Source organism: Aurantivibrio infirmus (assembly GCF_054767315.1).
The window spans coordinates 1-57,426 of record NZ_BAAFSK010000004.1 but is presented as its reverse complement, the minus strand read 5'-3'; the positions used below and the strand labels follow the sequence as shown (position 1 = coordinate 57,426).

At 44.3% G+C, this 57,426-nt stretch carries 56 protein-coding genes (1 of these 56 only partly in view); 31 read left to right on the top strand and 25 right to left on the bottom strand.

The genetic code is table 11. The features are described from left to right. The 4 genes in view from rsxC to metG are tightly spaced (at most 30 nt apart) and all read right to left on the bottom strand, a layout consistent with a single transcriptional unit that may run on beyond the window. Positions 1-1,493, bottom strand: partial view of an electron transport complex subunit RsxC gene (rsxC, locus tag ACYUCY_RS09725; protein ID WP_460226291.1) — the 5' portion only. 1,000 nt of this gene lie to the left of the window's left edge; the window shows 1,493 of its 2,493 coding nt (coding positions 1-1,493); it begins with the start codon at positions 1,491-1,493; its stop codon lies beyond the left edge, outside the window. Next, a complete protein-coding gene (gene rsxB, locus ACYUCY_RS09720; protein ID WP_460226290.1) occupies positions 1,490-2,176 on the bottom strand; it encodes an electron transport complex subunit RsxB in 687 nt (228 codons plus the stop codon). Before rsxB ends, rsxC begins: the two co-directional genes overlap by 4 nt. Positions 2,177-2,199: 23 nt before the next feature. After that, complete coding sequence (gene rsxA, locus ACYUCY_RS09715) at positions 2,200-2,775, bottom strand: electron transport complex subunit RsxA (protein ID WP_460226289.1); 576 nt, start codon at positions 2,773-2,775, stop codon at positions 2,200-2,202. A 30-nt stretch (positions 2,776-2,805) separates the two neighbouring features. Next, positions 2,806-4,845 (bottom strand): methionine--tRNA ligase, encoded by a 2,040-nt coding sequence (metG, locus tag ACYUCY_RS09710; protein ID WP_460226288.1) that lies wholly within the window; start codon positions 4,843-4,845, stop codon positions 2,806-2,808. A gap of 500 nt (positions 4,846-5,345) precedes the next feature. On the opposite strand from metG, the gene apbC reads away from it, so the two are divergent. From apbC to ACYUCY_RS09695, 3 genes are all read left to right on the top strand, one after another. Continuing rightward, positions 5,346-6,434 (top strand): iron-sulfur cluster carrier protein ApbC, encoded by a 1,089-nt coding sequence (gene apbC, locus ACYUCY_RS09705; RefSeq protein ID WP_460226287.1) that lies wholly within the window; start codon positions 5,346-5,348, stop codon positions 6,432-6,434. 156 nt (positions 6,435-6,590) lie between these two features. Further along, positions 6,591-7,160 carry a dCTP deaminase gene (gene dcd, locus ACYUCY_RS09700; protein WP_460226286.1) on the top strand — a complete coding sequence of 190 codons (570 nt, stop codon included), beginning with the start codon at positions 6,591-6,593 and terminating at the stop codon, positions 7,158-7,160. A 142-nt stretch (positions 7,161-7,302) separates the two neighbouring features. After that, positions 7,303-7,494, top strand: a complete 192-nt coding sequence (locus ACYUCY_RS09695) for a hypothetical protein (RefSeq protein WP_460226285.1) — start codon at positions 7,303-7,305, stop codon at positions 7,492-7,494. Between the two features lie 27 nt (positions 7,495-7,521). Here ACYUCY_RS09695 and ACYUCY_RS09690 read toward each other — a convergent pair whose 3' ends face one another. The 3 genes from ACYUCY_RS09690 to purM form a co-directional block, all read right to left on the bottom strand. Continuing rightward, entirely contained in the window at positions 7,522-8,247 is a 726-nt protein-coding gene (locus ACYUCY_RS09690) for a DUF3108 domain-containing protein (protein WP_460226284.1), read from the bottom strand. 90 nt (positions 8,248-8,337) lie between these two features. Then, positions 8,338-9,000 (bottom strand): phosphoribosylglycinamide formyltransferase, encoded by a 663-nt coding sequence (purN, locus tag ACYUCY_RS09685; protein WP_460226283.1) that lies wholly within the window; start codon positions 8,998-9,000, stop codon positions 8,338-8,340. 135 nt (positions 9,001-9,135) lie between these two features. Next, entirely contained in the window at positions 9,136-10,203 is a 1,068-nt protein-coding gene (purM, locus tag ACYUCY_RS09680) for a phosphoribosylformylglycinamidine cyclo-ligase (protein WP_460226282.1), read from the bottom strand. Between the two features lie 230 nt (positions 10,204-10,433). On the opposite strand from purM, the gene ACYUCY_RS09675 reads away from it, so the two are divergent. Continuing rightward, a complete protein-coding gene (locus ACYUCY_RS09675) occupies positions 10,434-11,558 on the top strand; it encodes a DUF2066 domain-containing protein (protein WP_460226281.1) in 1,125 nt (374 codons plus the stop codon). Positions 11,559-11,663: 105 nt separating this feature from the next. Next, a complete protein-coding gene (gene hda / locus ACYUCY_RS09670; RefSeq protein WP_460226280.1) occupies positions 11,664-12,386 on the top strand; it encodes a DnaA regulatory inactivator Hda in 723 nt (240 codons plus the stop codon). Between the two features lie 224 nt (positions 12,387-12,610). Here the strand turns inward: hda and sppA are convergent, their stop codons facing one another. The 4 genes from sppA to arsC form a co-directional block, all read right to left on the bottom strand. Further along, entirely contained in the window at positions 12,611-14,539 is a 1,929-nt protein-coding gene (sppA, locus tag ACYUCY_RS09665; RefSeq protein WP_460226279.1) for a signal peptide peptidase SppA, read from the bottom strand. A gap of 18 nt (positions 14,540-14,557) precedes the next feature. Further along, positions 14,558-15,028, bottom strand: coding sequence for a DUF2069 domain-containing protein (locus ACYUCY_RS09660; RefSeq protein WP_460226278.1), 471 nt, complete (start codon positions 15,026-15,028; stop codon positions 14,558-14,560). Between the two features lie 84 nt (positions 15,029-15,112). Beyond that, positions 15,113-15,709: an NAD(P)H:quinone oxidoreductase gene (wrbA, locus tag ACYUCY_RS09655; protein ID WP_460226277.1), complete on the bottom strand. Its 597-nt coding sequence runs from the start codon at positions 15,707-15,709 to the stop codon at positions 15,113-15,115. Then, positions 15,709-16,053: an arsenate reductase (glutaredoxin) gene (gene arsC, locus ACYUCY_RS09650; protein ID WP_460226276.1), complete on the bottom strand. Its 345-nt coding sequence runs from the start codon at positions 16,051-16,053 to the stop codon at positions 15,709-15,711. Before arsC ends, wrbA begins: the two co-directional genes overlap by 1 nt. A gap of 535 nt (positions 16,054-16,588) precedes the next feature. Here arsC and ACYUCY_RS09645 point away from each other — a divergent pair. Both ACYUCY_RS09645 and ACYUCY_RS09640 read left to right on the top strand, forming a co-directional pair. Continuing rightward, positions 16,589-16,954: a response regulator gene (locus ACYUCY_RS09645; protein ID WP_460226275.1), complete on the top strand. Its 366-nt coding sequence runs from the start codon at positions 16,589-16,591 to the stop codon at positions 16,952-16,954. After that, on the top strand, positions 16,954-17,562 hold the full coding sequence (locus ACYUCY_RS09640; RefSeq protein ID WP_460226274.1) for a hypothetical protein: 609 nt from the start codon (positions 16,954-16,956) through the stop codon (positions 17,560-17,562). The genes ACYUCY_RS09645 and ACYUCY_RS09640 overlap by 1 nt, the downstream gene beginning before the upstream one ends. A gap of 39 nt (positions 17,563-17,601) precedes the next feature. On the opposite strand, the gene ACYUCY_RS09635 is transcribed toward ACYUCY_RS09640, so the two are convergent. Beyond that, positions 17,602-18,057, bottom strand: a complete 456-nt coding sequence (locus tag ACYUCY_RS09635) for a tellurite resistance TerB family protein (protein WP_460226273.1) — start codon at positions 18,055-18,057, stop codon at positions 17,602-17,604. A gap of 274 nt (positions 18,058-18,331) precedes the next feature. On the opposite strand from ACYUCY_RS09635, the gene fabV reads away from it, so the two are divergent. The 7 genes from fabV (at position 18,332) to ACYUCY_RS09600 (ending at position 25,126) form a co-directional block, all read left to right on the top strand. Next, positions 18,332-19,516, top strand: a complete 1,185-nt coding sequence (fabV, locus tag ACYUCY_RS09630) for an enoyl-ACP reductase FabV (protein ID WP_460226272.1) — start codon at positions 18,332-18,334, stop codon at positions 19,514-19,516. Positions 19,517-19,521: 5 nt separating this feature from the next. After that, entirely contained in the window at positions 19,522-20,421 is a 900-nt protein-coding gene (locus ACYUCY_RS09625) for an MBL fold metallo-hydrolase (RefSeq protein WP_460226271.1), read from the top strand. A 104-nt stretch (positions 20,422-20,525) separates the two neighbouring features. Further along, positions 20,526-21,491 (top strand): LpxL/LpxP family Kdo(2)-lipid IV(A) lauroyl/palmitoleoyl acyltransferase, encoded by a 966-nt coding sequence (gene lpxL / locus ACYUCY_RS09620; protein WP_460226270.1) that lies wholly within the window; start codon positions 20,526-20,528, stop codon positions 21,489-21,491. Between the two features lie 179 nt (positions 21,492-21,670). Beyond that, entirely contained in the window at positions 21,671-22,576 is a 906-nt protein-coding gene (gene dapA / locus ACYUCY_RS09615) for a 4-hydroxy-tetrahydrodipicolinate synthase (protein ID WP_460226269.1), read from the top strand. A 55-nt stretch (positions 22,577-22,631) separates the two neighbouring features. Then, positions 22,632-23,768, top strand: a complete 1,137-nt coding sequence (gene bamC, locus ACYUCY_RS09610; protein ID WP_460226268.1) for an outer membrane protein assembly factor BamC — start codon at positions 22,632-22,634, stop codon at positions 23,766-23,768. Positions 23,769-23,930: 162 nt separating this feature from the next. After that, on the top strand, positions 23,931-24,653 hold the full coding sequence (gene purC, locus ACYUCY_RS09605) for a phosphoribosylaminoimidazolesuccinocarboxamide synthase (protein ID WP_460226267.1): 723 nt from the start codon (positions 23,931-23,933) through the stop codon (positions 24,651-24,653). A 209-nt stretch (positions 24,654-24,862) separates the two neighbouring features. Further along, positions 24,863-25,126, top strand: coding sequence for a PilZ domain-containing protein (locus ACYUCY_RS09600; protein ID WP_460226266.1), 264 nt, complete (start codon positions 24,863-24,865; stop codon positions 25,124-25,126). A gap of 139 nt (positions 25,127-25,265) precedes the next feature. Here the strand turns inward: ACYUCY_RS09600 and ACYUCY_RS09595 are convergent, their stop codons facing one another. Then, positions 25,266-25,646, bottom strand: coding sequence for a hypothetical protein (locus ACYUCY_RS09595; RefSeq protein WP_460226265.1), 381 nt, complete (start codon positions 25,644-25,646; stop codon positions 25,266-25,268). A gap of 407 nt (positions 25,647-26,053) precedes the next feature. Here ACYUCY_RS09595 and ACYUCY_RS09590 point away from each other — a divergent pair, with 407 nt between their 5' ends. Together ACYUCY_RS09590 and ACYUCY_RS09585 are read left to right on the top strand one after the other, a co-directional pair. After that, positions 26,054-26,701, top strand: a complete 648-nt coding sequence (locus tag ACYUCY_RS09590; RefSeq protein ID WP_460226264.1) for an OmpA family protein — start codon at positions 26,054-26,056, stop codon at positions 26,699-26,701. 294 nt (positions 26,702-26,995) lie between these two features. Further along, entirely contained in the window at positions 26,996-27,463 is a 468-nt protein-coding gene (locus tag ACYUCY_RS09585) for a hypothetical protein (RefSeq protein WP_460226263.1), read from the top strand. A gap of 104 nt (positions 27,464-27,567) precedes the next feature. Here ACYUCY_RS09585 and ACYUCY_RS09580 read toward each other — a convergent pair whose 3' ends face one another. Beyond that, positions 27,568-28,275, bottom strand: a complete 708-nt coding sequence (locus ACYUCY_RS09580; protein ID WP_460226262.1) for a TetR/AcrR family transcriptional regulator — start codon at positions 28,273-28,275, stop codon at positions 27,568-27,570. Positions 28,276-28,652: 377 nt separating this feature from the next. On the opposite strand from ACYUCY_RS09580, the gene ACYUCY_RS09575 reads away from it, so the two are divergent. Further along, positions 28,653-29,489 carry a class I SAM-dependent methyltransferase gene (locus ACYUCY_RS09575; RefSeq protein WP_460226261.1) on the top strand — a complete coding sequence of 279 codons (837 nt, stop codon included), beginning with the start codon at positions 28,653-28,655 and terminating at the stop codon, positions 29,487-29,489. 2 nt (positions 29,490-29,491) lie between these two features. Here ACYUCY_RS09575 and ACYUCY_RS09570 read toward each other — a convergent pair whose 3' ends face one another. Further along, entirely contained in the window at positions 29,492-29,761 is a 270-nt protein-coding gene (locus tag ACYUCY_RS09570; protein ID WP_460226260.1) for a hypothetical protein, read from the bottom strand. 328 nt (positions 29,762-30,089) lie between these two features. On the opposite strand from ACYUCY_RS09570, the gene ACYUCY_RS09565 reads away from it, so the two are divergent. Further along, positions 30,090-30,698, top strand: a complete 609-nt coding sequence (locus tag ACYUCY_RS09565) for a hemerythrin domain-containing protein (RefSeq protein WP_460226259.1) — start codon at positions 30,090-30,092, stop codon at positions 30,696-30,698. A 7-nt stretch (positions 30,699-30,705) separates the two neighbouring features. Here the strand turns inward: ACYUCY_RS09565 and moaE are convergent, their stop codons facing one another. The 3 genes from moaE to moaC are packed head-to-tail and all read right to left on the bottom strand — an operon-like array spanning position 30,706 to position 31,917. Continuing rightward, positions 30,706-31,155: a molybdopterin synthase catalytic subunit MoaE gene (moaE, locus tag ACYUCY_RS09560; RefSeq protein WP_460226258.1), complete on the bottom strand. Its 450-nt coding sequence runs from the start codon at positions 31,153-31,155 to the stop codon at positions 30,706-30,708. A gap of 2 nt (positions 31,156-31,157) precedes the next feature. Then, on the bottom strand, positions 31,158-31,412 hold the full coding sequence (gene moaD, locus ACYUCY_RS09555) for a molybdopterin converting factor subunit 1 (protein WP_460226257.1): 255 nt from the start codon (positions 31,410-31,412) through the stop codon (positions 31,158-31,160). A 28-nt stretch (positions 31,413-31,440) separates the two neighbouring features. Beyond that, complete coding sequence (gene moaC / locus ACYUCY_RS09550; protein WP_460226256.1) at positions 31,441-31,917, bottom strand: cyclic pyranopterin monophosphate synthase MoaC; 477 nt, start codon at positions 31,915-31,917, stop codon at positions 31,441-31,443. Between the two features lie 129 nt (positions 31,918-32,046). On the opposite strand from moaC, the gene ACYUCY_RS09545 reads away from it, so the two are divergent. Beyond that, the gene (locus tag ACYUCY_RS09545) at positions 32,047-32,631 is read left to right on the top strand and encodes a uracil-DNA glycosylase family protein (RefSeq protein ID WP_460226255.1); all 585 of its coding nucleotides are present in this window, start codon (positions 32,047-32,049) and stop codon (positions 32,629-32,631) included. Between the two features lie 45 nt (positions 32,632-32,676). Here ACYUCY_RS09545 and ACYUCY_RS09540 read toward each other — a convergent pair whose 3' ends face one another. The 3 genes from ACYUCY_RS09540 to ACYUCY_RS09530 are packed head-to-tail and all read right to left on the bottom strand — an operon-like array spanning position 32,677 to position 36,215. Further along, positions 32,677-33,810 (bottom strand): acyl-CoA dehydrogenase family protein, encoded by a 1,134-nt coding sequence (locus ACYUCY_RS09540; protein ID WP_460226254.1) that lies wholly within the window; start codon positions 33,808-33,810, stop codon positions 32,677-32,679. A gap of 30 nt (positions 33,811-33,840) precedes the next feature. Further along, positions 33,841-35,040 (bottom strand): acyl-CoA dehydrogenase family protein, encoded by a 1,200-nt coding sequence (locus ACYUCY_RS09535; RefSeq protein WP_460226253.1) that lies wholly within the window; start codon positions 35,038-35,040, stop codon positions 33,841-33,843. Positions 35,041-35,063: 23 nt separating this feature from the next. Continuing rightward, positions 35,064-36,215 (bottom strand): acyl-CoA dehydrogenase family protein, encoded by a 1,152-nt coding sequence (locus ACYUCY_RS09530; protein WP_460226252.1) that lies wholly within the window; start codon positions 36,213-36,215, stop codon positions 35,064-35,066. A 443-nt stretch (positions 36,216-36,658) separates the two neighbouring features. Between ACYUCY_RS09530 and ACYUCY_RS09525 the strand changes: the two genes are divergently transcribed. Then, on the top strand, positions 36,659-38,569 hold the full coding sequence (locus ACYUCY_RS09525; protein WP_460226251.1) for an acyl-CoA synthetase: 1,911 nt from the start codon (positions 36,659-36,661) through the stop codon (positions 38,567-38,569). A gap of 86 nt (positions 38,570-38,655) precedes the next feature. After that, on the top strand, positions 38,656-40,761 hold the full coding sequence (locus ACYUCY_RS09520) for a 3-hydroxyacyl-CoA dehydrogenase NAD-binding domain-containing protein (protein ID WP_460226250.1): 2,106 nt from the start codon (positions 38,656-38,658) through the stop codon (positions 40,759-40,761). A gap of 130 nt (positions 40,762-40,891) precedes the next feature. On the opposite strand, the gene ACYUCY_RS09515 is transcribed toward ACYUCY_RS09520, so the two are convergent. The 3 genes from ACYUCY_RS09515 to ACYUCY_RS09505 form a co-directional block, all read right to left on the bottom strand. Further along, a complete protein-coding gene (locus ACYUCY_RS09515) occupies positions 40,892-43,369 on the bottom strand; it encodes a 7TM diverse intracellular signaling domain-containing protein (protein WP_460226249.1) in 2,478 nt (825 codons plus the stop codon). A 235-nt stretch (positions 43,370-43,604) separates the two neighbouring features. After that, positions 43,605-44,654: an alcohol dehydrogenase gene (locus ACYUCY_RS09510; RefSeq protein WP_460226248.1), complete on the bottom strand. Its 1,050-nt coding sequence runs from the start codon at positions 44,652-44,654 to the stop codon at positions 43,605-43,607. 145 nt (positions 44,655-44,799) lie between these two features. Further along, positions 44,800-45,720: a LysR family transcriptional regulator gene (locus tag ACYUCY_RS09505; protein ID WP_460226247.1), complete on the bottom strand. Its 921-nt coding sequence runs from the start codon at positions 45,718-45,720 to the stop codon at positions 44,800-44,802. A gap of 271 nt (positions 45,721-45,991) precedes the next feature. Between ACYUCY_RS09505 and ACYUCY_RS09500 the strand changes: the two genes are divergently transcribed. The 9 genes from ACYUCY_RS09500 to ACYUCY_RS09460 all read left to right on the top strand — a co-directional run bounded on the left by ACYUCY_RS09500 (position 45,992) and on the right by ACYUCY_RS09460 (position 55,602). Next, positions 45,992-47,197 (top strand): acyl-CoA dehydrogenase family protein, encoded by a 1,206-nt coding sequence (locus tag ACYUCY_RS09500; RefSeq protein ID WP_460226246.1) that lies wholly within the window; start codon positions 45,992-45,994, stop codon positions 47,195-47,197. A gap of 131 nt (positions 47,198-47,328) precedes the next feature. Beyond that, the gene (locus ACYUCY_RS09495; protein WP_460226245.1) at positions 47,329-48,012 is read left to right on the top strand and encodes a histidine phosphatase family protein; all 684 of its coding nucleotides are present in this window, start codon (positions 47,329-47,331) and stop codon (positions 48,010-48,012) included. 186 nt (positions 48,013-48,198) lie between these two features. Further along, positions 48,199-49,275, top strand: coding sequence for a phosphotransferase family protein (locus tag ACYUCY_RS09490; protein WP_460226244.1), 1,077 nt, complete (start codon positions 48,199-48,201; stop codon positions 49,273-49,275). 43 nt (positions 49,276-49,318) lie between these two features. Further along, positions 49,319-50,089: an SDR family oxidoreductase gene (locus ACYUCY_RS09485; protein ID WP_460226243.1), complete on the top strand. Its 771-nt coding sequence runs from the start codon at positions 49,319-49,321 to the stop codon at positions 50,087-50,089. 72 nt (positions 50,090-50,161) lie between these two features. Continuing rightward, a complete protein-coding gene (locus ACYUCY_RS09480) occupies positions 50,162-51,955 on the top strand; it encodes an acyl-CoA dehydrogenase (protein WP_460226242.1) in 1,794 nt (597 codons plus the stop codon). Positions 51,956-52,002: 47 nt separating this feature from the next. Next, positions 52,003-52,980 (top strand): NADPH:quinone oxidoreductase family protein, encoded by a 978-nt coding sequence (locus tag ACYUCY_RS09475; protein WP_460226241.1) that lies wholly within the window; start codon positions 52,003-52,005, stop codon positions 52,978-52,980. A 22-nt stretch (positions 52,981-53,002) separates the two neighbouring features. Continuing rightward, positions 53,003-53,464 carry a MaoC family dehydratase gene (locus tag ACYUCY_RS09470; RefSeq protein WP_460226240.1) on the top strand — a complete coding sequence of 154 codons (462 nt, stop codon included), beginning with the start codon at positions 53,003-53,005 and terminating at the stop codon, positions 53,462-53,464. 75 nt (positions 53,465-53,539) lie between these two features. Beyond that, positions 53,540-54,721 carry an acetyl-CoA C-acyltransferase gene (locus ACYUCY_RS09465; RefSeq protein ID WP_460226239.1) on the top strand — a complete coding sequence of 394 codons (1,182 nt, stop codon included), beginning with the start codon at positions 53,540-53,542 and terminating at the stop codon, positions 54,719-54,721. 101 nt (positions 54,722-54,822) lie between these two features. After that, positions 54,823-55,602 (top strand): SDR family oxidoreductase, encoded by a 780-nt coding sequence (locus ACYUCY_RS09460; protein ID WP_460226238.1) that lies wholly within the window; start codon positions 54,823-54,825, stop codon positions 55,600-55,602. Positions 55,603-55,698: 96 nt separating this feature from the next. Here ACYUCY_RS09460 and ACYUCY_RS09455 read toward each other — a convergent pair whose 3' ends face one another. Beyond that, positions 55,699-56,187: an outer membrane beta-barrel protein gene (locus ACYUCY_RS09455; RefSeq protein ID WP_460226237.1), complete on the bottom strand. Its 489-nt coding sequence runs from the start codon at positions 56,185-56,187 to the stop codon at positions 55,699-55,701. Between the two features lie 213 nt (positions 56,188-56,400). Between ACYUCY_RS09455 and pssA the strand changes: the two genes are divergently transcribed. Continuing rightward, on the top strand, positions 56,401-57,276 hold the full coding sequence (gene pssA / locus ACYUCY_RS09450) for a CDP-diacylglycerol--serine O-phosphatidyltransferase (protein ID WP_460226236.1): 876 nt from the start codon (positions 56,401-56,403) through the stop codon (positions 57,274-57,276). The last annotated feature ends 150 nt before the right edge of the window (positions 57,277-57,426 follow it).

Genomic DNA, 57,426 nt, shown 5'->3' with positions numbered 1-57,426 from the left:
TGCTGCTCCTTAAGCAGTCTTTTTTCTTCATTACGTTTTTTGGCTTTTGCGGCGGCTTCTTCTCGCGCTTTTGCTCGTTCTGCTTTTTCTTGTTCAACGCGATTTTTGTGAAATTCAAAGCGTTCGCGGGCGCGGTCAGATAATTCTTTTTCTGCGGCATGTTGTCGTAAAGCACTTTTACTCGCGCGATAGTATTGCACCAGTGGTATTTGGCTCGGGCATACATAGGAGCAGGCTCCGCACTCAATGCAATCCATTAAGTTATGGGCAACTAATTTGTCGGGATCCTCTGCACGAGCGTACCAGTAAAGTTGTTGTGGTAATAAGCTCGCTGGGCAAGCTTCGGCACACATGCCGCAGCGTATACAGGCTTGAGCGGGGCCGGGATCGGGCGCTTCTTCTTTAGTTGGTGCTAATAAACAGTTTGTTGTTTTTACCACAGGTGCGGCGGTGTTCAACAAAGTAAACCCCATCATTGGTCCGCCCATGACTAAGCGGCTGGCTTGGTCTTCTTTGTAGCCTTGTTGCTCCAAAATAAAACTAATGGGGGTGCCTAATAATGCATGGACGTTTTGTTGTGTTGAAAAAGCGTTCCCAGTAACGGTGGTGACGCGAGAGATCAAAGGTTCACCTAAATATACTGCGCGATAGGCAGCTCGGACGGTAGCGACATTTTGGCAGGTAATGCCAATATCGGCGGGGAGTTTTCCGCTTGGGATTTCTGCACCCGTTAAGTTCTGAACAAGTTGTTTTTCTCCACCGCTGGGATATTTAGTCGGTAAGGGGACGACTTCAATGCATTTGTTTTCCAATTGCGAAAGTTTGCTGTTGGCAAGCGCAGTACGCATGGACTCGATCGCTTTTGGTTTGTTGTCTTCAATGGCGATCAAAATTTCTTTTGGGCTTTCTAATAAGAAATTCAGTAACTCGATGCCTCTGACAATTTCTTCTGCTTCGGTCTGCATAAGTAAATCGTCAGAGGTAATGTAAGGCTCGCACTCGGTGCCATTAATAATTAATGTCGAAATTTTTAATGGCGAATTGAGTTTTATTGCGCTAGGAAAGCCCGCTCCACCCATGCCGACGATGCCGGCATTGTGAATTTTCTCGATGATTTCTGGTTTAGAGTAGTTTTCATAATTATTGCAAGGTTGTAAATCAATCCACTCATCCTTGCCATCGCTTTCAATAACAATGCATAAACCCGATAAGCCTGAAGCATGAGGCAGTGGCCTTTCTTCTATAGCAGTAACCACCCCACTTGTAGAAGCATGAATTTTTGCGCTTAAAGATTTTTCAGAGCTCGCGACACACTGGCCTTTAAGAACGAGATCGCCAACGTTAACGATAGGCTCAGCCGGTGCACCAATGTGCTGTGAAACCGGTAAGACAATAAATGGAGGTAATGGTAAAGCCGCGATCGGCAATTGCGTCGATTGTTCTTTATGTTCTGGAGGATGAACACCGCCAGGAATGTCCCAGAGTTTTCTCACGCGGCAACTCCTTGCTGATCGTCTGGATCATCGGAAGAGTTTTTGTCGTCGTGATTATTATCTGCTTGCTGGTTTTTATCCGAGGCAATTATTGTTGCGAAACTTTTTCCCGGGTCTTTAGGTAATTCCCAATGCCAAGCGGCGATTCCCGTGCTAGATGGAATCATGTCAATACAATCAACCGGGCAAGGTTCAACGCATAAATCGCAACCGGTACATTCATTTGCAATAACAGTGTGCATAAGTTGCGCGGCACCTAGAATGGCATCTACCGGACAAGCTTGAATACATTTAGTGCAACCAATACATTCGTCTTCACGAATGTAAGCGACATTGGGTATTTCGCTTTCTTCGCCGTGTTCTTCATCCAATGAAAGTACTTCAACGCCTAACAGGTCCGCTAAGGTGTTTATTGTCGCTTGCCCGCCAGGGGGGCAGTGGTTTATTGCTTCACCATCAGCGATCGCTTGGGCGTAAGGGCGACAACCCGGATGTCCGCATTGTCCGCACTGGGTTTGCGGTAAAAGAGCATCGATTTGATCGACGATGGGATCTGCTTCGACTTTAAATTTCACTGCTGCGAAACCCAAAATTCCACCGAAAACCACACTCAGTCCCACCAGTGCAAGTACTGCGCGCGCAACTGAAGGTTGCATAACAAATTCTTGAAGTATTTCTATCATCAGCTTTACTAATTTTTAAAAATTTAAATGAGTCCGGCGAAGCCCATAAATGCCAAGGACATTAAACCTGCCGTGATCATCCCAATTGCTGCACCTTTAAACGGCACCGGTACATCGGCAAAGCTCAAGCGTTCCCGCATCGCGGAAAATAAAATCAGCACCAAAGAAAAACCAATGCCAGCACCAAAGCCATATAGAGATGACTCAATAAAGTTATGTGCTTTCGTCGTGTTCTGTAAGGCAACACCAAGTACAGCACAGTTGGTGGTGATCAATGGTAGAAAAACACCGAGTACGCGTGATAATAGTGGGCTGGACTTGTCGATGAACATTTTCGTAAATTGTACGACGACGGCAATCACTAAAATAAATGAAATGGTTTTTAAGTAAACAAGATTAAAGGGCACCAAAATAAAAGTGCTAACTAAGTAGCTGCACACTGAAGCAAGGGTTAATACAAACGTAGTTGCCGCCGCCATGCCAATTGCACTCTCCAATTTATTCGATACGCCCATGAAGGGGCATAAACCTAAAAATTGTACGAGGACAAAATTGTTAACCAGAATTGCACCAATTAAAATAATCGCAAAATCTGTCATAGGGTTTATTCTCTGATCAAGAGCTAAAAATCACATTACTCGCATGCCGGGCGCGGCGCCGGGGCCAGGTTCTAAGATATAAATTTCTTTTCCACCTGGGCCTGCTGCCAAGACCATTCCTTCGGACATGCCGAATTTCATTTTTCGTGGCTGGAGGTTGGCGACCATCACGGTTAATTTCCCTTCGAGGTCGGCCGGATCATAGGCGCTTTTAATCCCTGCAAAAACGTTGCGGGTCTCGCCACCCAAGTCTAGGGTTAGGCGCAATAATTTATCGGCACCTTCGACATGTTCAGCTTTGACGATTTTTGCAACGCGCAAATCAACTTTTGCAAAATCGTCAAACTTAATTTCCGCCGCGATAGGTTCGTCCGCCAATGAGCCACTCAGGTTTTTGTTGTCTGCACCATTCTCGCTCGCCGGACTTTCTAGCGTTTCTTTGCTGGCTTCAACCATTTTTTCGACCTTGTCTTTTTCTATTCTCGCCATTAAGGCTTTAAATTTACCAATTGAATGGTCGCCTAAGAATACAGGTGCTGCTGTCCATTCGAGTTTGCTATTGAGAAAGGCTTCGCTTTTGTCAGCCAAATTCGGCAGCACTGGCGCGAGATAAATTGCCAAAACACGAAAGCAGTTAATCGCGAAGGAACACACATCATTGACGGCTTGCGCATTGTTTGGATCTTTAAACATAGCCCAGGGTTCTTTGCGCGATACGTATTCATTGGCGAGGTCAGCCAGTTCCATGATTTCACGCATGGCTTTGCTGAAGTCCCGCGCATTGTAATGTGCTGCGATAGAGTCGCTGGCGTCGACAAAACGTTGCCACAATTCTGGATCGTCAATGTTTGATGATAGCTTGCCGCCAGTTTTTTCAATGAACTTGGCACTGCGACTAGCGATATTAATAAACTTATTCACCAAGTCAGAATTTACGCGCTGGGTGAAGTCGTCTAGGTTTAAATCTAAATCGTCAACTCCACTCGACAACTTTGCTGCGTAGTAATAACGCAAGTACTCGGGGTTTAAGTTTTCTAAATAAGTACGAGCGTCAATAAAGGTACCGCGCGATTTCGACATCTTGGCACCGTTCACGGTTAAGAAACCGTTCACCGCAATTTTTGTTGGCGTTCTAAAACCCGCTGAGGTGAGCATGCAGGGCCAAAATAACGCGTGGAAGTTGATAATGTCTTTGCCGATAAAATGATGAAGCTCTTTGTCAGAGTCCGGTGACCAGTAAGATTGCCAATCGAGATTGTTTTTTTCGCAGTAATTTTTAAAACTCGCGATATAGCCAATGGGAGCGTCTAGCCAGACATAAAAAAACTTGTTGGGTTGGTCGGGAATTTCGAATCCAAAGTAGGGAGCGTCGCGGCTGATATCCCATTCTTGTAAACCATCGTCTAACCACTCCGATAATTTGTTGGCAACTTCTGATTGTAAATGCCCTGCGCGTGTCCACTCTTTTAAGTAGTCAGTAAACTCGCCTAAAGTTAAAAAGAAGTGTTCGGAATCTTTTTGGATTGGTGTTGCGCCGGATAAAACTGATGTCGGCTTGATAAGTTCATCGGCGCGATAAGTCGCGCCACAGACTTCACAGTTATCACCATATTGATCGTCGGCTTTGCAGCGTGGGCAAGTACCGCGGATATAACGATCCGATAAAAATATTTCTTTTTCGGGATCGTAAGCTTGGGTAATTGTGCGGGCACTAATATGGCCATTCGCTAGCAGGCGCTTGTAAAAAGTTTCCGATAGTTCGCGATTCTCGTCTGAATGGGTGGTGTGAAAATTATCAAAGTCGACACGGAAATCACTAAAGTCTTGCTCGTGTTCTTGTTTGATTTTTGCGATTTGTTGTTCAGGCGTAATACCTAGCTGTTCGGCTTTAAGCATGATGGCGGTGCCGTGGGCATCGTCCGCGCAGACATAAATAACCTTGTGGCCACGCATACGCTGAAACCGCACCCAAATATCCGCTTGGATGTAACCGACAAGATGGCCTAAATGTATTGGGCCATTTGCATAGGGTAGGGCGTTGGTGACAAGAATGTCGCGTACTTCGGTCATTGCTTAATTAGTTTCCTAGCTTATAGGTTTATAAATTCTTCGATTATCGCTCGATGCTATTTACGGGCGTGAACAGTTTAGGGTCATGAACATTAGGGTATGAGAAAAATATGAAGGAGTGTTGAGGCTTAGCTAGATTGTTTGTCATCCATAACAAAGATCTGTAGAGATCAAGAACGGTGCACTGAATCAAATCTATGTAAGACCTATTGGGATCTTGTAATCCAAATAGGCATTCCCCCGACGTTTTCTTCTCAAGTTTTTCTACTTTTCTTCCCTAGCAGGGCCGCCTCAATCTTATGCTGCCACCCGGCATTATCATATCCCCTAAATTCAACCCCGCGAATTATTTAGTGACTCGCAAAAAAGGCCGGCAACTATAGCATTTTTTTGCATAGTAATCAGTTAGTCAGGGCCTATTTGCATTGCATGACCTAGTAAAATAGTCGGATAATACCGAACCCAAAAACCCCGCTAATTTGTTACTCAAAGGTTTATTTATGGCTATGCCGGTGCTGTCCACCATTGAACAATCCCTCGCTAAAATTAACGACCCCGTTTTACACCAAGATTTGATGTCTTTAGGGGCCATCGAAAATGTTGATATCCAAGGTGGCGATGTCTCAGTATCGGTGGTTTTGGGCTATCCGGTGGCTGGAATTCGTCAGGCGCTGGAGAAAGAAATTGAGCAGGCCTTGTCCGCTGTTCCGGGTGTTGAGAAAGTAGTTGCCAGGGTTCAAGCCATCATTCCAAGTTCTCCTGCGGCCAAAGGCGATGCTATATGTCGAGTGAAAAACATTATTGCCGTCGCCTCCGGCAAAGGTGGCGTCGGAAAGTCGACAACGGCGGTTAATCTCGCCTTAGCGTTAACGGCGGAGGGCGCGAGGGTAGGGATTCTCGACGCGGACATCTATGGCCCGAGCCAACCGCAAATGTTGGGAGTGGGTAAAAAAGAACCACAAATTATTAATAATCAGTTCATGGTGCCGATCGAGGCTCATGGCTTAAAGTCCAATTCGATGGGCTACTTGGTGACCGAGAAGACTCCTATGGTTTGGCGCGGGCCTATGGTCAGCAGCGCATTCCAGCAGCTTGTTAATCAAACTGATTGGGGAGATTTGGACTATTTAGTGATCGATATGCCACCAGGAACAGGGGATATTCAATTGACTCTTTCGCAAAGTGTTCCCGTTACCGGGGCGGTGATTGTCACCACCCCCCAAGACATAGCGCTTTTGGATGCAAAGAAAGGTATCGAGATGTTCCGCAAGGTGAATGTGCCGGTTTTGGGAATAGTAGAGAACATGGCAATACACACATGTAGCAATTGCGGACATGAGGAGCATATTTTTGGTGAGGGCGGTGGTGCCGCAATTGCCAAGCAGTATCAAACGTCCTTATTGGGAGCTTTGCCGCTGGACTTGAGTATTCGCGAAAATGCTGACGGCGGCAAACCTTCGGTGGTTGCTGACCCGGACTCCTCTATCAGCCAGACTTATCGCTCAATCGCTCGCGGGGTCGGGGCCTTGCTCTGGCACGTGAACCGAACGCAAGTGCCAGTACCCAGTTTTGAGGTAAGTGACGATTAGTTTTTGGGTCGTACTGGCTCAAGTGGTTACAGAGCATTAAAAACTCCGTATCATTCCGCGCTATCGATCAAATCAATCAATTGCACAATTCAATAGAAAATTTGCGAATTAAAATCCCCTCGCCGAGTTTTTACTCGGCGACTTTTTGGAGACGGTATGAGTATTAAGTCCGACAGCTGGCTGCGTCGTATGGCGCAAGAGAATGCCATGATAGAACCCTTTGAAGCAGGCCAAGTGCGCTATGGCGAAAATGAAGAGCGTTTAATTTCCTATGGTACTTCAAGCTATGGCTACGACGTACGTTGCGCCGACGAGTTTAAAATTTTCACCAACGTTCATTCGACCATTGTTGACCCCAAAAATTTTGATGAAAAAAGTTTTGTCGACGTTAAAAGTGACGTTTGTATTATTCCTCCCAACTCTTTTGCCTTAGCGCGCACGGTTGAATACTTTCGAATTCCACGCAACGTGTTAACGGTTTGTCTCGGTAAATCCACTTATGCTCGCTGCGGTATCATCGTCAACGTGACGCCATTAGAACCAGAGTGGGAAGGGCATGTAACTTTAGAATTTTCCAACACCACACCTTTGCCGGCAAAGATTTATGCCAACGAAGGTGTTGCGCAAATGTTATTTTTTGAATCTGATGAGGTGTGTGAAACGTCTTATAAAGATCGCGGTGGGAAGTATCAGGGGCAGAGAGGCGTGACTCTCCCTCAAACCTAGAGAAACAGTTTGGTTGACTCTGGTTTGCGCCATAGCGGCTCCGTGCCACCTTGCTACTACAGCGCAAATTCAAGCCAAACAAGGTGATTTCTTACTTTAAAGTTTTACGTCAATACTTAATTGAGAACATTGGATCGACGTTATGGGTGATGTCATTGAATTCAAAAAGCCCAATGAAAAACTATCTGAGAAATTTAAAGGCAAGAGTCTTTGTCGGGATGGTTTTCATAAGTGGGAGGTTGATAAGGCGAAGCAGTTTGATGTTAAGCAGGGCAAGTTGGTGACTGTGTATCGTTGTTCGCGTTGCGGAGAAAAGAAAACAAAACTGCAGTAATCTATTTTTTGGGCGTCCCTTAATTTTTTAATGCCCTTTAACTTTTTCACCATCTAATGTCGCTTCGCGCAAATCAATTTCGTAGCTTGCGCCGTCTTCTTCTTGTTGTTGTACTCGAATCACTAAGTAGTCCCAATCTTTCGCTAACCAAAAAATGGTTTGTCTATCTTCGCTTTCTTCGCGGATGCGTTTTACTCGAACAGCGGTAAATTTTCCTGCGCGGGTCTCCAACTCTTCTTCACCTAATACTTCAAAATCATATTGCTTAAGTCGACCGCCGTCGGCGATATTGTAAGTTGAGAGCGGAATTTTGTTGATTAAGTCTGAACGAATCTGCAATTGGTAGCTAACTTTGTCGAGTGCCAAGTCTGGGACATCCATTTTCCAGGGTTTGCGTTCAACATTGTTGATGACCTGGTTATTTTCCCAATTGAATTTAAGTATAGCTTCTCGGTTGCGCCCTAGACCGGTTCGGTTGTAGGTGTAAGTTTCGGGAATTACTCGAACATCTTGATTCCATTGAAATTCGCTGGTTTCAATGATGTCACCGATCCAGCTATCGGCAATAAAGGTGAGTTTTTGATTGCCGTTTTCTAGGGTTTCGAGTTTCCGCGTCGCAGTGATGGAAATACCATTTATTTTCGCTTTGTAAATCGCCTCGAAATTCTTTGGCTGGTCAGCCAATGCGGAAACACTTAGCGTCGAATAAATACAAAACAGAATGGCGCTAAAAAAGAAGTATTTTTTGCTCACGCGCTTTCCTTGTTTTGTGCTGTAAAAGCTCATAGTGAATACTTCCCTTATTTTTATCCCTAGTCGTTAAGCGGGTGTTACAACTATTATCTATTCTTGTGTCTGGTCGATTAGATAGCCGCATTCGGGCAAAAGTTCACCATCTAAGTGACAAGAATTATTAACCAGTTTTATCCGTTTTTCTGCAAACCACTGCACAGCAAGGGGATAGATCCGGTGTTCTTGCTGCTGTACACGTTTCGCTAAGGAATCTGCGTCATCATCTTTTAATACCGCTATTTTGGCTTGAATGATAGCGGGGCCGCCGTCGAGTTCTTCGGTAACGAAATGTACCGTGACTCCATGCTCACTATCGCCGGCATCAATTGCTCGCTGATGAGTATGTAAGCCAGGGTATTTGGGTAGCAATGAAGGATGAATATTTAGCATTTTGCCTAAGTAGTGCTGAACAAATTCCGGGGTGAGAATGCGCATAAAGCCTGCGAGCACGACGAGATCGGGTTGGTATTGGTCAATGGTTTTCATCATCGCGGTATCAAATTCGAGGCGTGATGAAAATTCTTTATGGTCGACAACTTGCGTCGCTATATGGGCTTTTTCTGCACGCTCAAGACCTTTGACGTCGGGGCGATTACTTATTACCGCGCAAATTTCTATGGGTAAATTGTCATTTAGCTGAGCGTCAATCAGTGCTTGTAAATTGGTTCCACTTCCGGAAATTAGCACCAGCACTTTGCTGCATTTTACAGACATAAACTCGATACCTAGACATGCATGTTAATTGATGCAATTAAATTTGCATCGAAGACTTCAGCTAGCTTTTTAGCTTACCTTCCCGAAACGGAGTGAAAAAGTTTTTGAAAAATTAAGCTTAAACAAGGTTAATTATTATTTGATAATTACCGGGTCGTCGCCGGGCGCAGACGCTGCGATTTCGCCAATAACAAAAGCCGTTTCGCCCGCTTGTTGTAAATGTTTTAACGCAATCTCTTGTTGGTCTGCCGGTATCACCAACACCATACCGATTCCGCAATTAAAGGTCCGGTACATTTCGGCTTCTTGAATATTGCCTTGCTCCTGCAGCCAGCTAAATACCGGTGGCAATGTCCAGGTGCTGGAATCAATCACCGCGCTGGTATTTTCAGGTAATACTCTGGGAATATTTTCTAGTAATCCACCGCCGGTTATATGAGAAAGCGCGTGTATCGGACACTGCTTCATTAGGCTAAGAATTGATTTGACGTAAATTTTGGTGGGGGCGAGTAGGTGATCGATTAACGGTTTACCGCCGAGCGATTCGTTAATGTCGACTTTGTTCTTTTCGATAACTTTTCGAATGAGTGAGTAGCCATTTGAATGTGGCCCGCTCGAAGCCAAGGCAATAAGTACATCGCCGGCACCTACTTTGGAGCCATCAATGATTTCGCTTTTCTCGACGATACCGACGGCGAAGCCACCGAGATCATAATCACCCGCTTGATACATGCCCGGCATTTCTGCAGTTTCGCCGCCGATTAAGGCGCAGGCAGATTGTTCGCAGCCGGTGCCTATGCCGGTGACGACATCGCTGGCGACATCGACATCTAATTTGCCGGTCGCATAGTAATCAAGGAAGTAAAGTGGCTCGGCCCCGGTGACGATAATGTCGTTAACGCACATCGCCACAAGATCGATGCCGATGGTGTCGTGTTTGCCTGATTCAATCGCGAGGCGCAACTTGGTGCCGACGCCATCGGTGCCCGATACTAAAACCGGTTCTTTATAGCCACTAGGGAGTTGGAATAAGCCACCAAAGCCACCGAGTCCGCCGAGTACGCCGGGTCGAGAGGTTCGTTTGGCGACGGATTTGATTCGATCAACTAAGGCGTTTCCCGCATCAATATCGACTCCCGCGTCTTTGTAGCTGAGCGATTCTCTGGTGTTTTGCTTGACTGGGGTCTCGGGGCCGTCGGCCATCTGCGTATTTCTCCACATCGTCTGGTTGGAAGGTGCTGGCTGTAAAAGCCGGGCATTTTACCAGCTTCTTTTGCCCTGTGTCGCACTCGCCATTATTTATTCTTGCGCTTGCTATTTAATTCCTGCGTTCTCGGTACCATCGTCACAATATTCATGATTTGGCCAGTCGCTTTGCGGGCAAAAAGTTTATACACTCTGGGGCCCGTTGTTAGACTCATTTTGAGGTTGTTTTGAGACGTTACTTTAAATTATTTTCTCCATCGCTTTGCTTCAAGCTGTTGCTAAGCGTATACGTCAGCGCACTTGCTGTAGGTGTGGTCCAAGCAGAGCCAGTTGCCAATCTGTATCAATCGCAAACTTTGGTGCAATCGCAAAGTGATCGGGAGCGAAATAACGCCACTATCGATGGGCTTGCCGAGGTGTTTGTGCGGGCCTCTGGGAAAAAACGCATTCTTGAAAACCCTGCGGTTATTCAAACCTTGACCTCCAGCGCCTCTCGCTATGTTGCAGGGTATCGCTACGACCCTACGGACGAAACTTTAATGGTTGACGATCGAGAAGTGCCCGCCCAGCGTCTCGTCTTAGATTTTGCTGGGGAGGCAATCCAGCGATTTCTGCGAAACAATCAGTTACCGCTTTGGCCCGCGAATCGTCCAACCAGCGTTTTGTGGATAGTCGTAGATAACGCTCAGGGTAGAACTTTGGTTGATGCCGGTAATTTTCCGGAAGCCATAGTGGCGGCTCGAGATTCAGCGCGGCGGCGCGGGCTGCCCAATTTAACCTTTCCTTTGTTAGATCTTGAAGATCGCGCGGCGTTGTCGACTTCTCAATTATGGCGTGGCGATGTTGATGCGATTAAAAAAGCCTCCGAGCGCTACCAATCGGATAGCATTGTGGTAGGGCGACTAAATCAAACATCACAAGAGCAATGGCGAGCAAGTTGGACTCTTTATTACGAAGGTCGAAGTTTTGTTTTTGACAGTATTGGCACAGAAATAAATGACGTTGTTGCGGAAGGCATGGATAACATCGCTGAGCAATTTGCACAGCGATACAGTGTTATTCTTGATGGTGGCGCAGGAAATTTAGTTGCAATACAGGTTGATGATGTGGGAGATTTTGCGGGTTACGCTACGATGATGAAATATTTGGAAAATTTAGCCGTTATTCGGCGTACGGACTTAGTGGGTGTTAGTGGCAATAGCGTGCGCATGAATTTGACAGTTGAGGGTGACGTATCTTCGCTAATAAATGCTTTAAATTTGGAGCAACACTTAACGCCGAGCGAATCTTTATCACAAAATGTATATCCTGCGGGAAGCCAAGAAAATCCATTGCGTTACGTTCTTCGTTAGCGGTTCTTCAAAAAAAACTTTGTCACAAAGCTTCAACGGCCGCAGGTATTCAAGCACTGCGGCCAATAACACTTACAATCAGTAGAAAATTCGAATCCACTATTTATGCCGACACATTATTCCTCCCCTAAACAACTTGTCTTGGGTATTTCGCTGCGCGATGAGGCGACCTACAGAAATTTTTATTGTCGAGAGGGAAGTAAAAATAGTGAAATAGTGAATATTCTGAAGGCGCAATTATCAGACTCTGGTGAGCAGATAATTTATTTGTGGGGAGCGGCGGGTTGCGGCCTGACTCATCTACTACAAGCGGCTTGTCATGATGCCCACGAGCGGGGTATATATGCGCAATATTTACCTTTAAAGGACCTTGCCGGCTACGCTCCCGATTCAATATTCGAAGGTTTGGAAGCGCAAGATTTAGTTTGCGTGGATAGTGTTGACGCAGTGGTTGGTCATTCCGCCTGGGAAAAAGCGCTGTTTGATTTTTTTAATCGTATGCGGGATGCGGGAAAACGAATTATTTTTTCTTCTGTTGCAAACCCAAATAAATTGCCAATGCGTTTGGAAGATTTGAAATCGCGCTTGGCTTGGTCAGTGATTTATCACCTTGAAGAGCTTGATGACGCAGATAAATCCGCTGCACTACAAATGCGCGCTAAATCTCGTGGTATGGATATGCAAGAAGAAGTTGCTCAATTTATTTTAAATCGAGCACCACGAGATACGAATGATTTGTTCTATATACTGGATAGCTTGGACGAGTTGTCGTTACGAGAACAGCGTAAATTGACAATCCCTTTTGTGAAAGAAGTGTTAGGCTATTGAGTTACAAAAATTGTTGGTAAGTAACTATATTTATACACATTTTCCCTGTTTTTCCACACTGCCCCTGCGACTCATCCCTTGTCGAGGCGACATTAAATCATTTTCTTAGGGGTGCGCAGGTTAAAGTTGTCACGAACTGTTGCTCCTCCTCGGTGTTTCGCCCTCATTTTTTCTAAAACCTTTTAAAAAATGTTTTTTTCTAAAGTTTTTAAAACACTCTTTTTTTACGGAGATATGCATTGCAGACAATGTGCGTACACGTCCAAACTATTCCGGCTGGCTTGAATTAAGCGTAAGAAATCTTCCGCCATTTGCCAGCGAGGATTGAGTGCAGAATTGGTATTGAGCGCAGAAAAATTATTTACGCTAAGCCAGTCGCTATCGATTCCACTATTCGCTGAGTCAAACGAATGAGAACCTAACATTCGCTCTACGATGCTAGCCACAATACTTGTTTTTACGTTAAAACTTAGTTGCTGAACGAACTGTTCGAAGGGGGATAGTGTTTGTTCAATGAGTTCGACACTATAGTCCTCAGAATTTATTTTGTTTGCCGCCGCCTCGATAGCGTCGTCTAGATAACCGAGCTTATCCACTAAACCAAATTCCTGCGCACTAATTCCACTCCATACGCGACCTTGCGCAATGTTATCGACAGCAGCTGGGTCCTTTCCTCTACCTTCGGCAACCAGACCAATAAATCGAGAATAAATAAAATCTGCGTTTTGCTGCAAGACTTGCGCAGTTGCATCAGATAAAGGCATGTCAATTCGCATTGCGTTTGATAATTCGGTGGTACCAATTCCATCAGTGCTCACACCTAATTTATCGAGGGAGTTTTCAAGCGTTGGGATCATAGAAAAAACCCCGATCGAACCAGTAAGCGTTGTTGGTGTTGCCCATATTTCATCTGCGTTTGCTGCGATCCAGTAACCGCCGGATGCGGCGACGCTTCCCATGGAAACGACGACGGGAATGTTAGCGTTTTGCATTGCAGTAATTTCATTGCGAATAATTTCAGATGCAAAAGCGCTACCACCGCCGCTATCGATTCGTAGAACTAGTGCATCGACATTTTTTTCGCGGGCTTGCCTAATTAACAGCGATAAGGTTTCACTGCCAATATTGCCCGGCTGTTGTTTGCCATCGTAAATCGTGCCGCGGGCAACGATTAAGCCGATCTTATTTTTTGCGAGAGAGGGTTTTAAATTTAGGTGGGCGATATAGTTTTTATAATCGATAGCCAAGTAACTACCTTTCTTGTCTTGGCCAAACTCCTCGATAAACTCTTTTCGTATGTCATCGCGGGTCGCTAATTTATCAACCAGTCGACTGCTTAGCGCGAGTTGGGCAGCGTCACCGTTAACGTTTGCCAAATGATTGCCGTAGTTGTTGATGTAATCGTTTATCGCGTCGGTAGGTAGCTGCCGCTGTGTTTCGACTCGGCTAGTGTAAATTCCCCATAATTGATTGATCCACTGGCTGTTGTGTTCCCGCGATTCGTCCGACATATCGTTTCGTGTATAAGGTTCGACGGCATCTTTAAATTCACCGACACGAAAAATATGCATGTTGACATCAAGCTTGTCGAGGGCTTCTTTGTAATAATTTCGATAGCTTCCATAACCCAATAAAAGTACCGAACCCATAGGGTTCAAATAGACTCGGTCTGCATAGCTGGCGAGGTAATACTGGTTTTGTAAATATAAATCACTAGTGGCAATAACTTCTTTACCGGTTGTTTTGAACTCAAGTAACGCTTCGCCAATTTCTTCAAGTTTACTAATGCCGCCGCCACCAAAAAACTGCAAATCGAGGATCAGAGCACTCACTCGGTCATCTTTTGCGCCAGCATCAATGGCTTGAATCACTTCTCGAACGACGGTTTCAGAAGTGCCGCCTTGTACGGATGAAAGCACTTCGCCGAGCGGATCAACGTAACCACGTTGATCAACAAGCATGCCGGATATTTGTAAACGCAATGGCGCTTTATCGGGAATGGGTTCTAAGCCTCCGCCAGTTAGCGCGCTAATAATCAAAATTAGGATCATTAAAAAAACTAGATTGATTACGACTATTCGAAACCAATTTATAGTGCCGCCGATAAATGAGAATATTTTTCTGATAGGCCCTGCTGAAGTTTGGCTGTTCATTCTATTTCCCAGAGTTTTTTAACTATTGGTGGTTTTTTCGAGTGAGGATTTGTTTGAGCGATGAAGAAAGTTTTCATGCTGCCAGTACTGTAACCAGCGGCTGGTGAATGCCGCGCCGATAAACAAAATACAGGATGAGGCAAGCAATACAATATCAGCCCAGGTTCCCGTCGGAGACATTGTGTTGGTGACACCAGGGATAAAATAAAAAACTGTTAGGAAGCAAACCCAGCTATGAGCTCGATGAGATTGCTTAATTAAACCCGGTAAAAAAATCAATAGTGGTAGACATTGAATCAACCAGCGGGCAATAGAGCCGTTATCTCTTGTTACATTTATTGAAGTAAATAAAGCCACCAGTGCTATATACGCCAGCCAAGTCAACGTTCGGCTATAGATTAATTTAGCCGGTTGGGGAAGGACGTTTGGCTGTACTTCGTGCGCGATTTCATTCTCGTTGACGTTTGTAGTGTTGATGATATTTTCCATACTGTTTTTTGATGTGAATCGATTGAATTAAAAGTTTGACGGTGCTCGTTACACTCCAACAAGCTATTTTTATCGGCTGCTGAGTTAGCGCATTAATTTGAGTGCAAGTTCTGCAACTCGTTTACCTAATGTTTGGCTAATCGTTTGTTCTTCGGCGCTTAAGTTTTTATTCGAATTGCCAGCCCAGTGAGATGCGCCGTAGGGGCTGCCACCACTCGTTGTTGTGTTTAATCCATTTTCGCTGTAAGGCACGCCAACGATGAGCATGCCTTGATGAATGAGCGGAAGCATCATGGATAGCAGTGTCGATTCTTGTCCGCCATGCAAACTAGAGGTGGAAGTAAAAACCGCGCCGGGCTTATTTATTAGGTTCCCGCTTAACCAAATACTACTCGTGGAATCGATAAAATACTTCATCGGCGCCGCCATATTGCCAAAGCGCGTTGGACTGCCAAGAACTAATCCAGCGCAATTTTTTAATTCTTCCTCGGTGCAATAAATTGCTCCGTCTTCGGGGATCGACGCTTCGCTCGCTTCGGTCACGGTCGAAACCGCGGGTACGGTACGAACTTTTGCTTCGATACCATCAATTTGTTCGACGCCACGAGCAATCTGCATCGCTAGCTCTTTGGTTGCACCATGTCTGCTGTAATAGAGAACAAGAACATAAGGTTGATTCATTAAATAATATCCAAAACATTTTCAGGTGGGCGGCCAAGAATAGCTTTGGCACCCTTAACGACAATCGGTCTTTCAATCAATTTTGGTTCATCGAGCATATGGCTAATTATTTTGCTGTCTGAAATTTTTGGGTCGTCAAGGCCCATGGACTTATAGGCCTCTTCACCCTTCCTTAAAAGTTGGCGGGGAGTGATACCCAATTTTTGAATTATCTCGCTTAGTTCTTTTTTTGTTGGAGGGGCCTTTAAGTATTCAACTACTTTCACGTCGAGTCCCTTGTCCTCGATTATTTGGAGCGTTTGCCGCGATTTAGAGCATCGCGGATTGTGGTAAATGGTGAGCATCTTGAGTCCTTGTTGAATCTATCTGGCGATTTTCAGCTATCAATACACGCGCTAGTTTAATCGCCTGATTTTGGCTTTTGCCATGAATATTTGTAGGGCGTTAGTGTACCGGAAAAATATAAATATCAAACTGAATCATCGCCGGTGTAGAGATGGATTGCTGATAAATATCGTTAAGATCGGTTTTTTAAGGCTGTGGGAGGAAAACCTGAATGATGATATAGATAACCGATATCTGGAATGCAGGCCAGGTAGTTATTGATCGTCAAAAAATTAACGATTTTTAGTATTTTGGGACCGAGAATATTCTTGCTTGGGCTCTTTCCCTCAGACCTTGGCTAGAGCTTTGTAATCAGCTCAGAGGAGCAGGTAGCCTGAAACCCCATCTATATATGGGCCTATAGCAAGGTTCTGAGTCGCGTTAAATTGTTCGTTTTTGAGCCTTATGCAAATTTTCGAGGATTTTGTGGAAATTCCTGCGAAGCTGAAATCGCTGTCTATACTGAAATAAATCCCTAAGGAAATTCGGAAGTTCATGTCTATACCTTTACTTATTTGTGATGACTCCAGTATGGCTCGCAAGCAGGTTGCACGTTCTTTACCTGAGGACTGGGACGTGGTGATTGAGTTCGCGACTAATGGTAAAGAGGGAATAGAAGCCATTCGCCAAGGTAAGGGTGAGATGGTATTTCTCGACCTTACCATGCCAGAGATGGACGGTTATGACGTACTGAAAGCGATTAAAGAAGAGCAGCTAAAAAGTGTCGTCATCGTTATATCTGGCGATATTCAGCCGGAGGCGCGAGAGCGGGTGATGAAATTCGGTGCTTTGGAGTTTATTAAGAAGCCGATAAGTAAAGAAAAATTAGAAAAAGTTTTGCAACAATATGGATTAATCTAATGAGTTCGCCACTACCTTTTAGCGAAGAACATCGGGACTGTCTGCAAGAAGTGTGTAACATTGCCATGGGTGCGGCAGGCGAATCTTTGGCGGATTTTGCCAAAGTTTTTGTCAATTTGTCGATCCCTAAAATTCGTTACATCCAACCCAAGGAAATTGCCGAAGCCCTAACAAGTTTAGAGGGAGAGCCGAGCGTATCTAGTGCGGTGCAGTTTTTTTCTATGGGTGAACACGGCGGCTACGCATTGGTGGTGATTTCCGATGCGAGCTTTGAAGACCTAGCGAAATCGGTTGGACGACCTGCGGAAAGCGATGAAGACGCCGCCGCACTGTTAAATGAATTAACCCTAACCATCAATAAGACGTGTTTGAATCACCTTGCGGAAATGATGGAAACCGAATGTGAATTCTATCAGCCCGATATATTGTCTTTGCGCGTACCCTTGGGCGAGATTAAATTGGATGATATTGCAGGGTGGAACAAAGTCGTATCGATTGAAATCAATTACCACTTAGAGCATCGACCCTTTAACTGCGATTTATTATTGCTGCTTCCGGATGTTGTCGTTGATGAACTAGTCGCGGCTTTAGAATCCTTGCTTGATTAGCGATAAAAAATTTCAGCCTGTTAATCGGGTTTAACTTTTCTACTTTCTTTGATCGCGAGCTGATATTTTTGCCCGGATAAATTCACTGTGTGAAATATAAATTAATTCCGACACTCTGCGTATCAAATTTTCTTCATATTTATCAATATCCCCATCGGCGTAGGCGATCGCCCACATGCTTAATAAGAGGTTGTATTTCTCTTCGGTATTGCAATGTTGGTTTATGAGCTGAGTGAACTCGAATAACGACGTCGCTTGGCCTGCTTCAGTCTGCGCCAGTTCGGTGAGTGTTGCCAATTGCTCTTTATCTAATTCAAAGGTGCTTTTCAAATGCTCTTTTAGTACCACTAATTCCGCGTCGTCAAAGTTTTGGTCTACGGTCGCTACTTCAATGAGTAAAGCTGCACAGGCGAGCTGCCGTTGATCTTGGGACAAGGGTTCGTCTTGTTGTGGGTTTATTTGTGATTCAAAAAAAGCTTGGATTTTTTTTAACATGGAGTATTTCCGCGTTGAAACTATCTTCAAGGCGGTAGTGTACTGATTTGCTAGAAAAGATGACAGGTTGGGCAAATAACGTTCGAAATACGCCTACTATGCGACAAGTGTTAAGTTATGGGTATAATGCACGGTCGATGAATTAGGGACACGTCGATCGGCCAGATTCCTTCGCTTAGCGTTACCCGATGGTTTGCATAGATGACCCATTAAGCACAGAGAATGGCATATTCCTCCGTTAACGTTGAACTAGATTTGTAAACAAGGTGATTAAATGATTATTAAACCTAAATACCGTGGGTTTATTTGTACCAATGCTCATCCCCAAGGATGCGCTGCAAATGTTAAAGAGCAAATTGACTATATAAAATCCCTCCCTGCTGTTAGCGGCGGCCCCAAAAAGGTATTGGTCATCGGCTCGTCAACGGGTTTTGGTTTGGCGGCGAGAATCACCGCTGCTTATGGTTGCGGTGCGGATACATTCGGAATTTTTTTCGAAAGGCCTCCGACTGAGACAAAAACAGGAACTGCTGGATTCTACAATGCGGCAGCTTTTGAAAAATTTGCGAAACAAGACGGCCTTTATGCCGCCAGTATTAACGGTGATGCCTTTAGTCATGAAGTGAAAAAACAGACCATCGATGCTTTAAAAGCAAAAATGGGCGCCGTTGATTTGGTGGTTTATAGTCTCGCCTCACCAAGGCGTACTGATCCTGATACGGGCGAAACGTATTCCAGTTTCTTAAAGCCAATTGGCGCTAGCGTCACGCAGAAAAATTTAAATACCGATAAGTTGGAAGTGGGTGAGATTACCATCGACCCTGCTACTGAAGAAGAAATTGCCGGTACCGTAAAAGTAATGGGTGGGGAAGATTGGGAATTGTGGATCAACGAACTTTCTAAAGCCGACTTGTTGGCTCCCAATTGTAAAACGATCGCGCTTTCATATATTGGCGATAAAATCACTTGGCCAATTTATGGTAATGCCGCGATCGGCAAGGCCAAAGAGGATTTAGATCGCGCAGTGGTTGAAGTCAATAAACAAATTGCGTCAATTGGTGGCCAAGCGAATGTTGCTGTTTTAAAGGCAATTATGAGTCAAGCAAGCTCAGCGATTCCCATCATGCCTTTATATCTTTCAATCTTGTTTAAAGTGATGAAAGAAAACGGTACTCACGAAGGAACAATCGAGCAACTTTATCGTTTGTATACCGAAGGTTTATATACAGATACTCCACGCTTAGACGATCACAATCGTTTTCGTATGGATGAAAAAGAATTAGATCCAGCTGTGCAATCTAAAGTTGAAGATATTTGGGCGCAAGTAAACACCGAAAACGTACAACAAATTTCAGACACTGCGGGTTATCGCTCAGAGTTTTTGCGTTTGTTTGGTTTCGGTTTGAACGGTGTTGATTATGAAGCGGACACCAGTCCGTTAGTTGACGCAGACTTTTAGTTCACGTGGCTGATCTTCATACCAGCATTGTAGAAAAGGATATTTCTCCGGGGGTTCCGGTTCGCTTGAGCAATCTTGTGACCAGAATCACCGCACCCAATAGTGGTCCAATGACGGGGCCAGGTACGAATACTTATTTGATCGGCCAGCAGGACATAACCGTTGTAGATCCCGGTCCAAAGATCGATAGTCACATCCAAGCTATTTTAGAAGCCGGCGCTGGCAGAATAAAAACTATTGCCGTCACTCACACACATCCCGATCATTCTCCCGCCGCTTTACCCATCGCCCAAGCAACTGGGGCCACCTTAGTTGGTGCAGTATTGGAAGATGACGGTCATCAAGACTCCACATTTAAACCAGACAAACAGTTGCAGCATGGCGACGCAATAGTCACCCAAGAATATTCATTAGAAGGTGTTTTTACCCCGGGACACGTGGGCAATCATTTTTGTTTTTGCTTGCCAGAAGAAAAAATGATGTTTGTTGGTGACCACATAATGCAAGGAGCGACGGTGGTCATCATCCCACCCAGTGGTGATATGTTGGATTACATTGCATCGCTGCAATTGATAAAACAATACGATGTAGAATTGATCGCCCCCGCACATGGGCACTTAATGAATGAGGCTTATCAAGTCGTCGACGACCTGGTTGCTCATCGGTTACGACGAGAAGATAAAGTTGTTGAGTCTTTGCAACTTTCGCCCAATTCGAATTTAGACACATTGATGGCTTTTGCTTATGCAGACGTTGATAAGCGCCTTTATAAAATTGCGAAGCTATCTTTATGGGCACATTTATTAAAATTAGAAAAAGAATTCCGCGCTACAAAACACGCCGAAGATCATTGGTTGTTTGGTGACGAGTTATGGACTTATAAAGATTCTGCAAGCACATCGTAATATTAGCCTCATTTGTTTTAAATGAGCTGGTTTTAAAAACGATTTCACATTTCAAGACAATTTCTTGCTTAAAAAATTAAATCAATTCAGGCGACGGTTCTTACTTGGATACAAAATCTAAAGCACAGTTTTCTAAGCGAATGCTGCATCCTCGTTATTGGCTAACCTGGATTTTGTTCGCACTTTGGTGGTTGGTTGCGCAGTTACCGATGAAGCTGCAATTTTTCTTTGGCCGTATTTTAGGTCGAATTATGTTTCGATTTGCACATCGGCGACGCCTAATTGCTCGGAAAAATATTGAGCTTTGTTTTCCATCACTTTCTGAAGCTGAGCGCGAAGAGTTAGTTAAGAAAAACTTTCAGGCAACGGCAATCGGGCTTTTCGAAACCGGCATGGCTTGGTTTGGGTCGAATCGCCGCTTAATGAAATTGTTTGAAGTGAAGGGTTTAGAAAATATTCGGCAATATATCGATAATGGGCAAGGTGTTCTTTTGTTGGCCTTACATTTTACGCCGCTGGAGATGCTTGGGATCTGTATGAACAATCTCATTCATTCTACCGATCTCACCTATCGGCCGCACCGTAATCCTGTTTATGATTTCGTTCAGGCTCGGCGCCGCGCTAGGCAAAACCCTTCTTTTACCGCCTTGGCAGCGGGGGATGTGCGGGGCATGGTTCGCTCGCTTAAAAATGGCCGCTGTATTTCCTACCTGCCGGATCAAGATTATGGTGCTAGCCACAGTGTCTTCGCTCCCTTTTATGGAATCCCGACCGCAACCGTTGTCGCGATGGCGCGATTGGCGGCGATGGCCAAGGTAAAAGTCGTGCCGATGTTTTGTGTTCGTAAAGACGATGACTCAGGCTATGAGATTGAGGCAATGGCGCCACTGGAGAACTATCCTTCCGGCGACGACATTGCTGATGCCACCCGATTAAATGCTCATGTTGAAGCGTGTATTAATCGTCAACCCGAACAGTACCTATGGGTCCATCGTCGCTTTAAAACTCGTCCACCTGGCGAGGCGGACGTTTACAACATTCCCAAGCGTAAATCGCGACGCCGGCGGTAATTTGATCGTAGATCTCATGCCTTGGTCAGCCGTTTTACGAGTGGTTCTTCAGTCGCATAATTTCTCACCCAATTCAGCATCATGTTAGGTGCAATCCCTTGTTTCTAAACCCCAGCGTCAGTAAGATTGCCACCTTTTTAGATTCCGAGCTGGAACCTTTCTAGCCAATGGAGAAGCACATGTTAAGCGGTAGTATTGTCGCCCTCGTCACACCAATGACGGCCACGAATGAACTGGATTGGGATGCACTACATAAGTTGCTTGATTGGCATCTTCAGCAGGGTACCAATGCGATAGTCGCGGTGGGAACTACGGGGGAATCAGCGACTTTGAGTGTCGCCGAGCACACATCCGTGATCAAGGCTGTTGTGGATCACGTGAATGGCAAGATACCCGTCGTCGCGGGAACAGGGGCGAATTCCACGAGCGAAGCCATAGAATTGACCGAGAGTGCGAAAAACGCCGGTGCGGACGCTTGTTTATTAGTAACGCCCTATTACAACAAGCCGACTCAAGAAGGTTTATATAGGCATTTCAAGCAAATAGGTGAGGCCGTAGCGATCCCACAAGTGCTCTACAACGTGCCAGGTAGAACCGCGGTAGATATGTTGCCTGAGACCGTATTGCGTTTAGCGAAGGTTGATAACATTATCGGCATCAAAGAGGCGACCGGTGATCTTGCTCGTGGGAGTGAAATTATCCAGAAGAAGCCCGACGATTTTATTGTGCTTTCGGGCGATGACGGAACAGCCCTAGAGCTCATTCTGGCTGGGGCGAAAGGGAATATTAGTGTTACTGCTAATGTGGCTCCCGCACAAGTTGCAGAGGTCTGTCGAATTGGCTTAGCAGGCGATGCGACGGCGGCGAGGAAAAAAAATGATTTGCTCGCTGATTTAAACAAAGCGCTATTTTTGGAGTCGAACCCGATACCCGTAAAATGGGCGCTTATGCAGATGGGCCTGATTCAGTCGGGAATTCGTTTGCCGTTGACGGAGCTTGCTCCTCAATTTCACGAATCCATGCTAGCCGCTTTAAGTCGCGCGGGGATCGAGTTAGAAAGCCTTGTTGAAAACGCTATTTCATAAAAACAAAAAGTTGATATTAATGATTTCCAATTTAAAAAGTGTTCGAAAATTTTTCATGGTCCTGTTCGTGTTGGCTGCGGTGTTGCAGATCAGCGGTTGCGGCATGCTTTTTGGCAAAGAAGGATATTTTCGTGATCGCGGCAACGATTATTTAAAAAGCGGAAGTATTCCGCCAACGAAAGTTAGCGATGATCTTGATGCTAGTGCGTTAGGTCAGCTCTATGTTGTCCCTGAATACAGTAATAGAGATATCGAGTATCCAGAAGAGTTTGTTGTGCCTCGCCCGCAATCACTTTCGTCAGGTGTTTATTCTGAAAAAGTTAAGATTCAAAAGCTAGGTGAAGAAAGTTGGATTTATGTGAATATTTCTCCCAGCGAAGTATGGCCGAGAGCACGTTACTTTTTAAACAGTAATAATTTATCTGTTGCGATGACCGATGCGCAGAAAGGTTTAATAGAAACGGTATGGCTGCAATTCCAAAGTGATGAAAGCACACGCCATAAGTATTTGCTAAAAATAGAGCAAGGCGTGCAGCCGGATAGTACGGAAATACATGTGGTACATGTTTCCATGAGCCGTAACGATGATATTCCCGAGAGTGTTGAATGGCCAAAATTATCTGCTGATAAAGAACGTGAATCGTGGATGATCCAAGAATTATCAGCAAGTTTGGCTGATGAAGTGGGCGCGGGTTCTGCGTCGTTGTTAGCGCAAACGATCGGTGGCGATCGTAAGATTTCTATCGTAACGGTCAATAGCGAGCCAAAATTGCGGATGGACTTGGACGCCAATCGTAGTCGGGCGACTTTGAGTTATGCTCTGCAACAAGAAGGATTTGTAACTTTTGAGCATGATAGTAGTAGCGATATTTATTATGTAAATTACAAAGAGCCTGAGGGTGAGAAGGGTTTTTTCGGAAGGTTATTTGATGGCGGTGAAGACGAAACTTTCTTGCTGGCGGATATTTTGTCACATATGGGTCTTGATGATACGCCTTCAAATAGAGCGCTATTTCCGCCGATCGTTTTTGACAAATCCCAGGAACGATTGAAAAAATTGCCGGGTTACTTGGTAGTTTTAAGTGAAACAAACAGTGTTATTGAGGTAACAATACGCGACCCCTATGGACTGGCCCTACCCCCAAGAGACGCACGATATCTATTGGGGATCATACGTCGAAATCTAATCTGATGGCGATTACGTCGCTTTCAGTTGGATTCTACTGGCGTATTTGAGAAATTATCTTCTACAGAAGATTCCAATTTCTAAAATTTTAATGTGTTTATTGAGTGAATCGGTATCGTTGTTACGGTGCTGATGTCTTATTAATTTTATTTGAGAATGACTAAAGGTGTGAAATGGAAAAAAGGCAAAGAACTATATTCTGGTAAAGCGAAATCTGTTTATTTGACCGATAATGAAGAACTATTAATCTTGCATTTTCGCAATGATACCTCAGCCTTTGACGGCAAAAAAATAGAACAGCTTGACCGTAAGGGCATGGTAAATAACAAATTCAATGCCTTTATCATGGAGAAGCTTGAGGCTGGTGGAATTCCAACGCATTTTGAAAAACTATTGTCAGATGACGAATCTGTTGTGAAAAAACTCGATATGATCCCGGTTGAATGTGTGATTAGAAATATCGCTGCCGGTTCTATGTGTCGACGCTTGGGGATAGAAGAGGGGATCGATCTGAATCCACCCACTTTTGAGTTTTTCCTAAAAAACGATGATCTTGGTGATCCCATGATTAACGAATACCACATAGAATCTTTTGGTTGGTCCAAGGCCGAGTACGTGGACATCATGAAAGAGCTTAGCTTTAAAGTTAATGACATCCTGAAGGCATTGTTTCTCGAAGGTAATATGCTGTTAGTGGATTACAAATTGGAGTTTGGTGTTAGCAATGGCAAAGTATATTTGGGTGATGAATTCACTCCTGACGGCTGCCGACTCTGGGATCAAGATACTCGTGAAAAACTGGATAAAGACCGGTTTCGACAGAATTTGGGTAATGTCGTGGAATCATATGAATTAGTAGGAAAGCGCTTAGGTCTGAACTTCGACGCTTAGTTTTTATAAGAGCCTATTACTTGAAACTAATGTTCAAAACTTTGACGTAGATCCTATCTAAAAGCTCGGCGACCACATTTTGACGCTGTAATTCGCAGGACAATTGTGGTTTTATAGGCTTTAATTAAAATTAAGCCTAAAGATTTGGATGATTTTAACGATCACCCGTGTTCGTGGGCCACAATTTCATCTTCTCGGGAGATTTACTTTTGGACGAACGTCGGCGCTTTGAAAGAACATCTACTTCAATACGAGTGGAAATTACTCATCCTGCATTTGGAACTATTGTTGGTTTTACTCAGGATATTTCAGACGGTGGGGCATCGGTTAAAGTTGATAATCAACCAAACCCGCCAGTCGGCACAGTGGTGAGCGTTAAGTTTAAGCGCATGGTTGGCGCAATTAACGAAGACCCCGTATCGATGAAGGTGATGCATCAACATAAAAACTTAGTAGGCTTAATGTTTGCCTGAGATCTAAGTTTTGCTAAGAACATGCTTCATATGTCACGTTATTTCTTTTAAGTGTTATTTCTAACTCATCCCGCCAACTAATTGTTCCGCTAACACTGATTTTTCTTGTTGTTAAAATTTCTAATTGATAAAACCTAAGCTAATTCTCTTCACAATGCCCTGGCGGACTTATTGAGATTATGTTCTTGCTGTTACCGCGTAATAACCTTAGTTGAGAGCACTTAAGTTTTGGATTGTTGCGAAGATGGAGTGTTGTCAGATTCTCTAAATCAAATATTGCTAATATATCCTGTAAATCGTTATCGCTGATGTTCAGTTCTTTTAGTCCTGAAAGTTGCTGCAGTCCGTTGAGCGATTCGATTCCAGCGTATGTGCAGCTAAGCCTTTCAAGTTGATGTAACTCTGTCACTTTATTGTCAGCTAAGGTCTGTTCAATACAGTTTTTTAAATTGATATCTGCCACTTGAGTGATCTTAGCGATTTGCGGAGGTCGGTATAATTCTTGGTTATTTAGACTCACTTTATATTGACCACATCCGCAGCTAATCAAAGCGCAAAGTAATATCGAGGCAGCGCGAGAACAAAAAGCTTTCGAGAAAAACAATTTCATAGAACAGTTGATGGCGATCACACTCCGAGAATGTAGATTGGGTAAAAATAGGCTATGAAGGCTACGCTAGGCTCAGATGTGAATCAAGGTGTCGCAAAAACGAAAGTATAAAGAGGGCGTAAACTCAATATCTAATGTTAGGGCTAGAGATGAATTAATTTAGCCGTAGGTCACGGCGGTTTGTTTAGTAGGGGTCTTAGTTTTTATGTCGTAAGACCTAGGTGAATAGGGGGTTATGGTAAGTAAAAATACTGATAGCAAAAGTATCAATGAAAAATCAATTTTAATCATCATTCGTAAAACGTGAGGTAATTTGAATGAAAATAATATTTTTAATGTTGGCGGTAATCTCATTCGCAGCGTGTACAACGGTAGACCCATATACGGGTGAGAGTAAAACCAGTAATACGACGACCGGGGCTGTAGTGGGCGCCGTAGCAGGTGCCGTCGTTGGCGCGGCGTCTGCCAGCGACAAAGATAGAAAGAAAGGAGCGGCTACTGGCGCTGTTGTAGGGGGCGCTATCGGAGGTGGGGTTGGTTACTACATGGATCGTCAGGAAGCGGCATTACGGGAAAAGTTACGTGGCAGTGGCGTGCAGGTAAAGCGTGAGGGCGATACGATACAGCTGATAATGCCCGGAAATATTACCTTTGCGACATCGAAATATGAAATAAGAAGTGATTTCTACTCAGTGTTAGATTCCGTATCTTTGGTGCTCATCGAATTCGATAAGACTGCGATAAAAGTGTCTGGGCATACGGATTCGACGGGCTCAGCGGAGTTTAATCAGACCTTAAGTGAGCAGCGTGCTGAGAGTGTACGGTCATACTTAATTAATAAGAAAATTAAGGCCGGTCGCCTACAAGCTATTGGTTATGGCCCTCGCTACCCCATCGCAACGAATAATACGGCGGAGGGCAGACAAATTAATCGGCGAGTAGAGTTGGAGCTTCTACCGCTTTAAGCGTATTTTTAACGGCTCAAAACCAAACGAGCGATTCTCTTCGTACCGCGCTCGCTCGTTTGGCAGATTGACTGTTGCTGTAACCTGCTGATTTTATTGGCATTAAACTTTGAATCTGGAAAATTTGTCACTTCTCTCAGAAGCGCAAAATTAATCTCGGCTATTTATTGAATCGGCGACAGGAAAAAGTAGTATTGGAGCTTTTAGGCTGAAGGTGTATTCTTGTCGCCGTACGTAGCTGATAATAAAAACTTTCACAATTACGCTAATTTTCTGAGACCTTCTGGAAGCCCCATGAATTTTAAAAATAAGCTTATTTTTAGTGTGGTAAGTGGCGTTTTCTTCGCAAGCTTCTCTATGGCTGATGCATTGCAACCAGATGAGGCGATGATTACTGAAAGCTTTAATAAAGCTGAATGGGTTTCTACTCTGAAAATAGAAGGGGTGCGTAGTCTTGTGAATCAGGCGATGTCCCAGACCAAGCCTTATGTGGCGATTCAAGGGTATCGATATTCTGCTTCTGTCCTGAAGGATTGGAAAGGCTCACATACGGTTGATGACACGGTGAAATTTCGTGTCGATTTAACGGATTGCATGGATCAATTAGAACTTGATGGTGAGTATGTTGTTTTCGGCACGAGTAATTATAGAAATTCATTGCAGGTATTTAGTTGCAAGGACTTGATCTCGATCGAAGCAATGCAGCCTTTAATGAGTCCATTGACCGAGCTGAGTAATTCTCACCGCGAAAACACTAAATAACTTTTTTCTAAACGCTTAATCTATTCTCTTCTCGAAAAATTCAATTATTTCTCATCGCGCAAACACCGAGAAATTGTTTCATGGGCAAGCCTACAATTTCTCTTTTATTTCAATAACCCATTAACCAGCCGCTCTATTATTTTATCCAGTTGTTCACGCAGGCATTGAATTGATTTTTGTCCATTTGTTGTTTCTTTATCATTTGATTGTTGTTTTCTATTCACTAGTAAGCTGGCAGCGCCATGGATACCCGACCATAGATAGGCATTGATCTCTTCAATTGGCCCCGGCGCAATCTTCCCAGATTTTTGCGCTAGCAATACGATAGAGAAAAAACGATTGAAAGTGGTATTGGCAATGTTCTGCAAATCGACATAAGGACTGAAATCCGCAACGACGCCGCCAAACATTAGATTAAACTTTGTTGGTTCCGCTAAAGCAAAATCGATATAAGCGCGTGCCCCCGCAGTAATTTGATCGATAATATCATCTCCGCTTTCAGCGATGTATTTATCAAGGTAGTTTAATAACTCTAAATATCCTTCTGTTGCGATCGCCGCTAACAAAGAACTCTTGGTGGAAAAGTGGCGATAAGGTGCGGTAGGAGATACTCCGGCCTCGCGAGCCAAAGCACGAAGACTCAGCTTTTCCGTTCCTTCATCATCTATTCGACGGCACGCTGTTCTAATTAGCGTTTTCTTCAAATCGCCGTGGTGATAGGATTTGTCGGCTTTATGAGTCGGGTTTTTAACCGGAAATTCAGAGTTAAAGTTTTGACTGGATTCTATTGATGCAGTGGTGAGGCTAGACATAGTTATTACCTGTATTAAATGTTTTATTTACCGATAGCTGGATCCCCTAGTGCTATATATCTCTCTCGGGGATCAGGTTTTATCTTCAAAAGAAAGTTTGTAGGCCCTCGAATCGTGTAGTACCAATGAAAAATTAGTATCCGGTATTAATTCCTTGTACGTGGCGTTCTTGAAATTGGATTAGATAAAAAGGTAACTTTACGCTCACAATTGTCGGGGTTCCCAACATTAATTTACTTGCTTCCTCTCTTGGTCAAACAGGGGGGGATGCATGGAATAAGACGTTCACATTCAATACGTGAGAATTTTGAAAATAGTTTCACAGTGAATAAAATTCAGTTCGTCCGTGACGATGAAAGCCAACAAGAGAGTATCAATTGAATAAGCAAGACATAGTGGTGATTTGCGATGACTCAGAACAAGCTTCAATCGCAGAGGCTTTCGCGTCGACACATAAATTGGCTTGCGTTTCCTCCAGTTATGAGCCTCAACTGGATCGAGAGGGTGAAGGTTTATCTAGTGTTCTGGCTTTGGTTTATAAAAAAAACGGAGTAGTGTTGCGCAATTTGAGCGATATGGCGATGGGGGACGTTTCGGTCGACTTTGTAGAGGGTAAGCTGGGTTTTCGCCGAAGACAGCAATCTTTTCAGTCAGACTTGGCGAAAGCAGTCGGTGTCCAAAGTAAAATAAAGCCTAAGGTATGGGATCTTACTGCAGGGTTTGGATCAGACGGTTTCGGTCTGGCTTGTCTTGGCTGTTGCGTAAAGTTTATTGAGAGAAACTCGGTAGTCTATTGCTTGTTGGAAAGTGGTTTAGCGAAAGCAAAAAATTATGCAGAACTAAATAATGATGCTGAACTCGTCGAGATCCTGTCGCGAATAGAATTAACGAATGCGGAAAGTAAAGATTCATTGCGTTTGCTAAACGCAGAAAAACCGGATGTGATTTATATCGATCCGATGTTTCCAGAAAGAAGTAAATCTGCAAAAGTAAAAAAAGGTATGCAGGTTTTTCATCAGCTAGTGGGCGCAGATGGTGATTCTTCGGAGTTGCTTGAGCTTGCTTTGCAAGCCGCGGTTTATCGCGTTGTTGTAAAGCGGCCATTGCATGCAGAACTCTTGTCGGCGCATAGACCTAGCCATCAGATCAAAGGAAAAACGATACGTTTTGACGTGTATACTTTGAAGTCCTTAAAAGATTGGCGAGAAAGCTAAAATTATTTTTTCTCAGTAAAAAACTGTATGCCTCGATAAAGTAAAAACCTCACTTCCGCCACAACGGCCAATAAAAAACCGAGACCAATTAATGAGATGCTTAATAGAGCCATCAATTCTTGTTTAAGGGACGGAACAATAAGAACGTTAGCGCAATAAAGCAATACAAACCCGAGAAAGAAAATCGAAGCACCTAATTTAAATTGCTTGAAACTAAGATCGGCTGAATTAAGTTCTTTTTTATTTTTGCTTTGATTTTTAATGCTTGTCATTTTTGGGTCCGACGATGGCTTTGGCCCACCGAACTTACACATGTTAAATTTTGTCTATTTGCTTAACAGTATGGCAAAGGATTTTTTGGTCCGCCAAGTTTAGCGGCGTCTTTTTCATCATTTACCGCTCTTTACATTCCAGCTCGCACACAAACCACTATATATATTGCTATAAAGAGCTATAAAGTCTAAGTGATGTTTAATTTTATTCTGCATTGATCTGTCAACTAAACAACAAATCGACAAATTGTGAAGTCTATTGAAGCAGGTCAATAGAATCCAAACTAAGGTATGGTAGTGTCTATTAACTACTGACCGGAGGTGAACGATGCACCCAACACAGTCACAGTTAAATGCCGACCACTATAACTTTTTACGCTTGTTGCGTTGCCTAGAAGCTGAATTGACCTGCTATGAAGCGGACCAAGCTGGCAAAGCTAAGCTGTCAACAATTCTAGATATATTCGATTACGTTCAGGTCTACCCCGAGAAATTTCATCATCCAATAGAAGATTTGGTCTTCGAGCTTTTGCTTGTTAAGCAAGTAGAGCATTCCGATGAGCTTTGGGGGATTAAATCAGAACATAAAAAACTTGAGCAGCTGACGCATAACGCGGCGCAGCTTTTTACATCTATCGCGAACGACACGGTTGTTCCTGTCGCGGATTTAGTGGCAGCGTCAAAAATATTTATTGCGCGGCAAGTTGATCATATTAATCGAGAGAATCGCTTAGTATACCCACTGCTCGATAAAAATATTTCTGATGATGAGTGGGATGCAATAACGGAAAAGGTGAGGGTGGGCAGGGACCCGCTATTTAATGATGCAGTAAAATCAGAATACAAAAACCTGTATAAAGCGATTATTCAAGCCGAAAGAGGCGTTGCAATTGATAGCTATGCTAAACCAATAGAAAAACGAGCATTGACACTCTAAAAATAAATCATTGCTTCCATTTTTCTGCGGAATCTCTATCCGACGATTTAGCGTCAACCCATCGTTCACCTGAGGTGGTGGTTTCTTTTTTCCAAAACTGCGCGCGGGTTTTCAAGTAATCCATGATAAAGCGACAAGCGAGGAAGGCTTCTTCGCGATGGGCGCTGCTCACGCCGACAAAAACTATTTGATCGTCAGCGGCTAGTTTGCCAACTCGGTGAATAACCTTTATCTGGTCTAAGCGCCAGCGTTGTTTCGCTTCAGAAATGATTTCGGCCAGCGATTGCTCAGTCATGCCTGGGTAATATTCCAGCGTCATTCCGGTTATTTTTTCGTTGCCGTCAAGGTCACGTACTAAGCCGGTGAAGGTGACTATCGCGCCCGGAGATCGTGAGTTTTTCTTTAGTGCGGCGTATTCATCACCTAAATCAAAATCTTCTTCTTGGATTCTAATCATAACTACCCTCCCGTTACTGGTGGGTAAAATGCAATTTCGTCATCGTCGTTAAGCGCGGTAGAAAAGTTTGCGACGGTGTGATTGACGGCCACTAAAATACTTTTTTCCGCCAACGTCGTTTGCCATTTTTCACCGCGCAGACCGAGAAACGATACTAGCTGCTGGATCGTCGAAATGTCTTTTTCGAAATCTAGTTCTTCTCTATCGATTTCTAGCGCTTCTTTTATTCGCGCAAAATATAAAATTGTGATGCTCATGATTTTGAATCGCTTATTCGGAAGGTCGTTATTTACTTGTCCAATTTCCAGATTTTCCGCCGGTTTTTTCCAATAATTTTATCTCGCCAATTACCATCCCCTTATCAACACTTTTACACATATCATAAATCGTTAGTGCTGCGACGGATGCTGCGCTCAGAGCTTCCATCTCTACGCCGGTTTTGCCACGAAGTTTACACGTCGCTTCAATGAGTACGGTATTGTCATCGGTGTTGGGGGTGAGCTCTACTTTTATGGATGTGAGCATTAAGGGATGACAAAGCGGGATCAAATCGGAACATTTTTTTGCCGCTTGAATACCCGCTATGCGCGCAACGGCGAGTACGTCTCCCTTCTTGTGCCCCCCATCAACGATTAGGCGCAATGTATTTGGCAGCATTGTGACGAGCGCTTGTGCGGTGGCCTGTCTCTCCGTATCAGCTTTGCTACCAACATCGACCATATGGGCGTGGCCTTGTTCGTCGATATGTGTCAAATTTGCCATAGTTTTAATCCTGTTTGGGAGTTGGATAATACAGAGTCGCAAGCAGGAAATCATCAAGCGCCAAGCTGCAATTAGAAGAAGGGTTGGGGCAATAGGGTATTCGTTAAAGTGATCAATTGAGGTGATCAGTTGAGAGAGAGCATTGTTAAACTTGTTGACGAGATTGAGTCATGTGCCTTGTGCGCGGACGATCTACCCTTGGGGCCGAGGCCCGTTGTAAGAATTAATCCGAAAGCCTCAATTTTGATTGCGGGTCAAGCGCCAGGAACGAAGGTTCACCAGTCGGGTATTCCCTTTGATGATGCGAGTGGTGATCGTCTTCGCAATTGGATGGGAATCGACCGAAAGATTTTTTACGATGTCAGAAAAATTGCCATCGTCCCTATGGGTTTCTGCTATCCGGGAAGAGGCAAGTCCGGCGATTTGCCCCCCTTGCCCTTGTGCGCGAAAACGTGGCGGCAAAGAATTCTCGATCGTTTAATTAACATCGAGTTGGTGCTGCCGATCGGCCAATATGCGCATGCTTGGCATATTCCTACAAGAAAAAGAACCCTGACAGAAACCGTTGAATCTTGGCAAGAGTACGGGGAAGGGCTTATGCCATTACCGCACCCAAGCCCTAGAAATAATATTTGGCTTGCCAAAAACCCTTGGTTTGAAAAAAAACTTGTACCTGTTTTACAAGAGCGGGTGAAGGCTTGTTTGCAACCATAAAAAAACCCGCTTTCGCGGGTTTTTTATTTGCAATTATCATTTAATTTATAACTCAGAAAAACGCTGAGTGTGGAAATCCGTGCTGCCGAAAATAAATTGAATTGTTGTTAGGCGTTTAAAATAATGACCTACATCCAACTCATCGGTTACGCCGATACCGCCGTGAATTTGAATAGATTCTTGACCTACCAAACGCGCGGATTTTCCGACACGGCTTTTAGCTGCAGAAATTGCCTTCGGATCGGTTCCATTTGTAGATCCGTCACATTTCATCGCTGCCATTAACAAAGTTGACTTCGCCTGTTCGTGTTGAATGAACATGTCTGCCATGCGATGTTGAAGCGCTTGGAAGCTAGAAATCGGCACGCCAAATTGCTTGCGTGTCTTGGTGTACTCCACAGTTTTCTTGTAAGCGACTTCCATTGCACCAACTGCCTCGGCAGATACTGCAAGCGCCGCTAAGTCGATAGTCTTTTCTAGGGCCGCCAAGGCTTCACCTTCTTGTCCCAATAAATCACTGGCGGGAACCGATACCTTGTCAAAACGAATTTCCGCACCGTGTTGCCCGTCGACGGTTTCATAACTTGTACGACTTACGCCTTTCGCATTGGCATCGACTAAAAGTAAACTAATGCCCTTTGAATCTCGCTGATCACCGGAGGTACGAGCAACAACAACAAGCTTGTCGGCGTTATTACCGTTTAGTACAACGGCTTTATGGCCATTAAGCACATAATTATCGCCTTGTTTGGTTGCGGTTGTTGCAACATCCGCGAGGTTGTAACGGCTTTGTGGTTCATTAAAGGCCAATCCGAGTTGCAAGGTGCCTTCCATTATCGCGCCTAACAATTCTGTTTTTTGCTCGGTACTGCCAGTTTCAGCGATGATGCCGCCTGACATAATCACGGTGGCAAGAATAGGCTCAACGACGATGCCTTTACCTAACTCTTCCATTAACCCTATGATGTCCGTAGCCGTTCCGCCGAGGCCGCCATCTTCTTCTTTAAAAGGAACCATTAGCCAACCTAACTCGGCGAACAATTTCCAATTGTCTTTACTAAAACCACCTTCACTTTCAACAATTTTTCGGCGTGTATCAAAGTCGTAATCATTGTTGACAAATTTCGCGACGCTATCGCGTAACATTTGCTGTTCTTCACTATACGAAAAATCCATCATTTTTCTCCAAAAATCGAATGCTGTTGACGGTTATAAACCGAGGACGGCTTTACAAATTATATTTTTTTGAATTTCGTTACTGCCACCGTAAATAGACGCCTTACGATTATTGAAATAGTAAGGGGCAGAATTACACGCGCTATCTGGTCCAATCCATTCGCCATCGTAACCCAATACAAACTGATCTTTTACGAAAGGTAAGCAGTAATAGCCGGCAACTTCGACATTAAGTTCATCGATCATTTGATAAACTTCTGTACCAGCAATTTTTAGAATTGATGACTCTGGGCCAGGTGCTTTACCTGTGGTAACCGCGGAAAGGGTTCTCAATTCTGTGTACTCAAGTGCGGTCAGTTCAATTTCTAGTTCCGCAACTTTCAGTTTGAAAGCCGGATCGTCCATTAACGCTGGGCCGCCATTGCTAGTTTCTGCCGCTTTTTCTTTGAGTTTTTGCAAGCGAACTTTTGATGTTGCAACACGAGCAATATTCGTACGTTCATGAGTTAGCAATAATTTAGCGTAAGTCCAACCGCGACCTTCTTGTCCGATCAAATTTTCGGTAGGAACACGTACGTTGTCGAAATGAACTTCATTCACTTCACGATGACCCTCAAGAGTAATAATCGGGGATACCGTGATACCAGGATCGTTCATGTCAATTAGTAAAAAGCTAATCGCCGTTTGATTTTTTTCTTCAGGAGAACCAGTTCTTACCAAACAAAAAATCCAATCCGCGAAATGGCCCAATGTAGTCCAGGTTTTAGTGCCGTTGACAATGTATTCGTCACCATCACGAACGGCAGTGGTTTTTAATGACGCGAGATCCGATCCAGCATTGGGTTCAGAATATCCCTGACACCACCACACGTTACTCGCGAGAATGTCTGGTAAGAAACGTTGCTTTTGTTCTTCGGTTCCGTAGGTATAAATAACCGGCGCAACCATTTTCATACCGAAGGCCATTACATCAATAGCGCTAGCCTTCGCACATTCGTTTGCCCAAATATATTTCTGCGCCGCACTCCATCCAGTACCGCCATATTCGACCGGCCAGTTAACCGCTGCCCAGCCTTTTTCATAAAGAATTTTTTGCCATTCGACCCAATCTTCTTTCTCAAGGTGCAGGCCTTTGCGGGCTTTCTCTTGAATATGTTTTGGGTACTTTTCTTCTAAAAATTGGCGCGCTTCTTCTTGAAAGGCCAACTCTTCATCGGAAAAATCTACGTTCATAATGCCAACTCCTGATGGGTGCTTTAACTAGCGTCCCGAATCATATTTCGGGCGATAACGATTTGTTGAATTTGCGATGTGCCTTCGTATAAACGAAATAGTCTTACATCACGGTAAAAGCGTTCCACGGCATACTCCGACATATAGCCAGCGCCGCCGTGAATTTGCACAGCGCGATCGGCAACTTTACCCACCATTTCTGTAGCAAATAATTTACAGCACGATGCTTCCGTACTGATTTGATGGCCTTCATCGCGCTTGCGGGCGGCCTCTAATACCATGCAGCGTGCCGCATAAGCTTCAGCTTTTGAATCGGCTAACATGGCTTGAATCAATTGATGCTCGGCGATCGGTTTGCCAAATTGTTTTCTTTCCATTGCAAATTTTAGAGCGTCTTCGATAAGGCGTTCTGCAGCGCCAACACTGACACCGGAAATATGGAGTCGTCCGCGATCAAGTACTTTCATTGCGGTGATAAAACCTTCACCTTCTTTGCCGCCGATAATTGTGTCCGCGGGTACTCTGCAATCTTCAAAAATCACATCGCAGGTTGTTGAGCCAGCTTGGCCCATTTTTTTATCGATTGGACCCAAAGTAATACCGGGAAGGTCAGCATCAACCAAAAATGCCGAAACGCCACGAGCACCTTTGATTGCTGGGTTAGTTCTTGCCATAACAGTAAACGTTCCAGCGCGGGAGGCGTTGGTGATATAACGTTTGGTGCCATTGAGGATGTAGTGATCGCCATCGCGGACAGCGGTGGTTTTAACTGCAGCAGAGTCGGAGCCAACATCAGGCTCTGTCAAACAAAATGATCCGATTGACTCGCCGCTGGCATAAAGCGGTAAATATTTTTGTTTTTGCTCTTCAGTACCGTCAAACACAATAGCCGCTGATCCAATGCCATTGTTGGTGCCCATGAGCGAGCGGAAGGCTGGAGACGTGCGGCCGAGTTCGAAGGCAACTAAGACTTCCTCTTCCATCGTGAGTCCCATACCGCCGTATTCTTCTGGAATGGTGAGTCCAAAAAAACCGAGATCTTTCATTTCCTGAACAATTTCATCAGGAATCTTCGCATCTTCAGCGACTTGTGCTTCCAAAGGAACTAGCTTCTCTTTTACAAAACGAGAAACCATGTCCAGGATTTGGTTTAGAAATTCCTGGTCTCGAATCATGCAGTTGTCCTCAATACATATCAAAAAAATCGGCGCAGTATTCTAACGCGTTATACAAAAAAATGCTTGTTGACTTAGTGACTGGTGGTTTTTAAATACTTGTATTCACAACGCTTATTCCCGGCATTTTGCGCCCTGCACTTTCAGGTGGCATTTTGTAGTGCTGAGGGTGAATAAGAGCCGCTGGCAAACTCTCATCTAATTTGCGATATAAACAGCGTTAATATATAGGCCGGATAGCTGGATTCGCTCTAGTGGAATGCTATATCATACCGCTCCTCTATTTGATGGCTGGGAAAATGGCGTAGTTGAAAAAGCGACAGAGCCTCGGAAGCAATTGTATATTTGATTTTTTCGTTCTTAATCGCTAGTCATTAATTACTGCCGAGAATTTGATGCTCAAAATAATAAAATAATTAAAAACAAATAAAGAGAGATGTAATTTGAAAAACGCCTTTGTTCCGAATTCCGAAGCACCACTTCTCAATGGTTTGGCTGATGTCGAAGCTTATGAAAAGGAAGCGAGTGAAATTGAACGTTTTCCTATTCAGTCGAGCTATGCCTTATTTGAAAATGCTGCAGAACTTTATGGCGATGATCTCGCTTTGCAGTTTTTGTTAACGGCAGAAGAAAATGAAAAGCCAGTTGATGTTTCATATAGGCAATTGCTCGAAACGATAACGAAAACTGCAAATGCGCTGACAAGCCTGGGTGTTACAAGTACCGACAGCGTCACAGTGATGCTAACGAATTTACTGCACAGTCATTATGCAATATGGGGCAGCCAAGCAGCGGGGATCTCCAGTCCAATAAACCCATTATTAGAATCAGAACACGTGATTCAAATTATCAAAACAACTAAGTCGAAAACCCTAGTGACCATGGCACCCTTGCTGGCGAGTGGTGACCACTGGGAGAAAGTAAAGCAAATCGCTAGTGCAGTACCGAATCTCGAAACAATATTATTAGTGGCTATTGATGGTTATACCAAGCCATTCGATTGCGAGGAAGTAGGAGCACTTAAATCAGATTCATTAGCAATTTATGATTTTGATGAATTTATCGCGACGCAAGCGGGTGATAAGTTGAATAATAAGCGCCAGTTTAAAGGCGAAGATACCGCTTCTTATTTTCATACTGGTGGTACTACTGGTAGACCCAAGATTGCTCAAGTCACCCATTGGAATATTGCTTTTGTAGGGCAAATATTGGCGCACTTAACTAAGTATCGTGGCCGATTTGCGACGATGGTTTCCTTGCCGTTATTTCATATTTATGGATTAATTTCTGCTGGCATCGCCACTACTTTTGCTGGCCGCACCATCGTTATGATGACGCCAGATGGCTCTCGCAATCCCAATGTGCTTAGAAATTGGTGGCATCACATTGCGCGTTTTAAAGTGGAAGCCTTTGGTTCTGTGCCGACAATTTTAACCGCATTGATGCAAGTACCCGCTGGTGACAATGACGTTAGCTGTTTACACGATGTGGGTTCAGGTGCCGCTCCTTTACCAAAACAACTTCGCAAAGATTTTGAGAAAAATTTTGGTGTAAGGGTGACTAATGGCTATGGAATGACAGAAACCACCTGCATCATGACTCGTCAAAGAGCGGAAGCTCCTGCGCCGGAGGGTAGCGTTGGTACTCGTTTTCCTTATGCAGAAATTCGGACCGTTGAGTTAGACGGCAATCGAGTGATTAGAGACTGCAAGGCGAACGAGTCGGGCGTTTTGATCGTCCGTGCGCCGTATATTTTTAAAGGTTATTTAGACCCAGAAGACAATGCGAAAGCTTGGGTTGATGGCGATTGGTTTAATACCGGTGATGTTGCCTTTATTGATGAAGGTGGTTTTGTCACCTTAACCGGTCGAGCTAAGGATTTGATTATTCGTGGTGGACATAATATAGACCCCATCATTATTGAAGAGCCACTTTCAAAACATCCAGCCGTTGCTCAAGTTGTTGCGATAGGTCAGCCGGATGCTTATGCCGGGGAAATTCCGATTGCGTATGTTCAACTGAAACCTGGTCAAAAAGACGGTATAACGGCTGAAGAACTATTAGCTTATTGCGCAGAAACAATTTCTGAGAGAGCGGCAATCCCTAAGCGAATTGAAATCATTGATGCGATGCCCACGACTGCAGTCGGTAAGTTTTTCAAGCCTGAGCTACGTAATCAAGCGACATTATTTGTGTTAAATGCTGCAATGCAAGAGCATCAAATAAACGGAGACATCGATGTATATTTTGAGCAGAAGCGTGGTCATGTCGCGAGAGTTAAATTGCAAAAAGCGGATCAGCTTGATGAAGCTCGCTCAATTCTAGAAAAGTTTCCGGTAACTATCGAATTCTAAGAGTGCCGACCTTATCAATTAATCAAATGTTAGAACTATTTATAAATTTTCAACCTTAACTTTTTACTAACCAAACGGGTTTTATTATGTCTGTTACAACTTACGAATTAAACGGTGATGTTGGTGTCATCAAGATTAACAATCCTCCAGTGAATGCGCTTTCGCAGGCGCTGCGTCAGGGGATTCAAGAATCCTTGGCAATAGCACAAAATGATTCATCCAAAGTCGTCGTTATTATTTGTGAAGGCCGCACATTTATAGCGGGTGCGGATATTACCGAATTTGGTAAGCCACCTAAGGAGCCATCTCTTCCAGCGGTGTTAGATAGTATTGAGGATTCTAAAAAGCCGGTCATCGCGGCGATTCACGGTACGGCACTGGGCGGTGGTTTAGAGACTGCTTTGGCGTGTCACTACCGTTGTGCAATTGCGAGTGCGAAAGTTGGTTTGCCAGAAGTGAAGTTAGGCATTCTTCCTGGGGGCGGTGGTACTCAGCGCGCGCCACGTTTGATGGGCGTTGAAGCAGCGACTGATTTGATTACTAGCGGTAATCCAATTTCTGCGAAGAAAGCCGCTGCGGCGGGTTTGGTCGATAAAGTTGTTGATGGCGATGACTTGTTGGCAGGTGCACTTGCCTATGCGAAAGAACTGATCGCGAGTAATGCACCGTTAAAACGTGTTCGCGATATTAAAATTGATCCCGCTTCTGTTCCTGAAGGTTACTTTGAAAAAACTCGCGCAAAACTAGCTGCCCGTGCTCGCGGACAAATAGCCCAAGACCGAATTATTACTTGTATTGAAGCGGCTGTTAATTTGCCGATGGACGAAGGTTTAAAGAAAGAGCGGGAATTATTTTCTGAGTTAGTAAGTTCTCCGCAATCTGCGGCAATGCGTCACGCATTTTTCGCAGAGAGAGAAGCTGCGAAAGTAAAAGACTTGCCAAAAGACACGCCAATACGTGATGTGAAAAAAGTCGCGATAATCGGTGGCGGCACAATGGGTGGCGGTATCGCCATGAACTTCATGAATGTCGGTATCCCCGTTACGATGTTGGAAATTAATGATGAAGCGTTACAGCGTGGTATTGGCATCATCGAAAAAAATTATGCTATCACCGCTAGCAAGGGCAAATTAACGGAAGACCAAGTTAAGCAATGTCTATCGCTGCTAAGTGGCACGACTAATTACGATGACCTCGGCGATGTTGATCTGGTCATCGAAGCGGTTTTCGAAAATCTCGAAGTGAAAAAACAAGTTTTTGCTAAATTAGATTCGGTATGTAAACCAGGTTGTATATTAGCGTCCAATACCTCCTATCAAAATATCGACGAGATTGCTAATTCGACTAAGCGTCCGGAAGATGTTGTTGGTATGCATTTCTTTAGTCCAGCAAATGTAATGAAGTTGTTAGAAAACGTGCGCGGTGCGAAAACAGCACCTGACGTCGTCGCAACTGTAATGAAGCTTGGTAAAACCATTGGCAAAGTGCCGGCGTTGGCACGAGTTTGTTATGGATTTATTGGCAACCGTATGTTGCGAAACTACGGACGCGAAGCGCATTTGTGTTACATGGAAGGTGCAACGCCGAAGCAGGTTGATTCCGTGATGGAGAATTTCGGTATGGCGATGGGGCCAGTGGCGATGAGCGACTTGGCTGGTTTGGATATTGGGTATAAGGCGAGAGAAAGTTTGCCAGAAGCTGAGCGTGCTCACCCTAAATACTCTGCCGTTTCCGACGTGCTGGTTGAAGCGGGTCGTTTAGGTCAGAAATCTGGTGCAGGTTTTTATAAGTACGATCCGAAAACCCGTGCGAGATTAGAAGATCCAGAAGTGCTTAAAATTATCGAAGAGCAATCTGCGAAATACGGTTTTGAACGTCGAGAAGTATCCGATGAAGAAATTATCGAGCGCTGTGTTTACGGTTTAGTAAACGAAGGTGCATTGATTTTAGAAGAGGGCATTGCGCAACGGCCAAGTGATATCGATATCGTTTACTTGTACGGCTATGCTTTTCCTGTCGCGAAAGGCGGCCCGATGTTTTATGCCGATCAAGTGGGTCTGGATAAAGTGTATAAGCGAATTTGTGAATTCAATGAGCGTACTCAAGATGGTACTTGGGAACCGGCACCACTGTTGAAGCAGCTAGCTGAATCGGGTAAAAGCTTCGCTGATTGGGCGAAAGAAAACGCCTAGTATCAATAGATAGTATCAATGCTTAGAAATTAGTACTTAGAGATATACCGAAAACGCCATCAGAACTGATGGCGTTTTTTTTGGTTTAAATTTATTAGACCGCCAGCGCATATTGTTGAACTGGTGGTATTTAATCAGGTGTGTAACTCGAAACAACTATCTTTAATTCGTTTACATCAATTGGTTTGCTAAGAAACTCATTCATCCCGCTCGCAATTGCTTTGTCACGGTACTCCCGCGGTAAGTGTGCGGAAATGGCGACGATGGGTGTGGCGGGTCTGCGTTGGCTTCTTTCGTACTCGCGAATTTTCCTAGTGCATTGGTATCCATCCATCTGTGGCATTTCGCAATCCATTAAAATTAAGTCGAAATTCCCTTTGTGTTTCTTGTAGTGTTCATAAGCTTCGACGCCATTTGTGGTGATGGTTGCAGCTGCATTGAGTTTTTTCAGTAAACCTTGAATAACTATTCGATTAACTTCGTTGTCATCGGCGACCAAAATATTAATCTTGGTATGTCCGCTAGGTTTTGTTTCGGCGTCGATTTCTGTTGTAGTTAGTTCTAAATTTGCGCTGTCTTGGTTGATATTGGCTAACGCAATAGTGTTCTTGAATTGCTTAGTTTTGATGGTTGGCGGGGAGTATTCCTTAGGTTCAACTAATGGGACGGTAAACCAAAATGTCGCGCCCACGGTATCGTTGTTTTTTACCCCGATCGCTCCGTCGAGCAGTTCTATCAGGTTTTTTGAGATGCTTAACCCCAGCCCGGTTCCGCCATATTTTCTTGTTGTGGTCTCATCTGCTTGGCGGAAGGGGTCAAAAAGATTTGCATCTTGGCCAATCGGCACACCAATACCGCTGTCAATAACGTCTATTTTCAAAAATTTTTGCTGCGAAGAATTATCGTTACCAGTGTCTAGTGTATTGGATGTCGCGTCGATAGATAGTTTAACGGTGATCGAACCTTGCTCGGTAAATTTAACCGCGTTGCTCAATAAGTTGATGAGTACTTGTTTGAGGCGCGTTGGGTCTGAAATGATCTCGGTGGGAGTATTTTCTTCGATGTCGATATTAATTTTTAAATGTTTTTTGTTTGCAGCGGGTGTAATTATTAATATGCATTCACGTATTAGATCGGTCATATTGAATTGAATTTTTTCGACGACAAGCTGGTTCGCTTCAATTTTTGAATGATCGAGTATGTCATTGATGATTCTCAATAAGGTTTTTCCGGAGGCAATGATTACATCGACGTGTTTTCTTTGTGGCGATGTTAGCTTGCTATCTTTTAGTAATTCCGCAAGACCTATAATTCCATTCATCGGGGTTCTAATTTCATGGCTGATGGTAGCGAAAAATTGACTTCGCGCATTTGCTCTCGCCATGGATTCAATTGATGCCTTTCTGGTTTCTGCACTAATCGTTTTTTCTCGGTTGGTGCGCGCAGCTAATGCGAAAGATAAAATTATCATTTCCAACATTACGCTAACTTGGAGTGCTGAGTGGGTCCAGAGATTGTTTGGAAGCAATGCGTTACTTTCTAAGGCATAAGTGAGCGCCCCAGGAACGAGCGTGAGCCAGCTTGCTGCAAAAAATTTTGCACTGGGAATTTTATTCGCCAAAGCGATGATGCCAAAAATACAGGTCAATAACGAGGTGAATATAAATACTGCGATTGCAATTTTGAATCCGGTCTCGTATGGGAAAACGAATGCAACAAGGCCTAGAATTGAAAATAAAGCGACGTTGGCGGTATTGCAAATTCGAGTAAGAATTATGGATATAGAATCGAGTTCAATAAGCCTCCGAATAAATTGAATGGCGAATATTGTAGTAAGCAAAATAAAAATGGGTATCGATATACGGTTCCACGAGATTGCATTTGGCCACAAATACTGGAAGGTCCATCCATCTCTTGTAGCGAGCAAAAGGCAGAGTGGAAGCAGATAAAGTACATAATAAATATGGAGTTGATCTTTGAGCGTAATTCCAGTTAATAAATTATTGATCGCCATAAAAAGTAGCGAGCCGTAAATGAGGCCGTGGATAAGCGTTAAGGCAATACTGAAATTCCAAAAGCTATGCTTATTCCATAAGAGTACGGGAATTGTTAGCGAGCTAGTTGATTTAACGCGAATAATAATTTTATAGGTTTCGCTTGTTAGTTCGCTTAAAGAAATAACAAAATTCCGATTTATGACAGGCCTTTGCGCATAAGGAAGATTGTCACCAAGCAGGTAATGAGAGACGATGCGCGTATCGTCAAGTATCCAAATTTCTAGCTCGTCGAGTAAGGGGTGACCCACTTCTAAATTTTTGCCGGAGGGCGAATCTATTTTGGTGTTAATCGATAGCCACCATGTCGATTGGCTAAACCCCCGGCTAAAATTTTCTTGAGTGTTTATTGACCAGTTTTGAGTGTTGGTTTGCCCACTGAGAATCTGCTCAATGTTTAACTCTCCATCAGGGTCTTCAAAGTAAAGGAGCTCTTGGCCAAGATTGATTGGCTTTTCATTATTTTGCTCGGGCACTTGCTCGGGTGCTCGCTGCGCCAGCGAAGACGCAGAAAAAATGAGCAGAAAAAGGGAGAGAAGTTTGGCGCGATACATATTTTTCTTGTTTTACGGTAGATCTCTTCAGTATAGACAGGCTTTTGATAATAGGTCGAAGTGAAAACAGAAAATCCTTGTTGATGATTTTTGCTTTACACAGAGAAGGCGGTGGAGGGAAACGCTAGTCGAGCAGGGGGGGGCTGGAAGACGCGGTTGTATCGAAAAAAGCCCTGGGGTTTCCAAGGCTTCTTATCGACTAAAACCGCTAGTTGTGTAAGCGGAAAAGCAATGTTTAAGGTGTTAAGACGACACGCCCTAAAATCTCTCCTTTCCGCATGCTATCTAATACTTGATTCGCTTCGGAAAGGGGCCTCGCTGTTGTGGTGATGGGTTTTAATTTCCCAGATTGCGCTAGAGCAATAACATCTTTTGCATCTTGAAGGCTACCAACGTAGCTACCTTCAATACACAGGGCTTTCCAAGCCATTGCTGGGATAGGAATATTTAGTGCGCCGCCAAGCAAGCCGACGATCACGATTTTGCCACCCTGTCGCATGATGTTTGCTGCCGGATTGACGGTCTTTTCTGAACCTACAAAATCGACGATGCCAGCGAGTCCGCCATCGGTTTCTTTTCTAATGCGTTTGAAGATGCCTTCTTCTTTGAGGTTGTAAGCTTGTTTAACCCCAAGGCTACGCGCGAACTCGAGTTTCTCTTCATCGATATCCGCAACGACGGGTAATTCGTCATAAAGGGCCAATGCGGTTTGCAAGGCCATCATGCCGACACCACCAAGACCGATAATCATATAAGGCCCAGCGGGCATTACGCTTTCAAGCTTACGAACAGCGCTGTAAGCGGTGATCCCGGAACACATGTAACACGCTGCAAGTCCGCCATCTATGCCCTTAAAATCGATTAAGTATTTTGGGTCGGGAACGATCACATGATCCGCATAACCTCCGGCTACAGAAGTCCCAATACCACGGGGACGCAAACACAAATGCTCACGGCCATCCGCACATAGGTTACATTGGCCACAGCCAATCCAGGGGTAAACTGCGTATTCTTGACCAAGTTCCACACCTTTCGCCTCTGGTCCCATAGCGACGACCTTGCCTTGAACTTCGTGGCCAAGAACGAAGGGAAGATTATCTAAGGCACGCACAGGCATTTGTTGCCCGCCGCCGAGGTCAAAAAAACCTTCATGGATGTGTAGGTCCGAATGACAGACGCCGCAATGCTGCATTTCAATAAGAACTTCTGAGCCCTGCGGTTCGGGAGTGGCGGTTTCGATTTCTTCGAGCGGCTGCCCTATTTTGGTGATTGCTTGGCTTTTCATTAATGACCTCAAAAAAATTATTCACGCTGAGAAGAGCGATAAAAAAGAGCACAGCATGTTACGGCAGCAAGCTTAAATGTCAATTGATGACTATGCAGACTCGGTTTTGTGTGCCGTTATTCAGTCGACTTATAATGGCACGCTTTTATTCTGAAGTTGTTGTTCGCTCGGCGGCGAGCGCTTGTGATAACTCCAAAATTAGATTTTTTACCCACTGAATACTGGGGTCAGATTCTCGACTACGGTGCCAATAAATATGGCTGCCTTGCGGCTCAAGTGCGAAAGGTATCGGAAGGGCAACGGTGCCAGGTATGTTAGAGAAATAATCGGATACTGTTGCGCAGAGATCTGTCTGTGTCACTAAGTTCGGGATCATCAAGTAGTGCTGAGTTCTTAACACGATTCGACGTTTTACGTTGATATTCTCAAGCGCGTAATCCACGTAGCCGGGGCCACTTTTACGGCTAGAAATATGGATGTGGGGTAGATCCAGATATTTTTCTAGCGTGAGTTCTTCTTTTGTTATCGGGTGGTCTTCTCTCACTACACAAACCCATCCGCTGTTCATTAATGGTTCGTGATTCAGGTGTTCGTTGGTTAAAACAGGAGCATCAAGCACCAGGTCAAGTCGCCCGGCTGCTAGCGATTTTAGTGCTTCTCTGCGATTGAGTTGCACCACTTGTAAAGTCATATTCGGCGCTTGGGTTTCTAGAGCCTTGTACAGCTTTGGGAGTAAGATACTTTCAGAAAAGTCATTCATGCTTAACCGAATGGCCTTATGTTCTTTCGCGGGCACAAAATGATAGCTTTTATCGACGCTGGTTCGAATTAAGGCCAATGCTTCTCTGACTTGACCAATAATGCTCTCGGTGGTCGGCGTGGGCACCATTCTGCGACCAGATCGTATAAATAGTGGGTCATCGAAAACAGTACGCAGACGCGATAAGGCCGCACTGACAGCAGGTTGGGTTACATAAAGGCGCTTGGCAGCAGCGCTGAGACTAGATTCGGTATATATGGAATCCAGTACCACGAATAGGTTGAGGTCGACTTTATTGAGGTCCATAAGCGTAATTTCGTTTGTGTTGTTAGGGCATTAGTCTGTGGGGTGTATCTAGATTGATTCGATTACACAGCACTCGATTGATCAATTCACCACCACTGTGATCTAGAAATGGCATCTTACTATAATTCAGGATTATGTATCAACATTGATTTTAATCAATTCAATTTATTGTCTGATGGGGATATTATGTTCGAAATCGCTTGAATCGCATTTTAGCGGTTATTCTTCAGGCAGCTTTCATTCAGCATTTGATCATTTAGGTAGCAAGTTTATGGACTTCGATCACAATCAAAAAACTAAAGATTTAATTCAGCGCGTCTCAGATTTTATGGACGAGCATGTCTTCCCTAATGAAGAGACTTATGAAGAACAGCACGCAGCGGCGGCGGATCGATGGCAACCAGTTCAGCTTTTGGAAGACTTAAAGGTTAAAGCCAAGGCAGCAGGATTGTGGAATTTATTTTTGCCGGAAACAGACTTAGGTGCCGGCTTGAGTAACCTAGAATATGCGCCACTGTCTGAGTTAATGGGCCGAGTTCATTGGGCTTCAGAGGTGTTCAACTGTAGCGCGCCGGATACTGGCAATATGGAGGTACTGTCTCGTTACGGTACTCCTGAGCAGCAAGAAAAGTATTTAAAACCGCTATTGGCAGGTGAGATTCGCTCAGCTTTTTTGATGACAGAGCCCGCTGTTGCCTCTTCTGATGCGACGAATATGGAAGCGAAAGCTGAATTAGATGGTGATGAGTGGGTGCTGAATGGCCGAAAATGGTTTTCCTCCGGTGCCGGCGATCCGCGTTGTAAAGTGGCCATTTATATGTGCCTTACCAATCCCGAAAATGCCCGTCATCAACAGCATTCGCAGATTCTTGTGCCTTTAGATGCTCCTGGGGTCACCATTGAAAGACAGCTTAGCGTGTTTGGTTACGATCATGCTCCCCATGGACATTCGCAGATCCTACTTGAAAACGTTCGGGTTCCTAAAGATTACGTATTACTTGGGGCTGGGCGCGGTTTTGAAATTTCTCAAGCGAGGCTTGGGCCGGGTAGGATTCACCACTGCATGCGCTCGATCGGTATGGCTGAGAGAGCACTTAAAATGATGTGTGAGCGGAGCATGCAGCGAGTGGCATTCGGTAAGCAACTCCATCAACTGGGTGGAAATGTCGATATTATCGCGAATTGTCGAATGGAAATTGATCAGGCGCGTTTATTGGTTTATCGCGCAGCCTATATGATGGATACTGTCGGCAACAAAAAAGCGGCTAGTGAAATCGCGCAAATAAAAGTTGTTGTACCAACCATGGCTTGTAATGTTGTGGATAGAGCAATCCAAATGTTTGGTGGTGAGGGTGTTACCGGAGATACACCGCTTGCGGCGATGTGGGCAGGCTTGCGAACGCTGCGGTTGGCTGATGGCCCAGATGAGGTTCATCGTCGTACGGTTTATCGACAAGAGATTGGTAAGTATCGATAGTTTTTAAAAGTGCATTATTTTTAGTAGGTTTTGTAAATAATCATAGCTTGCAAAAGTCCGGGCACAAGTAATTGTCTCCGGCTTTTTTTATCGTTAAAGAGAAATTATTTTTTTAAAAGTTGTAATGAAATATGAGTGAAATTTTTTTAGTTCGTCACGGGCAAGCGTCCTTCGACTCTGATAACTATGATCAGTTAAGTTCTACTGGTCACGAGCAAGCCGCCATTTTGTCGCAGTATTGGCAGGGTATTGGTGTCAATTTCGATGCGGTTTATTCCGGCAGCTTACAGCGTCAGCGGGAAACCGCCGAAGGTCTTGCCAATTGTGTACACGCGGAAAGCGAAATATTAGAAGGTTTGAACGAGTACAGTTCTGCAGAAATTCTTAACTGTTACCGTGAAGAATTTGCGGCGCAAGATGGCTTCGACCTCAACGGTAATATGAGGGAGAGAAAATATTTCCAGCGTTTTTTGGAAAGTGCTTGTCTACGTTGGGTGCGAAACGAACTTTCGAGTAGTGACATTGAACCATTCGCTCACTTTCAAGAAAGAGTTGTTGATGCGCTTAATCAAATTATTGGTGCCAATAAAAAAGGGCGTCAAGTTGTGGTGGCGACCTCTGGTGGTGTAATTGCTTTGGCCGTGCAGAGTGTCTTGAATATTCCCGATGAGCAAGCGATCAATCTCAATTGGATGGTGTTTAACACCTCAATTACGCGGATTCCTTTTAGTGGCTCACGTAAGTCCTTATCGGTTTTTAATGCGATTCCGCATCTAGAGCGACAAGGTTTTACTGACAAAATTACCTATCGCTAAGTACAAGTCCTGATCTTGACGCTTTGGGCAATCTCTCGGATGGTGTAAACTTGCGGCCCGCTTTTAACGGGACCGGTGAATTCCGTGCCGTAGCCTTAATAGTGCGTTTCCAGGTATGCGTTCTAACTCGGCGATAAGCTAAGCGACTTTTAATTTCAATTTGTTGATCATGGTGGAACCTGAATAGTGGAAGAAAAACTCCTCGATAAAGCAACGGACATCCGTGAGGGTGAAGAGCTCGACCCTATAGTCCTGAAAGATTACATAACAGCTACGGTTCCCGGTTTGAGCGGTGACATCGCGATAAAGCAGTTTCCTTCCGGATTTTCTAATCTCACTTACTTAATCACTCTGGGCGAGAATCAATGGGTGCTGCGGCGGCCACCCTTCGGCACTAAGGCAAAAAGCGCGCACGATATGGGCCGTGAATACAGAGTACTGAGTGCAATTCATAGTGCGTATCCCTACGCCCCTGAGCCACTGCTTTTTTGTCAAGATGAGTCAGTGTTAGGTTGCGAGTTTTATATGATGAAGTACCTAGAAGGTTGCATCATTCGTTCACAATACCCACCAGAATTACAGCTCACACCGGATCAAGTTCGCCAACAATTTTATAATTGGCTCGACGGGCTATCGGAATTACATAAGGTTGATTACAAGGCGGTAGGGTTAGCGGAGCTGGGTAGACCGGAAGGTTATGTGCGCCGTCAAGTTGATGGTTGGTCAAAGCGCTATACCGCGGCAATGACACCAGACGGTATTCCAACCTTCGAAAAAACCATGCAATGGCTGCAAGATAAAATGCCGCCGGAAAGTAAAAAGGTCGGCATTATTCATAATGATTACAAAATGGATAATGTGATTTGGTCTTTAGACGATCCGCTTAAGTTAATCGGCGTGCTTGATTGGGAAATGACAACACTCGGTGATCCGCTAATGGATTTGGGTTGTACTCTAGGCTACTGGGCCGAGCCGAATGACCCCGAGCATTTTAAAAAGTTTTTAACTATGCCTACGACAAGTCCAGGTGCGCCAACCCGCGCGGAACTCGTAGCTCGTTTTAGTAAAAACCTTGATATTTCAGTTGATCATTTTGACTATTACTTTTGTTTTGGTTTGTTCCGCTTGGCGGGAATCGGCCAACAAATTTTTTATCGTTATTATCATGGCCAAACGAAAGATAAACGCTTCGCAAGATTGCGCGATAAAGTCGAAAGCTTGCATTTGATGTGTGAAAAAGTCATTGAAGAATCCGATTTGTAGAAGCTTGAATTAAACGTCATTGAAAAGAAAAAATGGGGAAGTTATGCCGAACAAAGAATTATTTGATCTGAGTGGAAAAATTGCCTTGGTCACCGGCGCTAGTCGCGGTATCGGTGAGGCGATTGCAACAACGCTGGCAGATTATGGTGCTGAAGTGATTGTTACGAGTAGAAAGATTGACGGTTGCCAGGTCGTTGCAGATAAGATCAATGCGGATGGTGGTAAAGCGCACGCGATGGCTTGTCATATTGGTGATGTGGCACAAATTTCTGCGACGATTGCTGCGATTAAAGAGAAGTTTGGCAGACTCGATATTCTCGTTAATAACGCGGCAACCAATCCTTATTTTGGCCATGTTTTAGATACTGATTTAGGTGCTTTCGAAAAAACCGTTGATGTAAATATCCGCGGTTATTTTTTTATGTCGGTCGAAGCCGGGAAATTAATGAAAGAGCAGGGTGGTGGTGTAATTTTAAATACCGCATCAATCAATGGTGTGAAACCAGGTCTTGCACAAGGGATTTACTCTATTACTAAAGCTGCAGTTATTAATATGACGCAGACTTTTGCGAAAGAATGCGGGCCTATGGGAATTCGTTGTAACGCATTATTGCCCGGTTTGACAGATACAAAATTTGCGTCGGCCTTGACTAGCAATGAGCAGATGTTAGAGAAGGTGAATAGTTCTTTGCCGCTGCGGCGTGCAGCTCAACCGAGTGAAATGGCAGGCGCGGCTTTATATCTGGTGTCTGATGCATCATCCTACACAACCGGCGCTTCTATCGTTTGTGATGGTGGTAGTTTGATTTCTTAGTTTGACCTTTTAATTTAGCCTTTTACGTCGGGCTTTTCATTTTGGTGCGAAAATTTTTAAGCGGAATAGTTTATGTCTACAGTAATTAATCGTCGTGATCTTAGTTTTTTACTTTATGAATTTTTAAATGTTGAAGAGCTATGTGAGCGAGAAATTTACTCTGATCATGATCGTACTAGTTTTGATGCAGTACTGGATTTAGCTCAGCAAATAGCGGAAGAAAAGTTCGCGCCGATCGCGGCCAAGCTTGATGAAAATGAACCGCATTTCGATGGCGAAACTGTTCATATTATTCCCGAAGTAAAAGAGGCCCATGAAGCCTATATTGAAGCAGGTTTTATGTCGGCTTCCAGTCCCTATGAAGAAGGTGGCATGCAATTGCCGCTGACCATAACCCAAGCGGCCCGTGCAATTTTTTGCTCGGCAAATATTCCCGCTTTGGGTTATTTGGGTTTAACTAATTCTGCGGCAAATATGCTCAATGTTTGGGGCAGTGATGAGCTCAAAGAAAAATTTCTGCCGCCCATGCGCGCCGGCCGTTTTTACGGAACCATGTGTTTGTCTGAACCTCATGCGGGTTCGAACTTGGCGGACATTCGCACACGGGCAGAACCCCAAGGCGACGGTACTTATCATTTAAGCGGTACCAAAATGTGGATCTCTGGGGGTGAGCATGATCTTTCAGAAAATATCATTCACATGGTGCTAGCAAAAATTCCCGGCGGCCCCGATGGTGTTAAAGGTATATCGTTATTTGTCGTACCTAAGTTCAAAGTTGATGACGAAGGAAAGGTTGGCGAGCGTAACGGCGTAGTACTAGCCGGCCTAAATCACAAAATGGGCTACCGCGGCACCACAAATACCTTATTAAATTTTGGCGAAGATAAACCTTGTGTTGGTTACTTGATGGGTTCTGAGCATGAAGGTTTAAAATGCATGTTTCATATGATGAACGAAGCGCGCATCGGTGTGGGGATGGGTGCAGTTATGCTGGGGTATGCGGGTTACTTGCATTCATTGGCTTATGCAAAAGATCGCCCGCAAGGTCGCTTACCGGATTGTAAAGATCCCAGCACTCCCCAAGTCAATATCATCGAGCATGCCGATGTGAAGCGCATGTTGTTGCAACAAAAAGCCTATGTTGAAGGCGGTTTTGCCCTGACTTTATTCTGCGGCAAGTTAGTTGATGATATGCGCACTGGTGATCCAGAGAAAAAAGAAGATCTTGCTATTTTTATGGATTTGTTAACGCCGATCGTAAAAGCTTGGCCTTCCGATTTTTGCTTAAAAGCAAATGAGTTGGCGATTCAGGTTTTAGGCGGCGCTGGTTATACCCGCGATTATCCGGTTGAGCGTTTGTATCGAGACAACCGCTTAAATCCGATTCACGAAGGAACGAACGGCATTCAAGGAATGGATTTGTTGGCGCGAAAAGTTCGTATGAAAAACGGTTATGCCTATGGCTTGCTGATGAAATATATCGCCGAAACTACAGCGGAAGCTAAAAATATTGCTGAATTAAAAGAATATTCAACCGCCTTGGATTTCGCTTGTGCGGAATTAACTTCAACAACGGAAGCCTTAAAAGAAGTGGCGGTAGATAAAATTCGTTTGGCAACCGCCAATGCGACGATTTATCTCGAAGCCTTTGGTCATATCGTTGTGTCTTGGTTGTGGTTGAAGCAGGCTATTGCTGCACAAAAGGGTATTGCTTCTGCTGTCGGTGAAGATAAAGATTTTTATACGGGTAAGCTCGCAGCTTGTCGTTATTTTTTCCGTTATGAGCTGCCTTCAATCCATACCGATTTTGCTTTGTTAAAGCAGTTGGATGACACGTGTTTAGAAATGCCAAATTCCAGTTTTTAAATTTCAGTTCTAAAAGTATTCAGAATTAATTTATAAAAGGTGAGCGAATGAGAGCAGTACTGTGTAAAACATTGGGGCCACCAGAGTCCTTAGTTGTCGAAGATATACCATCACCAGAGGTTAAAGCTGGACAAGTGTTGGTAAAGGTCGGTGCTTGTGGGGTTAATTTTCCTGATACATTGATCATTCAGGGTAAGTACCAAACAAAACCGGATTTGCCTTTTAGTCCAGGCGGAGAGATTGCGGGTGAAGTGATTGAGATTGCTGATGATGTCACCACGGTTAAAAAAGGTGATCGTGTTATCGCTTTGTGTGGTCACGGCGGATTTGCTGAAGAAATTGCCATTGATGCTTCGCGCATTGTACAGATCCCAAAAGAAATGGATTTTGTTACCGCGTCAGGATTTTTGTTAACGTATGGAACGTCTTATCACGCATTAAAACAGCGCGCGAATATTCAACCCGGTGAAACATTGTTGGTGTTGGGTGCGGCCGGTGGTGTTGGTTTGGCGGCGGTCGAGCTTGGCAAGGCGATGGGTGCAAGAGTTATTGCTGCTGCTAGCACGCCAGAAAAATTAGCACTGGCGAAAGAGCACGGTGCGGATGAGTTAATTGATTACACAAAAGAAGATCTAAAAGAGCGCGCAAAAGAATTGACTGGCGGTAAAGGCGTTGATGTAGTTTACGATCCGGTCGGCGCAGATTTATTTGAGCCCGCTGTGCGAGCAACAGGCTGGAATGGCCGCGTGTTGGTGGTCGGTTTTGCTGGCGGCTATATTCCTAAATTGCCAATCAATTTAACCTTGGTTAAAGGCTTGTCTGTTGTCGGCGTATTCTGGGGAACCTTTACTCGGATGCAGCCAGAAGATTCCGCGCAAAACAATAAAGAGTTATTGGAAATGTTTGTAAGCGGAAAAGTAAAACCCCATGTATCGCAAACTTTCCCACTAGAAAAAACTGCTGAGGCCTTAAACACTCTGCAAAACAGAAAGGCGCAGGGCAAAGTTGTTATCACGACCAATTAAATGACAATACAGAGGTAATGTTATGCCAGTTGTAGCAAAGGAAGAGTTAACAAGTTATATCGACAAAGAAGTCGGCGTGTCAGATTGGTTTGAAATCACGCAAGAGCGTGTCAATCAATTCGCAGAAGTCACAGAAGATCGACAATTTATTCACGTCGACCCAGAGCGAGCCAAAGATACAGTTTTTGGCGGCCCGGTAGCCCACGGTTTTTTAACTTTGTCTCTGCTGTCATATTTTGGTGGCCAAGGCGCAGGTTTGGGTGTTGAGGGGACGACAGTTCGCATCAACTATGGTTTAAATAAATTGCGGTTCTTAAACCCCGTAAGAGTCGGTAAAAAAATTCGTGCACGCTATAAGTTTCTTGGTTTCGAAGAAAAGAAGCCCGGTAATTTGTTGTTGCGCCATGAAGTCACAGTCGAGATCGAGGGTGTTGAGAAACCAGCATTGATCACAGAAAGTTTAGGAATGGCCATTGTTGGATAGCTCATCGCTGTGTAAATATTTTTTTATAAATTTTTCATTTTTATTTTTTAGATTTAAATTAACGAGGATCAAGTTATGAAAGAAGCAGTCATCGTATCAACTGCAAGAACCCCAATCGGTAAAGCGTATCGCGGTGCCTTCAATAATACTGAGTCAGCAATTCTAGGTGGTCACGCTGTACGCGAAGCTGTAAGAAAAGCTGGTATTGATCCTGCAGAAGTTGAAGAGTTGGTGTTTGGCGCCGCGCTTCAGCAAGGTTGTCAGGGTGGTAACTTCGCACGACGTGTTGCATTAGTTGGTGGTTGCCCAGTAACCACAGCAGCGCAAAGTATGGACCGTCAGTGTTCATCAGGTTTGATGGCGATTGCGACAGCGGCTAAGCAAGTTATTGTTGATGGAATGGAAGTAGTAATTGGCGGCGGTTTAGATTCAATTTCTTTGGTTCAGAATGACAAAATGAATTCTTATCGAATTCAAGATCCAATGATTAAAGAAATTAAGCCCGACGTATTCATGCCCATGATTGATACTGCCGAAACGGTAGCGAAGCGATACAACGTTAGCCGCGATGCGCAAGATGAATATTCATTAGAAAGTCAGCGTCGTACCGCAGCAGCTCAAGAAGCTGGCAAGTTTGATGATGAAATTGCACCGATCACGACAACCCAAGCCATTGTTGATAAAGAAACAAAAGAAGTGTCTTACAAAGAAGTGACGCTTTCTAAAGATGAAGGTAATCGTCCATCAACAACTTTAGAAGGTTTGCAAGGATTGAACCCCGTTCGCGATGGCGGCGTAATCACTGCAGGTAATGCAAGTCAGTTATCCGATGGTGCGTCAGCGTCGGTGATTATGGATGCGAAGCTTGCTGAAAAACGTAACATCGAGCCATTAGGTATTTATCGTGGAATGGCGGTTGCAGGTACTGAGCCTGATGAAATGGGAATTGGCCCGGTTTTCGCTGTGCCCAAATTGCTAAAGCGCAACGGTTTAACTATGGATGATATTGGCTTGTGGGAGCTCAATGAAGCGTTTGCTGTGCAAGTGCTTTACTGTCGCGATACTTTAGGTATTCCACAAGAGCGATTGAACGTTAATGGTGGTGCAATTTCTGTTGGTCATCCTTACGGCATGAGCGGCGCACGCATGGTTGGACACGCATTAATTGAAGGCAAGCGTCGTGGTGTTAAATACGTTGTTATCACTATGTGTGTTGGCGGTGGTATGGGTGCTGCGGGTTTGTTTGAAGTCGCGTAGTTTAATTTATATTTAAAAAGTTAGAACGAGTAACGGCAAGTGTTGGATTCGCATCTCACTTGCCGTTTTTATTTCAACCTTAAAGTTACGAGTTTTTCATTATGAAAATTCAAGGTAAAACTGTTGTAGTTACTGGTGGTGCAAGTGGAATTGGTCGAGGCTTAGTAAGACGTTTTAAAGAAGAGGGCGCGGCCAATATAGTAATTGCGGACATAAATTCTGATGAGTTGAATGAGTTTGCAGATGAGGTTGGTGCGACGCCTTATGTATGCGATGTGAGTGATGAGGAGCAAGTTAAAAACCTGGTTCGAATGACGGAAGAAATATTTGGTCATATCGATTTGTTTTGTGGTAACGCGGGAATTCTTTCTAAAGGTGGCGTTGAAGCTTCGAACGAAACCTGGGAAAAAACCTGGGCGGTTAATGTCATGGCTCATGTTTATGCGACACGCCATGCTTTGCCTAAAATGATTGAGCGCGGTGAAGGTTATTTTCTTATTACGGCATCTGCTGCTGGACTGTTGTCGCAAGTCGGTTCGGCGACTTATTCAGTGACGAAACATGCCGCACTTGCTTTGGCAGAATGGGTTTTGATTACTCATGGCGCGCAAGGTATTAAAGTTTCTGCGTTATGTCCGCAAGCGGTTGAGTCAAAAATGACAGCGGGCAGTGACGGCGGTGTTGCGGGACAAGACGGCATGTTAAAGCCTGAGGCAGTTGCTGATACGGTTATCGCTGGGCTCGATGAAGAAAAATTTATGATTCTTCCGCATCCGGAAGTTGAAAAGTATTTTAGAAATAAAGCTACTGATTACCAGCGTTGGATTCGTGGCATGCAAAAACTTCAAGAGCAGTTCGGCAATTTTAAAATGAATGATTAATAGCGCTTGTCTGGTTTTCTATCAGGCGCATATTGCTTCAAGAATAAAAAACCAGCTAGGTGCTTAGCCGGTTTTTTTGTTGGTGGGTTTTGAAATTTAGAAGCCAAGTGGTAATCGATAAGCAATGCCAAATGTGGTTGCGTCAACTTCATCTAAATCTAAACGATGGAATTCTAAAGCAAACTTACCAACCGGTGTCGCTAAAGCCAGTCCTGCACCGAAAAACAAATCTCTGCCGTCATCGTCATCAGAACCAATATCGCGATCCCAATGGTGGGCGCCCCCGCGGCAATACCATTCCAGTCCGCCACCTAAGTCTGCGCCCACTTTGACGGCGGCATAGATCGTTTTTGCAGAAATGCGTACGCCGCGATCTCTGCCGCTACCAAGATCCCATAAGCCAGTTTCCAGGCTGATATGGTCCGATAATTGGATCCCAACACCGATACGAAAATACTTATCATCAACTTCCCTTGACCCGTAATCCAGTTCGACATCGCCGCCACTGAGTTCTCCATATATCTCATCAGCGCCCACATTGACCGAGAGTAAGGTTAGCAAGGTAAAAAGCAGTGGTTTGTTCATAAATTTTGGTCTCCAATGATCGTTGTTTATATGGTAGAGAATGTCGGTCTTTTAAGTCCACTCACTAGATCACGCATCCTCATTTTAAATGTTGTTTTTGGTTATCGCCTTGCGCTTGTTTAGGCAGAGAGTAAACTGGCCGGCAATTATTATTACTATGTGCCATCGAAGATTGGTGTGGTTGTTGAGAGGCGCATTTATAAAGGTGGTTTTATGGCAGGCGATTCAATGGACCCTCATCAGAACAATGAAAGAAAAAGCTCAGTCAGCTCTTTGGATGAAAAAAGAGATGAAGGTTTGGGTGAGTTTGAGCTACCCATCGATGAGCATGTTGAAGAGGTGTCTGAAAACGGCAAAAAGGTTCGTCGTCGAGGTGTTTATTTGTTGCCAAACCTCATAACAACGGGCGCATTATTTAGTGGGTTCTACGCGATTATCGCGGGAATGAATGGAGACTTTTACAGTGCAGCGGCGGCTATTGTTGTTGCTGGTATTTTTGATGCTCTAGATGGCAGGATTGCGCGCTTAACCAATACCAGCAGTGCCTTCGGTGTTGAGTACGATAGCCTCTCCGATATGGTTTCTTTTGGTTTGGCACCTGCGTTAGTCATGTTCAACTGGTCGTTGAGCTCGCTGGGGAAGATGGGGTGGGCGATCGCGTTCGCGTATTCAGCATGTGCCGCATTAAGGTTGGCGCGATTTAATACTCAAGTGTCCACTGTTGATAAGAGTTATTTTGTGGGGCTATCTAGTCCTCCGGCTGCAGGCTTGTTGGCAGGTATTGTTTGGGTTGGTCACGATGCGGAAGTTGGGATGGCTTTAACCGTTGTGGCGGCGCTCGTGACTGCACTTGCTGCTATGTTAATGGTGTCTAATATTAAATACTTCAGTTTTAAGAGTATCGACTTTAAGGGCCGCGTGCCTTTCGTAGCCATTCCAATCATAGTGTTAATGTTCGCGCTGTTCGCTACTGGTCCTGGCTTTGTCTTGCTTTGCATGGCGGTTACCTACGGCCTTTCCGGGCCTAGTATTTGGTTGTGGAAGCGTCTTAAGCGGGGCGAGAATAAGGGCGCTTCTTCTGAAACCTAGGCGGACTTCATTTCCGCTTGGCCAAGTAATTTGCGGATGCATTTTGGTCTGACTAAGGTCTTGTTCTAATAAGTTTTTCTCTACTTCTGGCTGCTCGCTGAGTATTTTTATTTTTAGTTTTAATTAAGCTGTCATATTCTTCAAAATCCT

Excerpts from the sequence above, each read along its gene's own strand:
- ACYUCY_RS09660 (WP_460226278.1), bottom strand. The coding sequence starts at position 15,028 with ATGGAAAATATCATCAACACTACAAACGTCAACGAGAATGAAATCGCG.
- arsC (WP_460226276.1), bottom strand. The coding sequence starts at position 16,053 with ATGCTCACCATTTACCACAATCCGCGATGCTCTAAATCGCGGCAAACG.
- ACYUCY_RS09480 (WP_460226242.1), top strand. The coding sequence starts at position 50,162 with ATGTCTACAGTAATTAATCGTCGTGATCTTAGTTTTTTACTTTATGAA.
- ACYUCY_RS09590 (WP_460226264.1), top strand. The coding sequence starts at position 26,054 with ATGAAAATAATATTTTTAATGTTGGCGGTAATCTCATTCGCAGCGTGT.
- dapA (WP_460226269.1), top strand. The coding sequence starts at position 21,671 with ATGTTAAGCGGTAGTATTGTCGCCCTCGTCACACCAATGACGGCCACG.
- ACYUCY_RS09695 (WP_460226285.1), top strand. The coding sequence starts at position 7,303 with ATGGGTGATGTCATTGAATTCAAAAAGCCCAATGAAAAACTATCTGAG.
- ACYUCY_RS09505 (WP_460226247.1), bottom strand. The coding sequence starts at position 45,720 with ATGGACCTCAATAAAGTCGACCTCAACCTATTCGTGGTACTGGATTCC.
- ACYUCY_RS09455 (WP_460226237.1), bottom strand. The coding sequence starts at position 56,187 with ATGAACAAACCACTGCTTTTTACCTTGCTAACCTTACTCTCGGTCAAT.
- moaD (WP_460226257.1), bottom strand. The coding sequence starts at position 31,412 with ATGAGCATCACAATTTTATATTTTGCGCGAATAAAAGAAGCGCTAGAA.
- apbC (WP_460226287.1), top strand. The coding sequence starts at position 5,346 with ATGGCTATGCCGGTGCTGTCCACCATTGAACAATCCCTCGCTAAAATT.
- fabV (WP_460226272.1), top strand. The coding sequence starts at position 18,332 with ATGATTATTAAACCTAAATACCGTGGGTTTATTTGTACCAATGCTCAT.
- ACYUCY_RS09535 (WP_460226253.1), bottom strand. The coding sequence starts at position 35,040 with ATGAACGTAGATTTTTCCGATGAAGAGTTGGCCTTTCAAGAAGAAGCG.
- bamC (WP_460226268.1), top strand. The coding sequence starts at position 22,632 with ATGGTCCTGTTCGTGTTGGCTGCGGTGTTGCAGATCAGCGGTTGCGGC.
- ACYUCY_RS09540 (WP_460226254.1), bottom strand. The coding sequence starts at position 33,810 with ATGATGGATTTTTCGTATAGTGAAGAACAGCAAATGTTACGCGATAGC.
- moaC (WP_460226256.1), bottom strand. The coding sequence starts at position 31,917 with ATGGCAAATTTGACACATATCGACGAACAAGGCCACGCCCATATGGTC.
- ACYUCY_RS09565 (WP_460226259.1), top strand. The coding sequence starts at position 30,090 with ATGCACCCAACACAGTCACAGTTAAATGCCGACCACTATAACTTTTTA.
- purN (WP_460226283.1), bottom strand. The coding sequence starts at position 9,000 with ATGTCTGTAAAATGCAGCAAAGTGCTGGTGCTAATTTCCGGAAGTGGA.
- ACYUCY_RS09500 (WP_460226246.1), top strand. The coding sequence starts at position 45,992 with ATGGACTTCGATCACAATCAAAAAACTAAAGATTTAATTCAGCGCGTC.
- ACYUCY_RS09470 (WP_460226240.1), top strand. The coding sequence starts at position 53,003 with ATGCCAGTTGTAGCAAAGGAAGAGTTAACAAGTTATATCGACAAAGAA.
- ACYUCY_RS09460 (WP_460226238.1), top strand. The coding sequence starts at position 54,823 with ATGAAAATTCAAGGTAAAACTGTTGTAGTTACTGGTGGTGCAAGTGGA.
- pssA (WP_460226236.1), top strand. The coding sequence starts at position 56,401 with ATGGCAGGCGATTCAATGGACCCTCATCAGAACAATGAAAGAAAAAGC.
- ACYUCY_RS09635 (WP_460226273.1), bottom strand. The coding sequence starts at position 18,057 with ATGTTAAAAAAAATCCAAGCTTTTTTTGAATCACAAATAAACCCACAA.
- ACYUCY_RS09640 (WP_460226274.1), top strand. The coding sequence starts at position 16,954 with ATGAGTTCGCCACTACCTTTTAGCGAAGAACATCGGGACTGTCTGCAA.
- dcd (WP_460226286.1), top strand. The coding sequence starts at position 6,591 with ATGAGTATTAAGTCCGACAGCTGGCTGCGTCGTATGGCGCAAGAGAAT.
- ACYUCY_RS09530 (WP_460226252.1), bottom strand. The coding sequence starts at position 36,215 with ATGATTCGAGACCAGGAATTTCTAAACCAAATCCTGGACATGGTTTCT.
- ACYUCY_RS09465 (WP_460226239.1), top strand. The coding sequence starts at position 53,540 with ATGAAAGAAGCAGTCATCGTATCAACTGCAAGAACCCCAATCGGTAAA.
- purM (WP_460226282.1), bottom strand. The coding sequence starts at position 10,203 with ATGGCCGACGGCCCCGAGACCCCAGTCAAGCAAAACACCAGAGAATCG.
- ACYUCY_RS09515 (WP_460226249.1), bottom strand. The coding sequence starts at position 43,369 with ATGTATCGCGCCAAACTTCTCTCCCTTTTTCTGCTCATTTTTTCTGCG.
- metG (WP_460226288.1), bottom strand. The coding sequence starts at position 4,845 with ATGACCGAAGTACGCGACATTCTTGTCACCAACGCCCTACCCTATGCA.
- rsxB (WP_460226290.1), bottom strand. The coding sequence starts at position 2,176 with ATGATAGAAATACTTCAAGAATTTGTTATGCAACCTTCAGTTGCGCGC.
- ACYUCY_RS09580 (WP_460226262.1), bottom strand. The coding sequence starts at position 28,275 with ATGTCTAGCCTCACCACTGCATCAATAGAATCCAGTCAAAACTTTAAC.
- ACYUCY_RS09475 (WP_460226241.1), top strand. The coding sequence starts at position 52,003 with ATGAGAGCAGTACTGTGTAAAACATTGGGGCCACCAGAGTCCTTAGTT.
- rsxA (WP_460226289.1), bottom strand. The coding sequence starts at position 2,775 with ATGACAGATTTTGCGATTATTTTAATTGGTGCAATTCTGGTTAACAAT.
- ACYUCY_RS09585 (WP_460226263.1), top strand. The coding sequence starts at position 26,996 with ATGAATTTTAAAAATAAGCTTATTTTTAGTGTGGTAAGTGGCGTTTTC.
- ACYUCY_RS09645 (WP_460226275.1), top strand. The coding sequence starts at position 16,589 with ATGTCTATACCTTTACTTATTTGTGATGACTCCAGTATGGCTCGCAAG.
- wrbA (WP_460226277.1), bottom strand. The coding sequence starts at position 15,709 with ATGAATCAACCTTATGTTCTTGTTCTCTATTACAGCAGACATGGTGCA.
- ACYUCY_RS09520 (WP_460226250.1), top strand. The coding sequence starts at position 38,656 with ATGTCTGTTACAACTTACGAATTAAACGGTGATGTTGGTGTCATCAAG.
- moaE (WP_460226258.1), bottom strand. The coding sequence starts at position 31,155 with ATGATTAGAATCCAAGAAGAAGATTTTGATTTAGGTGATGAATACGCC.
- ACYUCY_RS09570 (WP_460226260.1), bottom strand. The coding sequence starts at position 29,761 with ATGACAAGCATTAAAAATCAAAGCAAAAATAAAAAAGAACTTAATTCA.
- hda (WP_460226280.1), top strand. The coding sequence starts at position 11,664 with ATGCCGACACATTATTCCTCCCCTAAACAACTTGTCTTGGGTATTTCG.
- ACYUCY_RS09485 (WP_460226243.1), top strand. The coding sequence starts at position 49,319 with ATGCCGAACAAAGAATTATTTGATCTGAGTGGAAAAATTGCCTTGGTC.
- sppA (WP_460226279.1), bottom strand. The coding sequence starts at position 14,539 with ATGAACAGCCAAACTTCAGCAGGGCCTATCAGAAAAATATTCTCATTT.
- ACYUCY_RS09510 (WP_460226248.1), bottom strand. The coding sequence starts at position 44,654 with ATGAAAAGCCAAGCAATCACCAAAATAGGGCAGCCGCTCGAAGAAATC.
- ACYUCY_RS09495 (WP_460226245.1), top strand. The coding sequence starts at position 47,329 with ATGAGTGAAATTTTTTTAGTTCGTCACGGGCAAGCGTCCTTCGACTCT.